This window comes from Mesorhizobium sp. M0816 (genome assembly GCF_040320005.1).
Classification (GTDB): Bacteria; Pseudomonadota; Alphaproteobacteria; order Rhizobiales; family Rhizobiaceae; genus Mesorhizobium.
Genome location: NZ_JAMYOT010000018.1, coordinates 54023 through 109169, shown reverse-complemented (window position 1 = coordinate 109169; position 55147 = coordinate 54023). Strand labels below are relative to the sequence as shown.

62 protein-coding genes (1 of these 62 only partly in view) are annotated in these 55147 nt (G+C 62.2%); 31 read left to right on the top strand and 31 right to left on the bottom strand.

What is annotated here, in order from left to right:
* Positions 1–178: 178 nt before the first annotated feature.
* From queE to queC, 3 genes are read right to left on the bottom strand one after another with little or no spacing between them, the layout of a single operon-like run.
* Positions 179–913 (bottom strand): 7-carboxy-7-deazaguanine synthase QueE, encoded by a 735-nt coding sequence (queE, locus tag NKI17_RS25095; RefSeq protein WP_352625298.1) that lies wholly within the window; start codon positions 911–913, stop codon positions 179–181.
* Positions 910–1266, bottom strand: coding sequence for a 6-carboxytetrahydropterin synthase QueD (gene queD, locus NKI17_RS25090; protein WP_352625296.1), 357 nt, complete (start codon positions 1264–1266; stop codon positions 910–912). Before queD ends, queE begins: the two co-directional genes overlap by 4 nt.
* Positions 1266–1964 (bottom strand): 7-cyano-7-deazaguanine synthase QueC, encoded by a 699-nt coding sequence (queC, locus tag NKI17_RS25085; RefSeq protein ID WP_352625295.1) that lies wholly within the window; start codon positions 1962–1964, stop codon positions 1266–1268. The genes queD and queC overlap by 1 nt, the downstream gene beginning before the upstream one ends.
* A 612-nt stretch (positions 1965–2576) precedes the next feature.
* Between queC and NKI17_RS25080 the strand changes: the two genes are divergently transcribed.
* Positions 2577–2966: a hypothetical protein gene (locus NKI17_RS25080; protein WP_023679620.1), complete on the top strand. Its 390-nt coding sequence runs from the start codon at positions 2577–2579 to the stop codon at positions 2964–2966.
* 1160 nt (positions 2967–4126) lie between these two features.
* On the opposite strand, the gene NKI17_RS25075 is transcribed toward NKI17_RS25080, so the two are convergent.
* The 9 genes from NKI17_RS25075 to panB all read right to left on the bottom strand — a co-directional run bounded on the left by NKI17_RS25075 (position 4127) and on the right by panB (position 11865).
* Positions 4127–4342, bottom strand: coding sequence for a helix-turn-helix domain-containing protein (locus tag NKI17_RS25075; protein ID WP_352453550.1), 216 nt, complete (start codon positions 4340–4342; stop codon positions 4127–4129).
* A gap of 762 nt (positions 4343–5104) precedes the next feature.
* On the bottom strand, positions 5105–6928 hold the full coding sequence (glmS, locus tag NKI17_RS25070) for a glutamine--fructose-6-phosphate transaminase (isomerizing) (RefSeq protein WP_352625293.1): 1824 nt from the start codon (positions 6926–6928) through the stop codon (positions 5105–5107).
* 259 nt (positions 6929–7187) lie between these two features.
* Complete coding sequence (locus NKI17_RS25065) at positions 7188–7370, bottom strand: hypothetical protein (RefSeq protein ID WP_352625292.1); 183 nt, start codon at positions 7368–7370, stop codon at positions 7188–7190.
* A 372-nt stretch (positions 7371–7742) separates the two neighbouring features.
* Positions 7743–7931: a DUF2285 domain-containing protein gene (locus tag NKI17_RS37045; protein ID WP_502894601.1), complete on the bottom strand. Its 189-nt coding sequence runs from the start codon at positions 7929–7931 to the stop codon at positions 7743–7745.
* Between the two features lie 280 nt (positions 7932–8211).
* On the bottom strand, positions 8212–8586 hold the full coding sequence (locus NKI17_RS25055; RefSeq protein WP_352906942.1) for a transcriptional regulator domain-containing protein: 375 nt from the start codon (positions 8584–8586) through the stop codon (positions 8212–8214).
* Positions 8583–9233, bottom strand: coding sequence for an acyl-homoserine-lactone synthase (locus tag NKI17_RS25050; protein ID WP_352625288.1), 651 nt, complete (start codon positions 9231–9233; stop codon positions 8583–8585). The genes NKI17_RS25055 and NKI17_RS25050 overlap by 4 nt, the downstream gene beginning before the upstream one ends.
* A 93-nt stretch (positions 9234–9326) precedes the next feature.
* Positions 9327–10052 (bottom strand): LuxR family transcriptional regulator, encoded by a 726-nt coding sequence (locus NKI17_RS25045; RefSeq protein ID WP_352625286.1) that lies wholly within the window; start codon positions 10050–10052, stop codon positions 9327–9329.
* Between the two features lie 95 nt (positions 10053–10147).
* Positions 10148–11008, bottom strand: a complete 861-nt coding sequence (gene panC / locus NKI17_RS25040) for a pantoate--beta-alanine ligase (RefSeq protein WP_352625284.1) — start codon at positions 11006–11008, stop codon at positions 10148–10150.
* Positions 11005–11865 carry a 3-methyl-2-oxobutanoate hydroxymethyltransferase gene (panB, locus tag NKI17_RS25035; protein WP_352625282.1) on the bottom strand — a complete coding sequence of 287 codons (861 nt, stop codon included), beginning with the start codon at positions 11863–11865 and terminating at the stop codon, positions 11005–11007. The genes panC and panB overlap by 4 nt, the downstream gene beginning before the upstream one ends.
* A 174-nt stretch (positions 11866–12039) precedes the next feature.
* Here panB and NKI17_RS25030 point away from each other — a divergent pair, with 174 nt between their 5' ends.
* The 11 genes from NKI17_RS25030 (at position 12040) to groL (ending at position 23998) form a co-directional block, all read left to right on the top strand.
* The gene (locus NKI17_RS25030; protein WP_352625301.1) at positions 12040–13008 is read left to right on the top strand and encodes an NUDIX hydrolase; all 969 of its coding nucleotides are present in this window, start codon (positions 12040–12042) and stop codon (positions 13006–13008) included.
* 66 nt (positions 13009–13074) lie between these two features.
* On the top strand, positions 13075–14049 hold the full coding sequence (gene nadA, locus NKI17_RS25025) for a quinolinate synthase NadA (protein ID WP_352643787.1): 975 nt from the start codon (positions 13075–13077) through the stop codon (positions 14047–14049).
* On the top strand, positions 14046–15587 hold the full coding sequence (locus NKI17_RS25020) for an L-aspartate oxidase (protein WP_352643786.1): 1542 nt from the start codon (positions 14046–14048) through the stop codon (positions 15585–15587). Before nadA ends, NKI17_RS25020 begins: the two co-directional genes overlap by 4 nt.
* A complete protein-coding gene (nadC, locus tag NKI17_RS25015) occupies positions 15587–16441 on the top strand; it encodes a carboxylating nicotinate-nucleotide diphosphorylase (protein WP_352643785.1) in 855 nt (284 codons plus the stop codon). Before NKI17_RS25020 ends, nadC begins: the two co-directional genes overlap by 1 nt.
* Positions 16442–16535: 94 nt before the next feature.
* The gene (bioB, locus tag NKI17_RS25010) at positions 16536–17534 is read left to right on the top strand and encodes a biotin synthase BioB (RefSeq protein WP_352788701.1); all 999 of its coding nucleotides are present in this window, start codon (positions 16536–16538) and stop codon (positions 17532–17534) included.
* Entirely contained in the window at positions 17531–18670 is a 1140-nt protein-coding gene (locus NKI17_RS25005; RefSeq protein ID WP_352788665.1) for an 8-amino-7-oxononanoate synthase, read from the top strand. Before bioB ends, NKI17_RS25005 begins: the two co-directional genes overlap by 4 nt.
* 11 nt (positions 18671–18681) lie before the next feature.
* Complete coding sequence (gene bioD, locus NKI17_RS25000) at positions 18682–19317, top strand: dethiobiotin synthase (RefSeq protein ID WP_023679599.1); 636 nt, start codon at positions 18682–18684, stop codon at positions 19315–19317.
* A complete protein-coding gene (locus NKI17_RS24995) occupies positions 19317–20582 on the top strand; it encodes an adenosylmethionine--8-amino-7-oxononanoate transaminase (RefSeq protein WP_023679598.1) in 1266 nt (421 codons plus the stop codon). The genes bioD and NKI17_RS24995 overlap by 1 nt, the downstream gene beginning before the upstream one ends.
* Complete coding sequence (gene bioZ / locus NKI17_RS24990) at positions 20579–21562, top strand: 3-oxopimeloyl-[acyl-carrier-protein] synthase BioZ (protein ID WP_352788662.1); 984 nt, start codon at positions 20579–20581, stop codon at positions 21560–21562. Before NKI17_RS24995 ends, bioZ begins: the two co-directional genes overlap by 4 nt.
* 430 nt (positions 21563–21992) lie before the next feature.
* Entirely contained in the window at positions 21993–22289 is a 297-nt protein-coding gene (gene groES / locus NKI17_RS24985) for a co-chaperone GroES (RefSeq protein ID WP_352692538.1), read from the top strand.
* 62 nt (positions 22290–22351) lie between these two features.
* Complete coding sequence (groL, locus tag NKI17_RS24980) at positions 22352–23998, top strand: chaperonin GroEL (RefSeq protein WP_352906941.1); 1647 nt, start codon at positions 22352–22354, stop codon at positions 23996–23998.
* Between the two features lie 318 nt (positions 23999–24316).
* On the opposite strand, the gene NKI17_RS24975 is transcribed toward groL, so the two are convergent.
* Positions 24317–24916, bottom strand: coding sequence for a TetR/AcrR family transcriptional regulator (locus NKI17_RS24975; protein ID WP_352517833.1), 600 nt, complete (start codon positions 24914–24916; stop codon positions 24317–24319).
* A 96-nt stretch (positions 24917–25012) separates the two neighbouring features.
* Between NKI17_RS24975 and NKI17_RS24970 the strand changes: the two genes are divergently transcribed.
* Genes NKI17_RS24970 through NKI17_RS24960 form a run of 3 tightly spaced genes read left to right on the top strand, consistent with a single transcriptional unit; the run spans position 25013 to position 26923 of the window.
* Positions 25013–26023, top strand: coding sequence for a zinc-dependent alcohol dehydrogenase family protein (locus NKI17_RS24970; protein ID WP_023677599.1), 1011 nt, complete (start codon positions 25013–25015; stop codon positions 26021–26023).
* A 50-nt stretch (positions 26024–26073) separates the two neighbouring features.
* Entirely contained in the window at positions 26074–26520 is a 447-nt protein-coding gene (locus NKI17_RS24965; protein WP_352569755.1) for an OsmC family protein, read from the top strand.
* Between the two features lie 16 nt (positions 26521–26536).
* Positions 26537–26923, top strand: a complete 387-nt coding sequence (locus NKI17_RS24960; protein WP_352569753.1) for a nuclear transport factor 2 family protein — start codon at positions 26537–26539, stop codon at positions 26921–26923.
* Between the two features lie 26 nt (positions 26924–26949).
* Here NKI17_RS24960 and NKI17_RS24955 read toward each other — a convergent pair whose 3' ends face one another.
* Entirely contained in the window at positions 26950–27561 is a 612-nt protein-coding gene (locus tag NKI17_RS24955) for a LysE family translocator (protein ID WP_352906940.1), read from the bottom strand.
* 86 nt (positions 27562–27647) lie between these two features.
* Positions 27648–28139, bottom strand: coding sequence for a nuclear transport factor 2 family protein (locus NKI17_RS24950; RefSeq protein ID WP_352906939.1), 492 nt, complete (start codon positions 28137–28139; stop codon positions 27648–27650).
* A gap of 90 nt (positions 28140–28229) precedes the next feature.
* Here NKI17_RS24950 and NKI17_RS24945 point away from each other — a divergent pair, with 90 nt between their 5' ends.
* Complete coding sequence (locus tag NKI17_RS24945) at positions 28230–29159, top strand: AraC family transcriptional regulator (protein ID WP_084641214.1); 930 nt, start codon at positions 28230–28232, stop codon at positions 29157–29159.
* 37 nt (positions 29160–29196) lie between these two features.
* Here the strand turns inward: NKI17_RS24945 and NKI17_RS24940 are convergent, their stop codons facing one another.
* The 5 genes from NKI17_RS24940 to NKI17_RS24920 all read right to left on the bottom strand — a co-directional run bounded on the left by NKI17_RS24940 (position 29197) and on the right by NKI17_RS24920 (position 30940).
* Positions 29197–29535 (bottom strand): YkgJ family cysteine cluster protein, encoded by a 339-nt coding sequence (locus NKI17_RS24940; protein ID WP_352906945.1) that lies wholly within the window; start codon positions 29533–29535, stop codon positions 29197–29199.
* Positions 29536–29585: 50 nt separating this feature from the next.
* Entirely contained in the window at positions 29586–29750 is a 165-nt protein-coding gene (locus NKI17_RS24935; RefSeq protein WP_023722752.1) for a hypothetical protein, read from the bottom strand.
* A gap of 1 nt (position 29751) precedes the next feature.
* Positions 29752–30159, bottom strand: coding sequence for a hypothetical protein (locus NKI17_RS24930; RefSeq protein WP_352649708.1), 408 nt, complete (start codon positions 30157–30159; stop codon positions 29752–29754).
* Positions 30159–30386 carry a hypothetical protein gene (locus NKI17_RS24925; RefSeq protein ID WP_352508855.1) on the bottom strand — a complete coding sequence of 76 codons (228 nt, stop codon included), beginning with the start codon at positions 30384–30386 and terminating at the stop codon, positions 30159–30161. Before NKI17_RS24925 ends, NKI17_RS24930 begins: the two co-directional genes overlap by 1 nt.
* A 344-nt stretch (positions 30387–30730) precedes the next feature.
* Positions 30731–30940, bottom strand: a complete 210-nt coding sequence (locus NKI17_RS24920) for a cold-shock protein (protein WP_010915421.1) — start codon at positions 30938–30940, stop codon at positions 30731–30733.
* A gap of 689 nt (positions 30941–31629) precedes the next feature.
* Between NKI17_RS24920 and imm45 the strand changes: the two genes are divergently transcribed.
* Positions 31630–31971, top strand: coding sequence for an Imm45 family immunity protein (gene imm45, locus NKI17_RS24915; RefSeq protein WP_352906938.1), 342 nt, complete (start codon positions 31630–31632; stop codon positions 31969–31971).
* 309 nt (positions 31972–32280) lie between these two features.
* Here imm45 and NKI17_RS24910 read toward each other — a convergent pair whose 3' ends face one another.
* Positions 32281–33072 (bottom strand): SDR family oxidoreductase, encoded by a 792-nt coding sequence (locus tag NKI17_RS24910; protein WP_352906937.1) that lies wholly within the window; start codon positions 33070–33072, stop codon positions 32281–32283.
* A 66-nt stretch (positions 33073–33138) separates the two neighbouring features.
* On the bottom strand, positions 33139–33600 hold the full coding sequence (locus NKI17_RS24905; RefSeq protein ID WP_023677611.1) for a RidA family protein: 462 nt from the start codon (positions 33598–33600) through the stop codon (positions 33139–33141).
* A 96-nt stretch (positions 33601–33696) separates the two neighbouring features.
* Here NKI17_RS24905 and NKI17_RS24900 point away from each other — a divergent pair, with 96 nt between their 5' ends.
* Positions 33697–34548 carry a LysR family transcriptional regulator gene (locus tag NKI17_RS24900; RefSeq protein ID WP_352906936.1) on the top strand — a complete coding sequence of 284 codons (852 nt, stop codon included), beginning with the start codon at positions 33697–33699 and terminating at the stop codon, positions 34546–34548.
* Positions 34549–34567: 19 nt separating this feature from the next.
* Here NKI17_RS24900 and NKI17_RS24895 read toward each other — a convergent pair whose 3' ends face one another.
* The gene (locus NKI17_RS24895) at positions 34568–35323 is read right to left on the bottom strand and encodes an SDR family NAD(P)-dependent oxidoreductase (RefSeq protein WP_352906935.1); all 756 of its coding nucleotides are present in this window, start codon (positions 35321–35323) and stop codon (positions 34568–34570) included.
* 83 nt (positions 35324–35406) lie between these two features.
* Positions 35407–36075 (bottom strand): glutathione S-transferase family protein, encoded by a 669-nt coding sequence (locus tag NKI17_RS24890; protein WP_352906934.1) that lies wholly within the window; start codon positions 36073–36075, stop codon positions 35407–35409.
* 151 nt (positions 36076–36226) lie between these two features.
* On the opposite strand from NKI17_RS24890, the gene NKI17_RS24885 reads away from it, so the two are divergent.
* Positions 36227–36403: a CsbD family protein gene (locus NKI17_RS24885; protein ID WP_352906933.1), complete on the top strand. Its 177-nt coding sequence runs from the start codon at positions 36227–36229 to the stop codon at positions 36401–36403.
* 65 nt (positions 36404–36468) lie between these two features.
* Here NKI17_RS24885 and NKI17_RS24880 read toward each other — a convergent pair whose 3' ends face one another.
* Positions 36469–37599 (bottom strand): metallophosphoesterase, encoded by a 1131-nt coding sequence (locus NKI17_RS24880; RefSeq protein ID WP_352906932.1) that lies wholly within the window; start codon positions 37597–37599, stop codon positions 36469–36471.
* 119 nt (positions 37600–37718) lie between these two features.
* On the opposite strand from NKI17_RS24880, the gene NKI17_RS24875 reads away from it, so the two are divergent.
* Positions 37719–38312 (top strand): hypothetical protein, encoded by a 594-nt coding sequence (locus NKI17_RS24875; RefSeq protein ID WP_352906931.1) that lies wholly within the window; start codon positions 37719–37721, stop codon positions 38310–38312.
* 49 nt (positions 38313–38361) lie between these two features.
* Here NKI17_RS24875 and NKI17_RS24870 read toward each other — a convergent pair whose 3' ends face one another.
* On the bottom strand, positions 38362–38973 hold the full coding sequence (locus tag NKI17_RS24870) for a TetR/AcrR family transcriptional regulator (protein ID WP_352595764.1): 612 nt from the start codon (positions 38971–38973) through the stop codon (positions 38362–38364).
* Between the two features lie 150 nt (positions 38974–39123).
* Here NKI17_RS24870 and NKI17_RS24865 point away from each other — a divergent pair, with 150 nt between their 5' ends.
* From NKI17_RS24865 to NKI17_RS24845, 5 genes are all read left to right on the top strand, one after another.
* Positions 39124–39906: an NIPSNAP family protein gene (locus NKI17_RS24865; protein WP_352645968.1), complete on the top strand. Its 783-nt coding sequence runs from the start codon at positions 39124–39126 to the stop codon at positions 39904–39906.
* A 113-nt stretch (positions 39907–40019) separates the two neighbouring features.
* Positions 40020–40778, top strand: coding sequence for an SDR family NAD(P)-dependent oxidoreductase (locus NKI17_RS24860; RefSeq protein ID WP_023677620.1), 759 nt, complete (start codon positions 40020–40022; stop codon positions 40776–40778).
* Positions 40779–41042: 264 nt separating this feature from the next.
* Positions 41043–42440: a class II fumarate hydratase gene (gene fumC / locus NKI17_RS24855; protein ID WP_352636536.1), complete on the top strand. Its 1398-nt coding sequence runs from the start codon at positions 41043–41045 to the stop codon at positions 42438–42440.
* A 159-nt stretch (positions 42441–42599) separates the two neighbouring features.
* Entirely contained in the window at positions 42600–43034 is a 435-nt protein-coding gene (locus NKI17_RS24850) for a DoxX family protein (protein WP_352578283.1), read from the top strand.
* A 144-nt stretch (positions 43035–43178) separates the two neighbouring features.
* Positions 43179–43592: a DoxX family protein gene (locus tag NKI17_RS24845; RefSeq protein ID WP_023677623.1), complete on the top strand. Its 414-nt coding sequence runs from the start codon at positions 43179–43181 to the stop codon at positions 43590–43592.
* Between the two features lie 14 nt (positions 43593–43606).
* On the opposite strand, the gene NKI17_RS24840 is transcribed toward NKI17_RS24845, so the two are convergent.
* From NKI17_RS24840 to NKI17_RS24830, 3 genes are read right to left on the bottom strand one after another with little or no spacing between them, the layout of a single operon-like run.
* Positions 43607–44236: a hypothetical protein gene (locus NKI17_RS24840; RefSeq protein ID WP_352636535.1), complete on the bottom strand. Its 630-nt coding sequence runs from the start codon at positions 44234–44236 to the stop codon at positions 43607–43609.
* A 44-nt stretch (positions 44237–44280) separates the two neighbouring features.
* Positions 44281–45813 carry an exopolyphosphatase gene (ppx, locus tag NKI17_RS24835; protein WP_352906930.1) on the bottom strand — a complete coding sequence of 511 codons (1533 nt, stop codon included), beginning with the start codon at positions 45811–45813 and terminating at the stop codon, positions 44281–44283.
* Positions 45813–48014: an RNA degradosome polyphosphate kinase gene (locus tag NKI17_RS24830; RefSeq protein WP_352906929.1), complete on the bottom strand. Its 2202-nt coding sequence runs from the start codon at positions 48012–48014 to the stop codon at positions 45813–45815. The genes ppx and NKI17_RS24830 overlap by 1 nt, the downstream gene beginning before the upstream one ends.
* A gap of 149 nt (positions 48015–48163) precedes the next feature.
* On the opposite strand from NKI17_RS24830, the gene NKI17_RS24825 reads away from it, so the two are divergent.
* Positions 48164–48409 (top strand): zinc-finger domain-containing protein, encoded by a 246-nt coding sequence (locus NKI17_RS24825; protein ID WP_023677627.1) that lies wholly within the window; start codon positions 48164–48166, stop codon positions 48407–48409.
* 19 nt (positions 48410–48428) lie between these two features.
* A complete protein-coding gene (locus NKI17_RS24820; protein WP_352906928.1) occupies positions 48429–49643 on the top strand; it encodes an FAD-dependent monooxygenase in 1215 nt (404 codons plus the stop codon).
* A 27-nt stretch (positions 49644–49670) separates the two neighbouring features.
* Here NKI17_RS24820 and NKI17_RS24815 read toward each other — a convergent pair whose 3' ends face one another.
* Positions 49671–50342, bottom strand: a complete 672-nt coding sequence (locus tag NKI17_RS24815; protein ID WP_352636532.1) for a TIGR02117 family protein — start codon at positions 50340–50342, stop codon at positions 49671–49673.
* Between the two features lie 104 nt (positions 50343–50446).
* On the opposite strand from NKI17_RS24815, the gene NKI17_RS24810 reads away from it, so the two are divergent.
* The 3 genes from NKI17_RS24810 to NKI17_RS24800 are packed head-to-tail and all read left to right on the top strand — an operon-like array spanning position 50447 to position 52473.
* Positions 50447–50710, top strand: a complete 264-nt coding sequence (locus tag NKI17_RS24810; protein WP_023719742.1) for a metal-sensing transcriptional repressor — start codon at positions 50447–50449, stop codon at positions 50708–50710.
* Positions 50707–51729, top strand: coding sequence for a cation diffusion facilitator family transporter (locus NKI17_RS24805; protein WP_502894598.1), 1023 nt, complete (start codon positions 50707–50709; stop codon positions 51727–51729). The genes NKI17_RS24810 and NKI17_RS24805 overlap by 4 nt, the downstream gene beginning before the upstream one ends.
* 30 nt (positions 51730–51759) lie before the next feature.
* Positions 51760–52473 (top strand): HoxN/HupN/NixA family nickel/cobalt transporter, encoded by a 714-nt coding sequence (locus NKI17_RS24800; RefSeq protein WP_352569732.1) that lies wholly within the window; start codon positions 51760–51762, stop codon positions 52471–52473.
* Positions 52474–52547: 74 nt separating this feature from the next.
* Here the strand turns inward: NKI17_RS24800 and NKI17_RS24795 are convergent, their stop codons facing one another.
* The gene (locus NKI17_RS24795; protein WP_352755936.1) at positions 52548–54464 is read right to left on the bottom strand and encodes a multicopper oxidase domain-containing protein; all 1917 of its coding nucleotides are present in this window, start codon (positions 54462–54464) and stop codon (positions 52548–52550) included.
* Positions 54465–55053: 589 nt separating this feature from the next.
* On the opposite strand from NKI17_RS24795, the gene NKI17_RS24790 reads away from it, so the two are divergent.
* On the top strand, positions 55054–55147 hold the 5' portion of the coding sequence (locus NKI17_RS24790) for a multicopper oxidase family protein (RefSeq protein ID WP_352755934.1). It continues 1412 nt past the right edge of the window; only the first 94 of its 1506 coding nucleotides appear in the window; it begins with the start codon at positions 55054–55056; its stop codon lies beyond the right edge, outside the window.

Genomic DNA, 55147 nt, shown 5'->3' with positions numbered 1-55147 from the left:
CATCGAAGGAAGGGCCGACCGTCGGGGATTGGAGGTCGCTCTGGGCGTTACACGCAGGCTGGCAGCCGCTGGAAGGCCGTCGACGCAAGCACTTTGCCTCAGGTGGCTGCGATCGGCATCCAGATGGTCGACATCTTGTTGTGGTTATGCCCAAGGCCGTCGCCCTAGCGGGCGCAGGCTAGACACCTCTCTTGTTACCCCAGAGCATTACGTGCAGCTGCGGCAGCACGCGGGCTTCGAACCACCTGTCGCGGGTCACCTTTTCAATCAGCCACTCCATGCGTTTCATTATTCCGTCAAGGTCGACAGGCGCGTCTTCATTTCGGGCGCGTGGCGGCGTGTGATTGCCGGGTTGCAGATAGATCGGAAGTCGCGGAAATCTCGCGGCGGCGTCTTTCGCGTAAGCGTAGTCACTATCGTCGAAAACAACGAGCTTGAGCACGATTTGCGGCTTCTCCTGCGCCGCTTCGATGCACGCCTCGACAGCGGCCCAATCGGTCCTCATTTCGCTTGACGGCGGCTTCGGGCTGAGGACCAGCACGTCAAGGTCGGCAAACCAGTCCCTGACCACGGAACCTTGGGTTTCCAGCGCAAAACGGTAACCTTCACCATGGCCTCGCTCGATGAGCGCACGAAACGGCTGAATGGCAGGATTGCCGCCTGACAGTGACACCATCACTGGCCGGCCACCGGAAAGCGCAACGACGGTTTGCCACACCGTGTCGATTGACATCATCTCCCATTCATGGCGGAATTGATTATCCACCGCATGGAGGCTGTCACACCAGGAACAGCGATAGTCACACCCGCCGGTTCTGATGAAGACAGTCGGCAAACCAATGAGCACGCCCTCGCCCTGGATCGTCGGCCCGAAAATCTCGCTGACGCGAATTGCCGGATGCGTATGGGTCATGGCCGGTACTCCGCCCAGGTTTTCGGCGTTTCGCTGACCCGCACGGCCGAGATCTCGGGCAGGCGTGCCTTGCACCATTCATAAAAATGTCTGGCCAGATATTCCGCCGTGACTTGCTCATGTCCCAGCACGTCGTTGAGATGTCGATGGTCGAAGCTCTCGTCGATGTAGCGTTTGAATGGCGCCAAATCGTGATAGTCGCGCACGAAGCCGTTGTCGTTCAGTCCACTCGCTGAAAGCTCCACTTCAACGATGTAGTTATGCCCGTGCAGGCGCGCGCATTGGTGATCGGGTGGCAACGAGGTGAGCTGATGCGAGGCTGAGAAGTGGAATTCCTTGGTGATGCGGAACATTACGCGGTCCTCCTTCGCAGCGCATCGAGCCAGAAGTCGGAGTCCTCGTAGTCGGTGGGGTCCGGCTGCCCAGAGAGATGAAACGCCTCGCGCCGCTCGACGCAGGTCCCGCACCTCCCGCAGTGACGCTCGGCGCCCTTGTAGCAGGACCAGGTCTGCGCAAATGGCGTGCCGTATGCTGCTCCATTCCTAACAATGTCCGCCTTCGTGAGATTCACATAGGGTGCATAAATGCGAATTTTCGCGTAGCCGTCGAGCGCGTGGTCCTGCATCATCTGGAAAGCATCGATGAAGGCCGGACGGCAGTCGGGATAAATGAAATGATCCCCACCATGCACGGCCGTCGCCACCGCGTCAGCGTCGTGCGCTGCGGCGAAGCCGAAGGCAATGGCCAACATGATGGCGTTCCGGTTCGGCACCACCGTAACCTTCATCGTGTCTTCGGCGTAGTGGCCGTCCGGCACGTCCACATGATCGGTCAGCGCGGAGCCGGAAAGGCCGCCGCCGATCTCGTGGATGTCGATGATGCGGTGCGGGACGCTCAGTCGCTCCGCACAAAGGGCGGCGAAGCCCAATTCCTTCCTATGCCGTTGGCCGTAATCGAAAGATAAGAGGCCGGCGAGTTCGTGCTCCGCTGCCACCTTGTGAGCAAGGGTGACGGAGTCCAATCCGCCGGAGCAGACGACGAGAGTCTTCATTGTTGGGTCCTTGTTTTAACCGGGTAGGCTGCGACCGGAGATTTCTCTGCGCTCCCAGTACTTCAGGAAATCCATTTTGTGAAGTGAACGGGGGACGAGTTTCATGCGCTGACGTGCCGCTGTGTGCAAGGCGCCCTCGCGGTGAGCCTGCAAGGAACACGGACTAGCGAAACGTCACGCTTCAGCGGAATGCTCAAAGGCGAGCGCACCGGAATATGCTCTGCAGGAGGTCCGGACCTTCGTAAACAAAGTTCTCGACGATCAAGCGCCCGGCGGTCCCGAGCTTCGAGGGACGCCACCGCGAGGCTTTCAGGTACAAGACGGCCCGAGGATGGGCTTGCCGCAAGAGAACGGACTTACCAGTGGGATGTTCAGCGACGCCGATGCAGATGTCTGGAATGATCACGACATCAATTGTCGCGGCAACTTTGGCTGGCCTGCTCCTCGGGTTCCGTAGATCCAGCGCATTCCGCTTCAGGATCCGTTCGAACCGGAGCACGCCCTCGGTCAATGGACTGACCGGCAAACTCTGAATGATCGGTCGTGAGCCGACATCTGTGAACAAGCGGTGTGGTCGATTGCTATCACCCATGTGTTGCGCGCAGGTATCTTATGGCAGTGGATGAACTGGATTTGATGGTTTTACGGCTGGCGGTCGAAAGCGTCCGCTCGCTCTCCTTAAGCTTCGCTGAAAAGGCCGCCGAGGTAGCCACCAGGAGCCGCGGCATCCTGCTTTTCGACGTGCGGGTCGACGGTGACGCGGAGGTCCAGCGGGTCGCAGCCATCCGATATCAGGGCGACCAGATCGGCGTGCTGGCGTTGGACAGACAGGGTCTTGTTACCCACCAGTGCATCGTCAACGGTACGTTCTCACATTTCACTACGCCCCTGGAGAACTGGCACAGCATGCCCCTGTCCATGCAGGCCAAGATCGATGCCAACGGCCATGCCAGTCTCTTCCTAGGGGCCTTGCGAAATGCCGGACATTTGCTGGGCAGCTAGCATTTGGCTACAATGCATCTGTGAATTTTTGCATGCGCATCGCTGCCGCGGCGGTCGCGGCAAAGCGATCGCCGCGATGATGGCGATCAACGCGCGGGCGTTGCATCGATGCGCGATCGTTTAGACAGAGGTCTCCGCCTGGCATCGAGCAACATGCACGGAGGACGCAAAGCGCAAATGCATCAAGTATTTGAAGGGACGAGCCCCTCGCGCAAATGGAGCTTGCGCTGCCGTTGTCATTCCATCGTGCCGCCGAACTCGGGGGCGTGACGATCGACCACGACGGCCTATTTTTTTGCAAAGCCGAATGTCCCGATTCCGAAGCCACGAAAAAACTCCGATCACAGCGAAGAATAGTAACAACACGGGCGACGCAAGCCGCCTTGCCGTAGCAGGGGAGGTGCTTGCGGTGCTCTCACCGACACGAGATCGCAAATGGCACATGGGTGAGCACCAGAACTGGCGACACCCATGGTGATCGGCTTGACTCGCTGGAGGAAGCACAAGGCTCGGCGGGCAGAGGCGCAAGCGACGGTCGGACACTGGCTGGCTGCTCGGGATCTGATCGAGGCGTAGTCGGACAAGGAAGCGTAGTGCCCTACCTCGATGTTCCTAGAAGCGCGCCGGCAGCCTGGCGGGGGGGCTTGGGGTTAGACTGCCGGCGCACGCCACTCATGAAGAGCGGCCCCTTTTTGCTGTTCCGACACCCATAGTCAACCCGGCAGCGTCTGGATGCCCGCTGTGCTCTTTTCAGAGCGGCGCGCGATGCCGGCCATGTCGGCCGATCCTGCCTAGTCTAGGATGGGGGGCCACTCTCGTCGGCCGAGTTGATGCTCCAGCCAGTATCGCCTTGCCGACCAGCATGAGTTCGCTGTTAGCAATCGATCGTCGCGAGCCGATGCTATCGTGCACGTGTCGCAGCACTCCGGGCGGCTATATCGCTAAGACAGCATGAAGAAGCGTTCCAACTTCCTGTTCGGCGAGCCCTCTTCCTGTTCGGCGAGCCCGTGTGCAGTTCCTGACTCGGACAGTGGACGAGAATTCTCTTGGCGGTACTGCGCCAGAAGGCATTCGCGTCCAACGGAATCAAGCGACGACTATCAGCCGCAAACGTCACATCACAAGAGCGGTCTTCCACCCATTGCAGATTATCCGACTGATCAGGCGGCGTCCGATATGTCCGACTCTGCCTCAAGAATTCCCACAGGTATGGACAGCGATCTCGCTATCCGATTCCGATAGCCCTTATTGTACTTTAGACCCCGCTCGATGTTTTGGATTTCCTGAGCGGCAAGCCCGCACGCGACCGCGAGGTCCTCGATTGAATACCCAAGGTGCTCACGATAAGCGCGGATGATGTGGGTCCCCTGCGACATAGCCGTCAAGACTGGCTCGGGAATGCGCGAATCCTTCATAAACATCTCCAAGAAGATGGGAGCGCCTGACAAATCGGGAGATTTCCTCCCCGACCCTGGCGCACACCCAGCAAATCAAAAAAATGGACGTCCATTCGGCCGGACCGGCCTCATCCATGGAATGGGCCACTTGAAATTGGCAGCCGGGTCGGAATATGGCGGCTCACCTGCTTCTGATCAAGTTCTAAGAACCTGCCCGCCATGAGATGGCCTGATCGGCTGTAGCGCATTCGACCTGCGATCCTACACGACTCATTCTCCCCGATGGCTTTCTTGAACAGCAACTCGAACTCTCACTGACGCCTCCAGTGGCTATTCGCGGGACCGTCCACCCAGCCTCGCGGCCGCTGATACCTTTGACCAATTTCCACCGCCGATGCAGCGAAAGACGGCGCTTGTGCTTGAATCACACATCGATCACCGGTGTTAACCAAATTTTTTAAGCCGCCGATGCTTGTTCGGAGACCGAAAGGATAGGGCGCCCGAGGAAACAGCCGAAAGGGCCGCGCGCTTTTGTGCTGACGTCGGCTTGAGCAAGCTCGATCCGGCTGCTCTGTGCAATCGCCCGACCGGCCGAAAAAAGGATGGCGATTGTAATGATGCGGCGACCGCGAGTTTCCCAAATTGCAGCAAACAATGGTCATCTGGTTCATCCGGGCTTCGGATCCAGACAGGGGGTAGCGCTTTCGATGGACGAGCATCGCCACCTATAAAGGTTCGCAATCATTCGACCGTGACCGATTTTGCGAGATTGCGCGGCTGGTCTACATCTGTGCCCATGAAGAGCGCCGTGTGGTAGGCAAGAAGCTGTATCGGCAGCGAGAAGATCATCGGCGCGATAATCTCGTCGACAGCCGGGAGCACAAGCGTGTGCATAGTGTCGAGTTTCGATGCGGCTGCCCCTTTTTCATCGGTGATGAGGATAATCCGCCCTCCACGGGCAGCCACTTCCTGCATGTTGGAGACGGTCTTGTCGAAAAAGCGATCATGGGGCGCGATGACGATCACTGGCATGTTGTCGTCTATCAATGCGATAGGACCGTGCTTCAATTCACCCGCCGCATAGCCCTCGGCATGGATGTAGGAAATCTCCTTGAGCTTCAGCGCACCTTCCATCGCTAGCGGGAAACTGGTGCCACGGCCGAGATACAGGACGTCACGACACTTTGACAGTTCGCGCGACAGGAATTCAATCTCCGGCTGGATGCTGTTGAGTACCTGGCCCATGACGCGCGGCACTTCGGCGAGGCTCCTGACGAGCGCCTGCAGCTCATCTTCGGTTACGGTCCCGCGGGCTCTGGCGGCGCCGATGGCGAGTGCGGCTAGAACGGCAAGCTGGCAGGTAAACGCCTTGGTGGAGGCGACGCCGATCTCCGGTCCGGCAAGGATCGGGAAGACCGCATCGGCCTCCCGAGCGATGGTCGATTCGCAGGCATTGACGATAGCGCCAATTTTCAGCCCACGCTCCTTGCAGTACCTCAACGATGCGAGCGTATCGGCGGTTTCCCCGGACTGCGAAATGAAAAGAGCCGCCGACTGCGGCGACAACGGGATCTCGCGGTAACGGAATTCGGACGCAACGTCGATTTCAACCGTCAGGCGCGCATAGCGCTCGAACCAGTATTTTCCGATCAGTCCGGCGAGATAGGCGGTCCCGCAGGCCGAGATCGCCAAGCTCGGGATCCTGGCGAAATCGATGCCAGAAACCATGTCGGCGCAATTCTCTATGATGTTGCTATAGTGACGGAGAGCATGGGCGATGACTTCGGGCTGCTCGTAGATTTCCTTCTCCATGAAGTGGCGATGGTTGCCCTTGTTGGCCAGATCGGCCGCGGCCGTGGAGGTATGGCGCGGACGCTCGACGGGATGGCCGTCGAAATCGAAGATATGGGCGCCCGAATTGCCGACAATGGCCCAGTCGCCCTCGATGAGATAGGTAATTTCATTGGTGAAGGGAGCAAGCGCGATCGCGTCGGAGCCCAGGAACATCTCGCCGTCGCCGTGACCGATCGCCAGCGGTGGTCCGTTGCGCGCCGCCATGATGGTCGACGGATCATCTTCAAAGAGGACAGCAAGCGCATAGGCGCCCCTGAGGCGTTTCAGCATGGCACGCATCGCGTCTTGCCGCCTCATGCCGTCCCGGCGGTGTCTTGCCAAGAGATGCGCGACGACCTCGGTGTCGGTGTCGGTCTGGAACTCGGCGCCAGCCGCCGCCAATTCGTCCTTCAGCTCGATGAAATTCTCGATGATGCCGTTATGGACGACGGCGACACCGTCGGTAAAGTGCGGGTGTGCATTGTGTTCCGTCGAGGCCCCATGGGTTGCCCAACGCGTGTGGCCGATGCCGATGTTGCCGCTCAGCGGCTCTTCCTTCAGTCTCCTCTCGAGATTGACGAGCTTGCCCTCGGCGCGCCGGCGGTGCAAGGCACCTTCGGTGATCGTCGCAACGCCGGCGGAATCATAGCCGCGATATTCCAAACGCTTCAATGCGTCGACTAACCGATCCGACACCGGCTGTTGCCCAACGATGCCAACAATCCCGCACATGTTCGTCTCCCCATTCTTGCCGGCAGCTTCAGCCCACGCGAGACGGATACCCATCCGGCCGCGTTCATTGGGAACCTTGTAGTAGTATTCGGTAATATTGGTACAATTGATTGTAGGGATAACTATCATCCACCCCATGGATGAGTCGCGTTTGTGGGCCCTGATCTAACTTCTCGTTGCGCCTGACGCCCTCATGCCCGAACGCAAGCCCACACCCCGCGGCACGAAGGAACAATCGGCCATGCGCGAACCATCCCGGCTACGCACCTGACCACGGACCGCCGCCGCTCATGATCACGCGGTGATCGGCATGATCACAAGCACTGTAGTTAGGCAGCGTCAGCGACGCATGATCGGCATCATCATCATCGGCAACGTCGGCGCCGTCGGCATGATTCACGTGTTCGTCACGTTGATCATAATCATCGTCGCCGCCGATCAAGTTTCTGATTGCCTGCCAGTTTGACGCGGCTTTCGCCGGTAGAGCTTAGCCCGCGATGGCCTATCAATACGCTGTTAGTCGGCATGGCCGAAACCGAGAGTCAGGCGGCGCACGCCACAGAGCACGTTCAGCGACCGTTTCAGTCAGCGCCGGCTTTCTGGGGGTTCGTAACGGTCATCAGGATTCTCGGGGCATGAATGCACTATCACAAAAGCCTTGGTTCTCAGTGCTTCGTCCGTATTACTCAAACCCGATTCCCGCAGCGGAAGAACTAGGCGCGTGTTACGTTTTGTACAAGGCACAATAGCAGTGAGAAATGGAGATGATGCCTGCGCGTTTTCTAACAAGACAATCACCAAGCTGGCACCCGAATTACATCAGGAACTGTCTATAGCCGCCGCTCATCAGGTAGCGGCCACGTTGGATGGCGCGACGCACCTGATCGCGAAGATGGCTACCTGGATGAGACCAATCTTCTTCGACACGGCGTCTCCCGAACAGGGCAATGGCGATCTCCTGATGAGATGCTCCCGCAAGCGAGCCATCCAAAGCCTGGAGCACGATCCGCAGACGCGCTCCGCGGGGTTCCGGCGGAAAGCAAGCAGCTGCCAGGCGGCCGCAACCATTGATGTCGCTCAGGAACTGAAGGGCAGCGACATGGAACTTCAGGTGCTGCGGCTGCACGATCGCGTCGACATATAGCCGCAACGGGCGGAGAACGGATGCACCGGAAAGGGCGATCTGCAGACTCCGGCAGTCCTCCCTCAGCAGCACGTGCTGCACGCCGGCAGGCGTCAGCAGGATGTCCTTGCAGCATGAGAGCGAAAAAAGGTCAAGCGGTTCAAAACCGTGGTCGAGCCCAACCGGCTCCGCGGCCGCCCGTAGAATACGGGCGCAGTCGCGCGGATCCCAAAAGACCCTTGCCGACGTAGCGTCCGACTGTGGCGCGTCCGCGAAAAAGGAGGCTCCATTGTCTTAGGAAAGATGATCCTGTCGTCAACTCGATTATCTTCATGTCGGCCTGGGCTCCGACAATGCAGGCGGACGGTGCCATTTTGGCGTGGTCGCGCTGGAATTGTGGATTGCGCCGAAGAAACTCCCAGGCCCGGGCAGTGCGTGGCAATCGTCTGGCGTAATGGTAAGCTTCGTGACGACGCCAGTCCGGCCAGCATTCAAGACCGACCGTCGCTTCCTTGGGCAGACCAGCACGCTTCACGGCTCAGGTGTCCACAATGCCGACGGGCCTAGAACCGGTTGCCACAGCACCGGTCCGCTCAGACGTCCCCTGCTGCGGATGCGCAAAAGGCTCGCGTGGGAAATCTCGAGAAACCCGGCCACCCCCTCCGTTTTGCCGACGGACTTGGGTTGTCCGATGCGCGACAATGGCCACGTCGCGAGGCGAAGGATCCGTTCCATGCGCGTGTCCGTCACCGTTACTATCCGGGTCAGATCCTTGGCCAAGCCGAACTCGATCATGCCCGCGAAGAGCTCGTAGGTTGCCTGGGCCAGCCCGCCCGCTGCCTTGGGCGCCGACGGAGGGAGATCGAGCGCGAAACGACTGCTCTCCCATATGTCGGCAGTCGAGGGCACGACGTCAGCACCCAGCAGCACCGGGAACGTGTCGCGCAACATTGTGGGTCCGGTGCTGGGCAAAAGACGCACGCAACCGCGAATTCGCCAGTCGGATCCCTTGAGGAGCAGATAGACAGGCTTCAGACCATCAAACGGGTCTGTTTCCATCTGGTCTTCGGTATCAACTTCCCAATCGAGCCTTTCCTTGAACACCCGAAACCTGAGCCCGTGCATCTCTTTGAGCTCGCTTGCGAACTCGTCGTAAAGGTCTGGTGTTATCAGCTGCATCATGGTCGCCTCCGTGCGGGATGTGTTCCCGCCATCGAAGGGCAAAGCCGGCAGCGATGCAGCCTGTAGAGGTTTACAGCTATCGTGGCCGACGAATCAGGATCTCGCCTGGCCGGAGGCAGCCAGTCGTGCAACGGCCTGGTTGATCGTTCGAACGCCAAGCTTTGCCTTGGCGTTTTCCAGATGAAAGGTCACGGTGCGCTTTGAGACGCCGAGAAGCTGGCTGATAACCCAAGCCGACTTGCCGCGCGCCGCCCATTTCAGGCACTCGAACTCCCGCGGGGTGAGCGTTACACCGTCCACCACGCGATCGTCGGCGAGCCTGCGCCGGACATGGCTATGAAAGTTGATGGCCACCAGCTGCAATGCTTTTTCGTAACGTGTCAGTGACCGCAACAGAGGCGGGCGGGACTCGTCGGAAGCAAAGGTCAGGGCAGCAAACCGGCCGCGATGATCATGCATGGATATCGTCAGGCCGCCGCGGATGCCAAACTCAGCCGCACTCTCCAGAATTTGTTGCTGCGAATTCGGCAGACAGTGCCGAGCGCGATCCACACCCCAATCGAAGGTATCCCAGCCTTGCAGCCCGCGCAGGATGACCGGATCAAGACTGTGGTACCGCTGTTGCAGATAACGTGATGTCCAGGATGAAGGATAGTTTGAGATCAATTGCGGGGCGTCGCCGGGGGCCGACGGGTAAGTGAAGTAGGCGAATAGCGGAAAATCGAAGCCGGCTGCAGCGGATGCCATTGCCTCACGGAGATCGGCAGCATCAACACTCGCAGACAGTTGCTCGACGAAGTTCTCAAACACGCGATGCATTTGCGCTTTGCGTAACCTCCGTGATCGCTCGATGCCAGGCAGAGACCTTGTTTTAAACGATCCCCGGACGGATACAGCGCGTGCCGAGAACCCCGTTAATCTGTTGAAACCCGTGATATTCTGACGTTGTCTATGAGCCGTGTGCCGCCGAGCCAGGCCGCGACAAGCAAGCGTGCCGGTCGGTCAAGGCTTGTCATCGGTCGCAGATCTGCCTCGTCGCGAAGTTCCAGGTATTCGACCTCGCGATAGCCCGCAGCCAGAATTGCTGCGCGCGCATCGGCAAGCGTTGGCAGGACGGGCGAGCCGCGGGCAAGCCGCTCAGCCGTCTGGAGCAATACCGATGGGAGCTTGGGGGCAACAGCACGCTCTGCTGGCGAGAGCCGGACATTGCGCGATGATAGTGCAAGACCGTCGGCTTCGCGGACTGTCGGACAAGGAACAATGGTGATTGGAATATCCAGGTCCCGGGCCATACGCCTGACTAGCTGAAGCTGCTGAAAGTCCTTTTCGCCAAAGAAGCCGAAGTCAGCGCTGGTCTGCAGGAAGAGCTTGGCGACGACGGTCGCCACGCCATCGAAATGTCCCGGCCGGAAGGCACCGCACAGGCCCTCGCTGACACCGGACACCGAAACGGTCGTGGCGAAGGCCGCCGGATACATCTCCTCTGCATCCGGCGCATAAAGCAGGTGCGCGCCAAGCGGTGCCAGTTTGGCGGCATCCTCGTCCTCGGTGCTCGGATACGCGGCGAGATCGGCCTGGCTGTTGAATTGCTTCGGGTTGACGAAGAGCGTCACGATCACCCGGTCGGCCTTCACGAGTGCCGCGCGCACCAGGCTGAGATGGCCCTCATGCAGGACACCCATCGTTGGCACGACGGCAATCCTCACGCCCTCGCGGCGCCATGCGGCGACAATTTCGCGAAGCTGGGCAACGCTCCTGACAATCGGCACGCTCACGCTGCTTCTCCGCTCTTGGTGCCGTCCGCGTCGGTGGGCTTGGGCGCATCGGCAAACACGTGCTCGGCGGCCGGAAACTGGCGCTCCTTCACTTCCCGCGCATAGGCCGCGATCGCAGCCGCAGCGGCCTCCCCCAGTTCAGCATAGCGCTTGACGAATTTGGGCCGGAAGTCGCCGAAGAGGCCCAGCATGTCGTCGACGACGAGAATCTGGCCGTCACAGGCTGCCGAGGCACCGATGCCAATGGTCGGGGTCGCCACCTCCCCGGTGATCCGGCGGGCGAGCGCCTCGGGAACCTTCTCCAGCACGACCGCAAAGGCGCCCGCTTCGCTCACCGCAAGCGCGTCGCGCCTGATGCGCTCGGCATCCCCGCCTCTGCCCTGCACGCGGTAGCCACCGATGGTGTTGATCGCCTGCGGCGTCAAGCCGACATGGGCCATGACCGGCACGCCGCGCGCGGCGAGGAAGCCGATCGTCTCTGCCATCGTTTCGCCGCCTTCGAGCTTGACGGCCGCGCAGCCGGTCTCGGCCATGACGCGCGCGGCATTGCGGAAAGCCTGCTCGGGGCTTTCCTCGAAGGAACCGAACGGCAGGTCGACCACCATCAGCGCCTGCTCGAGGCCACGGCGCACGGCCTGGCCGTGCGTGATCATCATCTCCAGCGTCACACCGAGCGTCGAGGGCAGGCCGTGCAGAACCATGCCGACGCTGTCGCCGACCAGCACCACATCGCAATGGGGATCGACAAGCCGGGCGACTGGGGTCGTGTAGGCGGTGAGGCAGACGAGCGGCGTCCCACCTTTACGCGAACGAATATCCGGCGGTGTAATCGCCTTGGTGTCACCAAACGCACTCAATGGACCCTCCTTCCCCAACGTTACCAACCGCGGGTGTCGCGTTTGCCACATTTTTGTGCAAGTGCGAAGAGCTAAAAAATGGCCGTGCAGCTGTGCGGTGTTGACGTGCGGACAGGCGCGCTTACACTTAAATCGATTCAGGCGCCCCCGAGCTGGCCAACCACTTTCGCGAACATGGACGATCAGGCAATAGGACCCAGGAAAGACAGAGCCGCCGTCAAGGCCGACGAAGTCAAAGTGGACCTGATCGCCTTTGTCGTCGCCGTAAACGACAGTGAACCCTGTGTCCTCACCATCGGCCAGGCGGACACCCTGCCCTCCGGACCATTTGCGCTTGAGCACCGATCGCTGCAATCCGGTTTGAGGGGGTGGGTCGAGCAGCAGACCGGCCATCCGCTGGGGTATATTGAGCAACTCTACACCTTCGCGGATCGGGATCGCATCGGCGCCGAGCGCCAGCAACGCGTCATCTCCATCAGCTATCTCGCATTGACCCGCAAGGAACAGGCAGCTGGCTCGCCCAAGTGCGGCTGGCAGAGTTGGTATGAATATTTTCCATGGGAGGACCACCGCTCCGGCACGCCTCCGGTCGTGCTGGACGTTCTGCGACCGCGCCTGATTGAATGGGCAGACGGCGTCAGCGACGCGGCCGCGCGACGTGAACGCTGGCAGCGGGCGACGATAGCCTTCGGCTTCGACGACCGCCTTTGGAACGAGGAACTCACGCTTCAACGCTATGAGTTGGTCTACGAAGCAGGCCTGGTCCAAGAGGCCGGAAGCGGACGGGACGCGACGCCGCCTCCGCTGGTGCCCAGCAAGTCTATGGTCGCCGATCATCGCCGCATCGTGGCGACCGGCATTGCGCGGCTGCGCTCCAAGATCAAATACCGGCCGGTCGTCTTTGAGCTGATGCCGCCGGTCTTCACGCTTTTGCAGCTGCAGCGAACCGTGGAGGCGCTCGCCGGCAGGCTCATCCACAAGCCGAACTTTCGCCGCCTGATCGAGCAGCAGGAGCTGGTCGAAGAGACCGGAGAGGCCACCACGGAGACCGGCGGCCGGCCAGCGAAGCTTTACCGGTTCCGCCACGCCGCTCTCGACGAGAGGGTCATCGCCGGGACAAAATTGCCGCTGGCGCGGGGTTGACATCCCTTATACTCACAGCAAGTATATGCTGGTTATTTTCAACTAGAGTATAAGCTGGAGGGGTCGATGAGCGCCATGCTGCCGACGGCCGCGTTTCTCTACGAGCGCGTCCGACGAGTGATCCCGCCGATCGAATGGCCGGCTTTCGTCGAGGATATCGAGGCGATCCTTGCACTGAAGCGCGAGCGCAACGCCATCATCCTGGCGCACAACTATCAGACGCCCGAGATCTTCCATTGCGTGGCCGACATCGTCGGCGACAGCTTGGCACTGGCCCGCAAGGCTGCGACGATCGAGGCGCAAGTCATCGTGCTGGCCGGCGTACATTTCATGGCCGAAACGGCCAAGCTGCTCAATCCGCAAAAGACGGTGCTCATTCCCGATCTGCGGGCAGGCTGTTCGTTGGCGGAATCGATCACGGCAGAAGACGTGCGCTTGATGCGCCAGCGTTATCCCGGCGTGCCGATCATCACTTATGTCAACACGTCGGCCGAAGTGAAAGCCGAGTCGGATATCTGCTGTACATCCGGCAACGCCAAGGCGGTCGTCCAATCCCTTGGCGTTCCCCAGGTGATCATGTTGCCGGACGAATATCTGGCCCAGAATATCGCCGCCCAGACCGATGTGCAGATCATCGCCTGGAAAGGGCATTGCGAGGTGCATGAGCGCTTTACACCGGCCGACATCCGCGAGTTGCGCGAAAGCCATCCCGGCGTGATCGTGCTTGCGCATCCCGAATGCCCGCCCGACGTCGTGGCTGAAGCAGATTTTTCCGGCTCGACCGCTGCCATGTCCGACTATGTCGAAAGACAAAGGCCGCCACGTGTCGTGCTGATGACCGAATGCTCGATGAGCGACAACGTCGCGTTAGCGCACCCAGAGGTCGAGTTTATCCGGCCCTGCAATTTGTGCCCGCACATGAAGCGGATCACACTTGCCAACATCCGCACGGCGCTCGAGCAGAACCACCATGTCGTAACCATCGAACCCGGGATCGCCGGGCGCGCGCGGCTTGCGGTCGAACGGATGCTGGCAATTTGAGCGCCGATATCCGCAGCTTCTTCGGGCGGCCCATCATCGTCGGCGGCGGCATCGCCGGACTGATGACCGCGCTTCAACTGGCGCCGGAGCCGGTGCTTCTTCTGTCCAGGACGCTGCTGGGAGCTGACAATTCGAGCACCTGGGCACAGGGTGGTCTGGCTGCAAGTTTCGGCGAAGACGACGATCCGGCACTGCACCTGGCCGATACGCTTGCCGCCGGGGATGGTCTCTGCGACACAGACGTGGCGAGCCGCATCCTCCAAGCCGCGCCCAAGGCGATAGAGGGGCTTGCGGGCTTTGGGGTTCCCTTCGACCGTACGCCGAAAGGATCGCTGTGCCTCGGATTGGAGGCCGCACACAGCCGACGTCGCATCGTTCATGCGCATGGTGACGGCACCGGCCGTGAGATCATGCGTGCCCTGATCGCGGCTGTGCGTTCCACTTCGTCGATTGTTGTCGTGGAGGGCGTGGAAGCGCGCCGGCTGGCGGTGCGAGAGAATGCGATCCGAGGCGTCTGGGCGAGCGGTTCGATAGGACCTGTCTTCTTCGGCTCACGGCGGGTCGTCCTCGCCACCGGTGGGATCGGGGGACTGTTTCTCGACACCACCAATCCTTGGGGCAGTTGCGGACAGGGCCTGGCGCTTGCGGCCCGCGCTGGAGCTGTCCTTGCCGACCTCGAGTTCATCCAGTTCCACCCGACCGCGCTTGACGGCCCGGAACGCCCTATGGTGCTGGTCAGCGAGGCCGTCCGCGGCGAAGGTGCTGCCCTGATCGACGAAACCGGCCAGGCTTTTCTCCAGAGCGTGCCAGGGGCGGAACTTGCGCCTCGTGATGTCTTGGCGCGCGCCGTCTGGAACCATCTTGCCAACGGCCACCGTGTTTTTCTCGACGCGCGGCAACGGCCTGGCCCGGAATTTGCTCGACACTTCCCGACAATCGCATCAGCCTGTCGTGGAGCCGGCATCAATCCCGCGCGCGATCTCATCCCCATTCGTCCGGCCCAACACTACCACATGGGTGGCGTTGCCGTGGACGGCTCCGGTAGGACGTCCGTCAAGGGGCTGTGGGCCTGCGGCGAAGTCGCTTCGACAGGACTGCATGGCGCCAACAGGCTCGCCAGCAATTCCTTGACCGAGGCCGTCGTATGCGCCCGCTGGGTCGCTGAAAGTGTCGCCGGAACGCCTGCTCGCAGAACAAAGCCTGCGTTTGCGGACGTTTACCCATCGCCCGCTCCGACACCCGTGCGTGTTTTCCTGTCGCGCGCACTCGGCATCGTCCGGGATGGTGAAGGTTTGAAAGCAGCCGCACGTGCCTTATTGCCGCTCGCCGAAAGCAAGGACGCGGCCTCGGATGCGGCGGCTGTCGGGCTAATGATCGCGGTTGCCGCCTTGTTGCGCCAAGAAAGCCGCGGCGCTCATTACCGGACAGATTTTCCTCATCATGCGACTGTCGCCCGACGGTCCGAAATCACCCTCGAAGCCGCCTTGGCCGCTGCGCGGGAACTCGGAAACTCCCCAAGCCTCGAAGGGGCAAAGTGATGACGCTCTCACCGCTTCCCACGGTCATGCTTGAGCCGCTTGTAAGGGCAGCTCTTCTTGAAGACCTTGGCAGAGCCGGCGACTTGACCACGGAGGCCATCGTCCCGAAGGAACACCAAGCGGGAACCGTGTTGGCGGCGCGCCAGTCCGGAGTTGTCGCCGGCCTCGATCTGGCGATGCTCGCTTTCCGCTTGATTGATCCTGATGTCGAAATTTCGGTGGAGCGGGCAGACGGCTGCAATGTCATGGATGGAGAGGTCATTGCATCAGTGGTTGGCCCTGCCCGGGCCATTCTCACAGCCGAACGGACGGCACTCAATTTTTTGTGCCATCTGAGCGGCATCGCTACAGCAACGGCATCGATCGTCGCTGCGGTTCGTGGATATGGCGCGAAGATCGTCTGCACGCGCAAGACGACGCCCGGATTGAGGGCAGTCGAAAAGTATGCGGTGCGCGCGGGTGGCGGATCCAATCACCGTTTCGGCCTCGACGACGCAATTCTGATCAAGGACAACCACATCGCCATCGCAGGCGGCGTTCGCCCGGCGCTCGAGCGAGCACGAAGACGGGCCGGTCATCTCGTCAAGATCGAAGTCGAGGTCGATACGCTGGCCCAGTTGGAGGAGGTACTTGGCTTCGCTCCCGATGCGGTTCTGCTCGACAACATGTCCCTCGCCGATCTTCGCCGCGCGGTCGCAATCGTTGGTGGCCGCACTATCACCGAGGCTTCTGGCGGGATCACGTCCGATACAGCGCGAGCGATTGCCGCGACCGGCGTTGATCTGATTTCAGTCGGCCGACTGACCCACAGCGCGCCGATCCTGGATATCGGCCTCGACTATTGGGACTCATGATTGCCTGAGGAACGAACAGGATCGAATCAACTGTCCTTTCCGATCGTCGTCAATCAGACAGCAAAGCAAGGCAGAACCGGAGAACAGCATGGACATGCAAACAGCCAGTCCAACGCAGACATCGCCACAGGCTCAATCCCCTGACCCTGGAGCGTGGACCCTGGAGAAGGCTCAGGCACTTCACGATGCCCCCTTCAACAATCTCCTCTTCCTCGCGCAAACCGTGCACCGCCAGAATTTCGATCCAAACAAGGTCCAGCTCAGCCGGCTGCTCAGCATCAAGACGGGCGGATGCCCGGAGGATTGCGGCTATTGTAGCCAGTCGGCGCATCACGAGACCGGCCTGAAGGCGTCGAAGCTGATGGAGGTCAGGCGCGTCATCGTCGAGGCGAAGAAAGCGCGTGACGCCGGCGCAACCCGCTATTGCATGGGCGCGGCCTGGCGAAACCCCAAGGCGCGCGACATGGATGCGGTGGTGGCGATGGTCGAAGGCGTCAAGGCGCTGGGCATGGAGACCTGCATGACGCTCGGCATGCTCGATCTTGAGCAAGCCGCTCGACTGAAGCAGGCTGGTCTCGACTTTTACAACCACAACATCGATACGTCGGAACGCTACTATAGCGAGATCATCAGCACGCGGAGCTTTGCGGAGCGGCTCGAGACGCTCGAGCACGTTCGCCAATCCGGCATCAATGTCTGCTGCGGCGGCATTGTCGGCATGGGCGAGGAGCCGGTGGACCGGATCGGCATGCTGGTGACGCTGGCCAACCTGCCGGAACATCCGCAAAGCGTTCCGATCAACATGCTGATCCCGATCCCCGGCACCCCGCTTGCCGACGCCAAGCCCATCGAGCCGATCGAATTCGTGCGCGTGATCGCGCTGGCACGCATCATGATGCCGAAATCGCATATCCGTCTCTCCGCCGGCCGCACGGCCATGACCGACGAGATGCAGGCGCTGTGCTTTTTTGCCGGCGCCAACTCGATCTTCGTCGGCGACACGCTGCTGACGGCGGACAATCCCGGCGAGGACAAGGATACCCTGCTGTTCCGGCGCCTCGGCATCGAGCCGATGGAACTCGAGGCGCAATGAACGGGGCACCGCTTGCCCGCTATGAGGCGACCTTGCAGGGACTGGCGCGCAAGGACCGGCTGCGGACGCTGAAGCCGCGCGCCGGGCTCGACTTCTCGTCGAACGACTATCTCGGGCTTGCCGCCTCCAAAAGACTTGGCGAAGCGGTTGTGGCGGCGATTGCGCGGGGCACGCCGGTTGGCGCCACCGGGTCGCGGCTGTTGCGCGGCAATGCACCGGAACACGAGCAGCTCGAGGCAGACGCGGCAGCATTCTTTGGAGCCGACGGCGCGCTATTCTTCGGCAGCGGCTACATCGCCAACTTCGCTCTGCTGACTGCGCTGCCGCAGAAGGGCGACCTTTTGGTCCTCGATGAGCTCGCCCATGCCAGCATGCATGAGGGTGCGCAGGCCGGGCGCGCCGAGTTCAAGCTGGCCGCGCACAACGACGTCGATGCTGTCGAGGATGCGATCACGTGTTGGCGCGCCGAAGGCGGCATGGGATGCGTCTGGATCGCGGTGGAAAGCCTTTACAGCATGGATGGCGACTGCGCGCCTTTGGAGAGCCTGGTCGCGCTTGCCGATCGGCACGAGGCATTCCTCGTCGTCGACGAGGCGCACGCCACCGGCGTCTGGGGACCGGACGGCCGGGGGCTGGCCGCCGCTTTCGAGGGCCGCGACAACATCGTCGCGCTCCACACCTGCGGCAAGGCGCTCGGCGCATCTGGTGGGCTCGTGACCGGGCCGAGGACACTGTGCGAGTATCTGATCAACCGTTGCCGGCCATTCATCTACGCCACCGCGCCATCGCCGCTGATGGCGGTCGCGGCGCGCGAAGCGCTCGCAATGCTCGCCGACGAGCCTATGCGGCGTGTTCAGCTGCATGAACGCGTTGCCCTCGCAGGCCGCCAATTGGTCGATCGCTGCGGTGTGATGCCAAGTGGCTCTCAGATCCAGCCCTTGGTGATCGGCGATGTCAGGCGCACCATGGCAATGGCGGCGCGCCTGCAGGCCCGCGGCTTCGACATACGCGGCATTCGTCCGCCGACCGTGCCCGAGGGCACGTCGCGGCTGCGCATCTCACTGACGCTCAATATCGGCGAAGCCGACATTTCCGCCATGGTCGAGGCGCTCGTCGAGGTGTTGGCGCAGACATGACCGGAGGCGACATGACCAAGCGCATCGTCATCACCGGAACAGACACCGGAATTGGCAAGACGGTGTTTTCGGCCGGGCTTGCCGGCCTGCTTGACGGCTTCTACTGGAAGCCGGTGCAATCGGGCCTCGACGGCGAGACCGACAGCGAGGCGGTTGCGCGACTTGCCGGGCTGCCGTCGGGGCGCGTGCTGCCGGAAGCCTACCGCTTGAAGAGCCCGCTTTCGCCGCATCGTTCGGCCGAAATCGACGACGTTTCGATCGAGGCTGCCGATCTTTCGTTTCCGGTCCTGCCGACACCGCTCGTCATCGAAGGCGCCGGCGGGCTGATGGTGCCGCTGAACCGCCGGACAAGGTTCATCGACATATTCGAGCAATGGCAGTTGCCGGTCATTCTGTGCGCCCGCACCGCGCTCGGAACAATCAATCACACCCTGCTGTCGATCGAGGCCCTGCGGGCGCGCGCTATCCCGCTGGCTGGCATCGCCTTCATCGGCGATGAGATGACCGATACGCAACGGACGATCGTGGAATTCGGCGACGTGCCGCAACTCGGCAGGCTGCCGCACCTCGATCCGCTAACGGACAAAACGCTGAGACAAGCGATGATTGCCGGCTTCGACCTCGCTTTGATTGCCGGAGGCGAATGATGCCGCATTCCCGTGTGTGGCATCCCTTCACCCAGCACGCGCTCGAGCCGGCAATCCCTGAAATCGTCCTGACTGAAGGCGCCTATCTCCACAAAGCCAATGGCGTGCGCATTCTGGACGCCATTTCCTCCTGGTGGGTCGTCACACATGGCCACCGCCATCCCCGCATTATAAAGGCAATCGAGACGACCGCCTCGAGCCTCGACCAGATCATCTTCGCAGGTTTCACGCACGAGCCTGCCGAATGCTTGGCCAAGGCGCTTGTCGGACTCGCTCCCGCCGGACTCGACTGGGTGTTCTATTCCGACAGCGGCTCGACCAGCGTCGAAGTCGCGCTGAAGATGGCGCTCGGCTATTTCCGCAACATCGGCGCGCCGCGCTCGCGCATCGTCGTCATGGAGCACAGCTATCACGGCGACACGATCGGCACGATGAGCGTCGGTGCCCGTGGCGTGTTCAACGCCGCCTACGAACCCTTGCTGTTCGAGGTCGACACCATTCCCTTCCCGGCCGCCGGCCGCGAGCAGGAAACGCTGGATAGATTCGAGGCCGTCAGCCGCGACCGGCGCGCCGCCGCGCTGATCATCGAACCGCTGGTGCTTGGCGCCGGCGGCATGCGGATGTATCCGGCCTCGGTTCTGACCGGATTGAAGAAGATCGCCGAAGCCTCCGGCACGCTGCTGATCGCCGACGAGGTGATGACCGGCTGGGGCCGCACCGGGAGCATGTTCGCCTGCGAGCAGGCATCGATTTCTCCGGATATCCTGTGCACCTCGAAGGGCCTGACCGGTGGCACCATCCCGCTGGCGGCCACACTCGCCACCGATGCCATCTTCCAGGCTCACTATTCGACGGACAGGAAGAAGACCTTTTTCCACTCGAGTTCCTACACCGCCAATCCGATTGCCTGCGCGGCAGCACTCGCCAATGTCGAGATCTGGCAGGACGAGCCGGTGGCCGAGCGGATCGCGGCCCTGAGCGCGAAGCAGGCCGCCGGGCTTAGACGCTTTCGCGACAATCCCTACTTCACCGACAAGCGGACGACCGGCACGATTGCGGCGCTCGATCTTCGCGCCGGCTCAGCCGGTTATCTGGCCGAAATCGGCCCGAAACTGCGCGCTTTTTTCCTCAAGCGCGGGCTCCTTGTGCGCCCGCTCGGCAATGTCCTCTATCTTCTCCCGCCTTATTGCATCACCGGCGAGGAGCTGGACGGGCTCTATGACGCCATCGAGGAAGCCGGCGAACGCTTCGGTTCGAGGCCATGAGCAGGTCGTCGCGCCTTCTCGGGTTTGGCCATCATGCGCCTGGGCGAAAGGTGGCCAATGCCGAAATCGAGAACAATCTCGGCCTCGAACCGGGCTGGATCGAGCGGCGCACCGGAATTCGTTCGCGCTTCTGGGCAACGGACGAAGACACGCTGTCTGGCTTGGCCACGCAAGCCGGCGACATGGCTTTGGCGAACGCCGGCATTGCGCGCCACGACATCGGTCTGCTGTTACTTGCCACCTCGACGCCCGATCACCTCCTGCCGCCCAGCGCGCCCCTGGTCGCACATCGGTTGGGGCTGGGCCGCGCCGGCGCTGTCGATCTGACCGGCGCCTGCGCCGGCTTCATCTATGCGCTGATGTTCGCGGACGGATTTACCCGCCTGCACGGCAAAGCGAGCCTTGTTATCGCCGCCAACATCCTCAGCCGCCGCATCAATCCAGCCGAGCGCGCAAGCTCGGTCCTGTTTGCCGATGCCGCCGGCGCCCTGGTGATCGGTCAGTGCGATGATGCTGATCGGGGCATTCTCGGTGCCTCGGTGGATTCGGACGGCTCGCGATACGGGCTGATCCAGATTCCCGCAGGAGGAAGCAACAAGCCGTTCCACGGTGACCTCGATCTCGCGCAAACCCGAATGAGGATGACGGACGGCCGCGAAGTGTTCGCAATGGCCGTGGAGATGATGACCGATTGCTCGACAAGCGCTCTAGCCGCTGCCGGAGTGCGGCCACACGATCTCGGCCGGTTCGTGCCGCATCAGGCCAATACTCGGATTTTCGACGCGGTCGGGAGGAACCTCGGCATCGCGGACCAAGCAATTGTCAAGACGATTGCCGAATACGGCAACTCTTCGGCCGCGACGATCCCGCTGTCGCTCTCGCTCGCCAACCAGATGAAGCCATTCCAGCCTGGAGAGAAAATCCTTCTGTCGGCGGCGGGTGCGGGTCTCAGCGGCGGCGCTCTCGTGGTTGGAATCTAGCCGGCCGGCTCACGCGCGCAGGACTGGTCATGAATGGCGATAGGGCAACAGAACCAATGCCAAAATGGCCTTCTGAAGCTCGACATGACCGAGCTGACGCAGCACGACCCCGTGCGAGCCTCTGGATGAGATCAAATGCATCACCCGTTGCATCATTCGTGCCATCTGAATAAAGCTCAAATACAAAGGGTGAGCCGCCCCATATATGTCTGATACCCGACATTGTTCACATAAAAGGCTCGATGCTTACACGCTCTTTACTCTCTTCTCTTTGCTGTCTGCTCTTTTCTCTTTGCTCTTTGCTCTTCCGTCTTGACTAGCAGGAGCATGCGGCTTATCTCATTGCCGCGTTAGCACTCGCTTCGGCTGAGTGCTAAGCACGCTCCGGCAACGGAGAACCGTTCAACATTCGCACCAAGGAAATCCAAAAATGGCAAAGTCGAATTTCCGGCCGCTGCATGACCGCGTGGTCGTTCGCCGCGTCGAGTCCGAAGCGAAGACCGCCGGCGGGATCATCATCCCCGATACGGCGAAGGAAAAGCCGCAGGAAGGCGAGATCATCGCCGTCGGTTCCGGCGCCCGTGACGAGGTCGGCAAGCTCGTCCCGCTGGACGTCAAGTCCGGTGACCGCATCCTGTTCGGCAAGTGGTCGGGCACCGAAGTCAAGCTCAACGGCGAAGACCTTCTGATCATGAAGGAAGCCGATATCATGGGCGTCATCGGCTGACACGCCGCCTTTCATCCGCACCATCCAATCTGAATTTCGGGCGAAATGCCCAGGAGTAAAAAATGGCTGCCAAAGACGTAAAATTCTCCCGCGACGCTCGTGAGCGCATGCTGCGCGGCGTCAACATCCTCGCCGACGCGGTGAAGGTCACGCTCGGCCCCAAGGGCCGCAACGTCGTCATCGACAAGTCGTTCGGCGCACCGCGCATCACCAAGGACGGCGTCACCGTCGCCAAGGAAATCGAGCTTGAGGACAAGTTCGAAAACATGGGCGCGCAGATGGTCCGCGAAGTTGCTTCGAAGACCAACGACATCGCCGGCGACGGCACCACCACCGCGACCGTTCTGGCACAGTCGATCGTCCAGGAAGGCCACAAGTCGGTTGCCGCCGACATGAACCCGATGGACCTCAAGCGCGGCATCGACCTCGCCGTCGCCGACGTCGTCGCGACGCTGATCAAGAACGCCAAGAAGATCAAGACCTCGGAAGAGGTTGCCCAGGTCGGCACAATCGCCGGCAATGGCGACGTGTCGGTCGGCTCGATGATCGCGGAAGCGATGCAGAAGGTCGGCAATGAGGGCGTCATCACCGTCGAGGAAGCAAAGACCGCCGAGACCGAGCTTGAAGTCGTTGAAGGCATGCAATTCGACCGCGGCTATCTCTCGCCCTACTTCGTCACCAACGCCGAGAAGATGGTTGCGGATCTGGAAGACGCCTACATTCTTCTCCATGAGAAGAAGCTCTCCAACCTGCAGGCCATGCTGCCGATCCTCGAGGCCGTCGTGCAGACCTCGAAGCCGCTGGTCATCATCTCGGAAGATGTCGAAGGCGAGGCCCTGGCCACGCTGGTCGTCAACAAGCTGCGTGGCGGCCTGAAGATCGCTGCCGTCAAGGCGCCGGGCTTCGGTGATCGCCGCAAGGCCATGCTGGAAGACATCGCCATCCTCACCGGTGGCCAGGTCATTTCCGAAGACCTCGGCATCAAGCTCGAGAATGTCGGCCTGAACATGCTCGGCCGCGCCAAGAAGGTGTCGATCTCCAAGGAGAACACCACCATCGTCGACGGCGCCGGCAAGAAGGCCGAAATCCAGGGCCGCGTCGCCCAGATCAAGCAGCAGATCGAGGAGACCACCTCGGACTACGACAAGGAGAAGCTGCAGGAACGTCTCGCCAAGCTGGCGGGCGGCGTTGCCGTCATCCGCGTCGGCGGTGCGACCGAAGTGGAAGTCAAGGAAAAGAAGGACCGCGTCGATGACGCCCTCAACGCGACCCGCGCGGCCGTCGAAGAAGGCATCGTTCCCGGCGGCGGCGTCGCACTGCTGCGCGCTTCGCTGAGCATCAAGGCAACCGGCGCCAACTCCGACCAGACCGCGGGCATCAGCATCGTGCGTCGCGCGCTGCAGGCTCCGGCCCGCCAGATCGCGGCCAACGCCGGTGCGGAAGCATCGATCGTTGCCGGCAAGATCCTTGAGAACAAGGGGGCAACCTTCGGCTACAACGCCCAGACCGGCGAATATGGCGACATGATCGCCATGGGTATCGTCGACCCGGTCAAGGTTGTGCGCACGGCTCTGCAGGACGCGGCCTCGGTCGCCGGCCTGCTGGTCACCACCGAAGCCATGATCGCGGAGGCTCCGAAGAAGGAGTCGGCTGGCGGCGGCATGCCTGGCGGCATGGGCGGCGGCGGCATGGGCGGTATGGATTTCTAATCCAGCCAATCTCGCAAGCTTACGGAAAGGGCGGCAGCGATGCCGCCCTTTTTCGTTGATGTGGCGGAGATTGGGAGTGCGTCCCCGTGTAGCGGGTGACGACAGACAGCGAAATCGCAAACCTTCGAGATTGGCTGAACGAACCCTTCGCTTCGTCATCCTAGGGCGGAGCAGGAGCGAAGCGACGTTGCGGAGACCCTAGGATCCATGCCGTTACTTCCAGGCGTCGCGGCGGCGCAGAACATCAATCGTCGAGCTGCAGCCTTGGCCCTTTTGGCGGAACGCCGCGCCGCCTTCGATGCGATGAAGGCATAAACGTCAATGCACCGCGGCAGTGGCACTCTTGGCCGGCAAAGCGCCCTCAATCAGCGCCGCGACCTCATCGGCTACCGCCAGCACCGGGGCACGGTCGTGGGTGGCGCGTGCGATCACCATCAGCCCTTCCAGCGATGATTCGACCAGCAATGCGAGCGCGTGCGCGCGGCGCTCGGGCACCCCTGCCCTGACGAAGGCCGCCCTGAGCAAGCCTATCCATTGCTCGAAGGCGGACCGGCACAACTCGGCCAGTTCCGGCATGTCGATCGGCGAGTCCAACACCACGGGCGCGATCGGGCAACCGAGCGTGAACCGATTGTCTTCCAGCATGCGCGCGACCGACTGGTAGATGTGGTGGACAGCCACCGCCGGGTCCTTTTCGGCAGCGAGCGCGGCGTCCAGCCTCTGCGTCACATCGGCGACGCTGTCGCGCGTCACCTCGATGACCAGCTGATCCTTGCCGCCCGGAAAGTGAAAGTAGAGCGAACCTCTCGGTGCGCCTGAGGCGCTCAAAATATCGTTGAGCGACGTGCCGTGGTAGCCGCGCTGCCTCAGCAGCAGCCCGGTCGTCTCGAGTATGCGGGTGCGGGTGTCGTTCGCCATGTCAACCTCTGTCAGGAGTGAGCATTATAGGCCTTGCCTCGAATATGACAATCGGTCTACATAATATGTAGATCAGTCTACATATGCGAGGGGCAAATGCGCAGTTATCGTCTTGAAGGAACCTGCGGGACCAAGTGCCTGGTGATGCGCGACGAGGCGCAGCCGACGCCGAAGCCGCACGAGATCGTCGTGCGTGTCCGCGCCACCGCGCTCAACCGCCGCGATACGATGATCCTCAACGGCACCTACCCGCTGGCGCCGCGCCAAGGCGTTATCCCGCTGAGCGACGGCGCCGGCGAAGTCGTTGCCGTCGGCGAGGCCGTCACCCGCTTTGCCGTCGGCGACCGCGTCACCGGCAGTTATTTTGCGCGCTGGATCGATGGCCGCATCAATACCGGTCTGATCGACCAGCTTGGCTGCACGCTGGACGGGATGCTGGCCGAATACGCCGTGCTCGACGAGCAATGGGCGGTGCGGCTTCCCGATCATCTCGACTGGCATCAAGCGGCGACACTAACCTGCGCCGGCCTGACCGCCTGGAATGCCGTGACGGCGGCCGAAATGCCGAAGCCCGGCCAATGGGTTCTTGTCATCGGTTCAGGTGGCGTCGCGCTATTTGCGCTGCAATTCGCCAAGCTGCTCGGCTGCCGTGTCGTGGCAGTCAGCTCGCGCAACGAGAAGCTGGACCGGCTGCAGGCGCTGGGCGCCGACCTCGTCGTCTCGACCGCCGACATGCCGGAATGGGGTGCTGCGGTGCGCGAGCAGACCGGCGGCATCGACCTCGTCGTCGAGACCGGCGGCCCGCCGACCTTCGCGCAATCGATGATCGCCTGCGCGCTTTACGGGCGCATCGTGCTTCTCACCATACAGGATGCGAAAGGCGGGACGGTGCAGATCCCCGGCCCGGTCTACCAGCGCAGCCTCGCCACCATCAGCCGCCTGTTCGTCGGCAATCGCACCAATCTCGAAGCCATGCTGCGCGCCATCTCGGTGCATCGGCTTAGGCCTGTCATCGACAAGGTGTTCGCCTTCGACGAGGCCAACGACGCCTACCGCTATTTCCAGCAAGGCGACGTCTTCGGGAAAGTGGTCGTCGACAGCGCCTGACTGGTCCGCCCCAAAATCTGATCGACCCCTCAAATCAAAGGAGAGACACAATGACCATTCGTGAAGCAGAGGCCCAATGGCAGGGATCGTTGAAGGAAGGTTCGGGCCGGCTGAAGCTCGGCAGCGGCGTCTTCGAAGGCGCCTACTCGTTCCCGTCGCGTTTCGAGAACGGTCCCGGCACCAATCCCGAGGAATTGATTGCGGCGGCGCATACCGGCTGCTTCTCGATGGCGCTGAGCGCCGTCCTCGGCCGCGAAGGTTACACTCCCGCGCGCATCCACACGATCGCGAAAGCGCATCTCGGCGCCACCGCGGCCGGACCGACGCTGACCCGTATCGAGCTGGAGACCGAGGCAAGCGTCGCCGGGCTGGCGGCGGGGGAGTTCGAGCGGCTGGCGCAGACGGCCAAGGAGAGCTGCCTCGTGTCGCGGGCGCTGGCCGGCGTCGCAGTGATCACGCTCAAGGCCCGCCTCATCGAAACCGCTACCGATCACTGAAGGGAAGGAATATCCAATGACACAGGAACTCGTCATCGACATCGCCGCAGCCAAACGCTCCGCCGAAACGGCCGAGATCATGCGGCGCTACAACGACGTCTTCCAGCGCCACGACCCGTCGGCGCTCGACGATCTGGTGGCGGAAGATTGCGTGATCGAGAACACCACGCCGGCCCCGGACGGCGCCCGCCGCATCGGCAAGGGCGCCTGCGTCGAACTGTGGTCGGCGATCGCGACCGGACCCGGCACGCGCTTCGACATCGAAGAAACTTTCGTCGCCGGCGACCGGGCGACGATCCGCTGGCGCTACTGGATGGCCGACGGCAATTCGCTGCGCGGCGTCAACCTGATGCGCGTGGCGGACGGGCAGATCGTCGAGGCCATGGGCTACGTGAAGGGTTAGGTTGGCGCTGCCCGCGATCTTCCTGTCTACCGGTCCGCCAGCGCCAGTTTGGCGCCGAGCATGACAAAGGCTCCGGCGAAGGTACGGCGCATCCAGGTCAGCACCTTTGGCCGCGACACGACATGGCTGCGGATCGACGCAGCAAAAATGCCATAGCCGACAAAGACCACGAAGGTGAGCAGCATGAAGATGCTGCTGAGCTCCAGCATTTTCGACAGCGCATGCGGTTCGGTGGTGCTGACGAATTGCGGCAGGAAGGCAAAGAAGAAGATCGACAGCTTCGGATTGAGGATGTTGATGAGGATGCCCGAAGTGATCACTTTGCCGGCCGAGCGCGGCGCGACATTTTCTTCGACGCTCAGGCCGCCCTTCTCCTTCAGCGTGTTCCAGGCCATGTAGAGCAGGTAGGCGACGCCGAGATATTTCAGCGTCTCGAAGGCGACGGCACTGGTATGCAGCAGTGCCGCGAGGCCGGTGATGGCGGCCGCCATGTGCGGAATGATGCCGAGCGTGCAGCCGAAAGCGGCAATGATGCTGGCGCGCGCACCACGCGAAAGCCCGGCGCTCAGCGTATAGAGAACGCCGGTACCGGGCGAAGCCACGACAATCAGCGACCTCAACAAGAATTCGATGCTCACGGATGGTCTCCCGGCGTTGGCCCTGCCGCCGGCAGCGTAATCAGCGAAACGTGCGGGCACAAGCCAGCCTGAGAGCCTATGTGCATTCAGATCATGCTGTTGGCGTGCAGCTTGCTATCGGCGATAGGCTGCCGAACTTCCCAGTGTTCGACCAGCTTGCTGTCCTTCAGCCTGAAAATGTCGACAATGGCTAGGCCCTCCTCCTCCGGTTCGCGTTTTGCGTGCATGTGCACGATGACGAAATCCCCTTCGGCAAAAATCCGCTTCACCTCTCCCTTCACGAGGGGAAATGACTGTTTGAGCTGCTGCAGATAGGCTTTGAAGCCTTCCGCACCATCCGCAATGTTCGGATTGTGTTGGATGTAGCGTTCGCCAAAATGCATCGAAGCAGCTTCGATGTTGCCTTGGTTTACTGCTTTGTGGATGAAGTCCAGGACGATCGCCTTGTTGGTGTCGAGCAAATTATGGGTCTTGGCTGGAACTGGATTTGATGGTTCGTCACGCATGTTTTTGCTCCTTCCCGTGCCTGCTTCTGCCTGTTGTGGACAGGAGCGTCCGCAGGCCGATCTTGCCAACATAATCAGCCACGCTTGTGAGATGGTCGATACGCTATTCGCCTGGATTCTTATCCAATCGTCTAATATCGTCGTCCTATTCATCGTTGGAGGATGGTTCTCATGGACGCCTTGTCCGAAGTTCTTGCTTCGCTGAGATTTGGCAGCGCCATGATCGGCAGCGCGACCCTGCATCGGCCATGGGGTATTTCGGTGGATCCGACAAGGAATGCCGCCATCCACGTCATACAGAACGGCGAATGCTGGCTGCGGTTAGCCGGTGAAAGGGAGCCGATCCGCTTAGGCGAGGGAGATGTCATCCTTGTCGCGAGCGGTATCGGGCATGCCCTTTGCAATCCGGCGGATGCACCGACGGCATCGATATCCGCCGTCCTTTCCGCAAATCGGAGCGGACTGGAACCGAAAAGCGAGAGCGGCGCGACAACTCTTCTTTGTGCGAGATATTCACTCGACGGCGTCGGGCCATATCCGATGGTTTCGCTGCTTCCTCCGCTGATTCATTTGACCCGGAATCAGATCGACACCAGCGAGCCGCTGCGGCTTGCCCTGGAACTTCTGCAGGTCGAAGCGAAAGGCGATCTCGGCGGCCACGACATTGTCGCCCCACGCCTTCTCGACAGCACGTTGATCTTCTTGTTGCGCGCCTGGATCGAACATCAGCCACTCGGAACAGGGGGATGGTTTGGCGCCTTGCGCGACAAAGGCATTGCGCAGGCTTTGCGCCTGATCCACGAGCGGCCGGGCAATCCCTGGACCATCGCTTCCCTTGCCAGCGGCGCAGCACAGTCCCGGGCCACCTTCGCGCGTCGCTTCGCTCAACTGGTAGGACAGCCGCCGCTGTCCTATGTGACCCGGTGGCGGATGAACCTTGCCGCCAAGGCTCTGCGGGAAACGAACCAGAACATTGGCGAGATCGGGCGCGCCGTCGGATATGAATCGGTGCCGTCGTTCTCGCAGGCATTCAAACGATTGACCGGACGATCGCCCGGCCTCTACCGCAGCGACTTTCGCCCATCTGATTGACGAAATTCAAACTGAGACGCCAGCCCGAGGGCCGCCATTACGGCGTCGGCAGTCCGTGAGCCCGGCGCGCCATCAGGCAGTCGTCATCGCCCGGCATGCAGGCGCGGCAGACGTCGGGGCGGATGTCGTAGATGCCGCAGGCGGTTGACTTGCCGACCTCGCCGCACAGTGCCGAACAGCGCGCGCCGTCGCAGCGCATGCCGGCTTCGTCGGCCGCCACGTATTTTTGCGGGATAAGGTCGAGCTGCGCGTCATCCTCGGTGGAGAAGCGCGGCCATCTGGACGAGTAGGCGCAGCAGGCGCCACAGGTCTGGCAATCGAAGGCAACCGGACCGGCGCCCTCTTGTGGCGACGAAAAATCCTCTGCGACCGCCAGAGCAAGCAGCCTTGGCGCAGATTTCCGGCCGGCATTTTGCTGCAAGGGTGCTATTTCTTCTTCGGCTTGCGCGGCGGTGCTTCGGCCGGCGACCTGAACAGATCGGTGCCCGCCTCGGCGGCTTCACCGGTTTTTGGCGCGGCGGCCGGCTTGGCCGGCTTCACGGCGGCAGCAGGCGCTGCCGGCTGGCCCTTGGCGGAAAACTTGATTGCCATATCAATCCTCGTCAGAGAAACGCGATGATGGCGCATTCGGATTGCGAAGGCGGCCGATGAGCGCCGAAACGGCCGTGATGTTCATTTCTTCGGGCGACCAGTTCCTGGCCTCCTCGATGTGCCGGGGCGCTAGCTCGCGATGCGTGCTGCCGCTGTAGGCGGCATCGTGGTAGGTCACGCGCTCGCGGGTCTTGGCGTTTTCCCGGACGTATTCGATCAGATAATTGGGGCATTCGGCGCGGCCGCGCACGCCGAGCCGCACCTGGGCATCGCCGTGGACACGCCTGCAGCGCTCGAGCTTCTCGAGCACGCGCCGGACATATTCGACCGGCTTGTCGAGTTCGCCCACGACATCGGCGATGGTCGAATCGGCGGCGATCGCCTTTTGAGGCACACGTTTGGTGGCCATCAGCGTTTGCCTGCGCGTTTCGGCGAGGCCGCGAGCGCAACCGCCGCCGCCATGTCGTCGGCTTCCTTTTCCAGGCGCAGTTCGCGCAGCCGTGCGGTCTTGGCTTCGCGGGCCTGGCTGACGGCATCCCGTTCGGAATTGATGCGGTCGAGCGACATCGACTGGGTCCGCGTCTTGCTGAAGATGGATTCGGCCTGGTCGCGAGGTTTTTTTGAAGGTTCGGTCAAGGTCTTTCTCCCGGTTCGGAGCGCGCCGCCGAAAAGTGACGAGACTGGTCTTTCGGCCAGGATCCCGCACAAAGCAATACGGCAGCCGGTTTCAAATTGCTGGAACGTCCTTAGCACGTCCGGGCCGTCGAGCAGCGCTCTTTCGGCGGTCGAAGCGCAAAAATGAAAAAGGCCAGGCACCGCCTGACCTTCCATAAGAGCGCCCGCGCCTCCCGACAGACGCGCAAGGAAACGTTCTTCTCATGCGCATGAGCGGGGACTTAACATCCCCGCGATCATGCGCTGGAATTTGCCATTCACCGGTGCCAGTACATCCGTGGTCACCGGTGAGGCTTAATTCCGTTTTAGGCCGCCTTCAACTGGTCGGCGGACATCTTGCCCGACTTGTTGTCGCGGACCATCTCGTAGCCAAGCTTCTGGCCCTCGACGATGTCGCGCATTCCGGCGCGCTCGACGGCTGAGATGTGGACGAAAACGTCGGCAGAACCGTCGTCAGGCTGAATAAAACCAAAACCTTTGGTGGCGTTGAACCATTTAACTGTGCCTGTGCTCATAACGAACCCTTTCCATGGCAAATATTCGTTCGCCGTCATGCGGATGCACAACAACGTTTGTCTCGATTTTGATGGGGGAAGTTCGCCAAAGGCGCGCCTAAGCACGCGGATAACAAAAGTCGGTCAAACAAATATCGACAAAATTCTTATAGACTTCTTTGCGCGTTGTGTCAATTTTTTTGATTTGTCGGTGGTGTCTCAGCTTGAAATTTGACGCCTCTCTTGTCGCGTTGCGATGCTCTGTCCTATACGCTCGCCGTATGAGTGAGCAACCAGACGAAACGAACGACCTTGTGAATTCGCTCCTGCGACAGGCGGCGGAAGCGCGGGTAACTGCGGCAACTGCTATGATCCGCGCTCTGACAATGGGTGACCCGGAAATATGGGAACCAACGCCTGAGAAGATCGCCGAATATAAAGCGGAGCTAGCTGAGGCAGAAGCCGAGTTGGCAGACTTGAACAATGCCGACCGGACCTAAAGGCCAGAAGCGCCCGGCCGACGTGATCGGCAATGCAGTCTGCATCAACTTCATTCACATTTATAACACGCGGAAGACGTCGCCAGCCATGGCGGCAGTCCGAGGCGCTCCGGTCAATGGCCGATCTTTGCGAGAAGATGGACGCCGTTGCGCCGAAGCCGGGTCGCGCGGGCCCATACAAGAAGAACACCGGCGAAGTCTAGGGGCAGGATGCTGACTTGGACCACTCTTAATTCACTGGGGGAAAACGATCTCCTCTACCGTGGCGCGGTGTTCCGCTTCCGCGCTCGAACTCCAGTAGAGGAAATCCGAGAGTACATGCTGTTTGAAACGTCTGAGGCATCAGGTCTGGGTCTTGTACGGTGCAGCGGCTATGACGCAGGTCACGTGCTCGTCTACCTGCCAGAAGAAGCGAAGGCAGAAGGGGCGAGGGCAATATCGCCCAAGTGGCTCGCCTCGCATTGGCTCGAATGGATCGGTCATTCTATTCCAAGCCAAGTTTGGGTATCCAAAGAGGCGCAAGAGTCGCCGGAGCGGCTGCCAGACGAGTGATGCCCTTTGACATGTCGGGCAGCCTTCCGCCCAATCCTGAAAATTCAAACTGAGACACTACCGATTTGTCACACTCGCAGAGGGCGCCGCGACTGCCTGTGCAGGCACATCGGCAGCGAAAGCCGGGCGAGCCGCAAAAAACCACTTAGCCGGGAACCATTTTGGCACCGCGGGCATTCTTTCGGTGTCGAAAGCCGTTCTTGAAAGAGCGATCTTGAGAGAGGCGGACGACAAACAGGACGCCCCCCGCGCAGATAAAAGGCACGAGGGGCGTTCCTGTGTGATGCGAGCATTCGCGCCGCCTGCCCCTCACAGCATGCCGCGGCTGAGCCCACCATCCACCGGCAAAGCCACGCCGGTGATATAGGCGGCGTCGTCGCTGGCCAGGAATGCGGCAACCGCGCCGAATTCGGCGGGGGTCCCGTAGCGCTTTGCCGGGATTTCGGCCTGACTCTCGGCGGCGATCACAGCAGCGTCCACACCCCTGTCGGCGGCGTCCATCGCGTCGAACTGTTTCGTCCGGTCCGTCGCAAAACGGCCAGGCAGCAACAGGTTGACGGTGACGCCGTCCGCCGCCACTTCGCCGGCCAGGGTCTTGGCCCAGCCGGCAAGCGACGCACGCAACGCATTCGAAGCGGTGAGGCCGGGGATCGGCTCGCGGACGGACGTGGAGGAAACGGCGATGATGCGCCCCCAGCGCCGCGACCGCATGCCTGGCAGGAAAGAAATGGCGATGCGCATCTGGCTTAGCACCATGCTGGTGAACTGCTTCTCCCAGACGCTCGCATCGAAGACGCTGGCCGCGAAGGGCGGCGGGCCGCCGCCATTGAGCAGGACGATGTCGATCCGCTGATGCTCGCCCTCGATGGCACGGATCAGCCGGGAGACGCTGTCGTTATCGGAAAGATCGGCGCTGAAGGTCGAGCAGACGGGGCCGGCGGACTCGATCGCGCGCCGCGCCGCATCCAGGGTCTCCTCCCCTCGTCCGACCAGGATGATCTCGGCGCCTTTCGCCGCGAGCACTTCGGCGACGCCGAAACCGAGGCCCTTGCCTCCTCCGAGAACCAGCGCCTTCCGCCCCTCAAGATTTGTATTTATCAAGCCAAGCCCCCTCTGGTTTCACTGCGCACTCCCGGATAAGCCCTGAGTGCATGCTTTGGGCGTGCATCAGCGGACATGCACAATGGCGTCGGCTTCGACCGGAACATTGGCCGGCAAGCCGGCCATGCCGAGCGAGCAGCGGGCATGCTCGCCACGCTCGCCAAAAACATGGAGCAGAAATTCGGATGCTCCGTTGCCGACCTCCGAATAGGCCGCAAAGCCGGCCGCCGCGTTCACATAGACGGTCAGCTTGGCGAATTTCACGACGCGGTCGAGATTGCCGTCCAATTCCTTGTCCAGCCAATAGACGATGTTGGCCGCGCAGAGCCGGGCGGCGTTCCGCGCCGCGGCCAGATCGATCTCTGCGCCGACCTGGCCGATCGCGGCGATCTCCTGCCCGATCTCGGGGATCTGACCGGAGACATAGACGATGTCGGCGACCCGAACCGTCGGCGAGAACGGCAAAGCGGGCCGCTCGAGTGACGGCCAGGCGACACCTAGCTCCTCAAATCTTCTTCTGTAGGACAAGGTGGCTGCTCCTGTTTTCGTTGGACGAGCGGACCTTGAATTCAGATCGGGCTTTCAGGTAGCCTGATAGTGCTGACACAGCTATCAGGAATTCTTATGACTGGAGATATCGACGTCAGGCTGCTGCGCGCCTTCGTCACCGTGGCCGATACGGGAACGGTGAGCCGGGCGGCCGATCGGCTTGCCCGCACCCAGGCGGCGGTGAGCATGCAGCTTCAGCGCCTCGAGGGTGAAGTCGGCGCCGAGCTGCTGCGCCGTTCGCCGCGCGGCGTGACGCTGACCGAGGCCGGCGAGATCCTGCTCGCCTTCGCCCGCAAGGCCATCGCGATCGGCGACGATGCCAGGCGCGAGATTGAAGGCCGCAGGCTGGTCGGCCGTGTCCGACTGGGCATCGTCGAGGATTTGGCGGTGACACGGCTGCCGTTGATCATCGCCGACTTCCGCCGCCGGTATCCTTCCGTGGAGATCGAGCTGACATCAGCCAGCAGCACCGATCTCAGCAAGTCGCTGGGCGAAGGAAAATGCGACATCGTCATGGCTGATCCGGCGCGCTTCACAAAGGCGCCGCGAGGCCATCTGTCACGACAGCTGGTCTGGGCGGCAAGCCGCATGATCGAGATCGATGACGAGGTTGAGCTTCCGCTGATCATCTTCGAAGGCGCCTGCTCCTGGCAGGACAGGATGCTGGCTTCGCTCGCCGAGGCCGGGATCGGCTGGAAGATCGGCTGCCGCGTGTCGACCTTCGCGACACTGAACTCGGCGCTGAGGGCCGGGCTTGGCATCGGCCTTCTGCTGCAGGAAGGACTGCCGCCCGACTGCCAAAGCCTCAACGGACGCTTCAACCTGCCGCCGGCGCCGACAGCGGATTTCGGCGTCTATCTCGCGAGGGACCCGTCCCGGCTGGTCGAGGAGTGTGGCGATTTCCTGCGGGCGGGTTTCGAGACGTAGCGAAAAGATCTGACGTCATTCACCGCTCCTGGTCGGTCGGGCGGATGACAATCTCGTTGACGTTGACGTGTGCCGGCTGGCTCACGGCGTAGAGAATGGCCGCGGCGATGTCCTCGGCGGTCAGCGCCTCCATGGCGGCGAGCCGCTGGTCGAGCCCGGCCTTCGCCGCCGGGTTGGTGACATGGTCGCCGAGTTCGGTGCGCGCAAGGCCAGGCTCGATGACGGTGACGCGAACCTTGTCGGCGTAGACTTCGCGGCGCAGCGATTCGGAAAAGCCGACGACACCGAACTTGGTTGCCGCGTAGCCGCTGGCGCCCGGATTGGCGACACGGCCGGCGACCGACGAGACATTGACGATGTGACCCTTGGCGGCCCTCAGATGCGGCAGCGCCGCTTTGGTGACGCCCATCAGCGCCAGCAGGTTGAGCTCGACCATGCGGCGCCAGTCGTCGAGTTCGGCATCGGCGGCCGGCGACAGAAGCATGACACCTGCATTGTTGACGAGGATGTCGAGGCGGCCCCATTCGGCGACAACCTTGTCGACCATGGCGGTGACATCGTCGTTGCTGGTGACGTCAGCCTCGATGCGGAGCGCAGCGCCGCCGGCCTCTTCGATACGCGCGGCCAGCGCTTCGAGACGATCGGCGCGGCGTGCGGCAATCGCCACCTTGGCCCCGGCGGCTGCGAGTGCCACAGCCGTTGCCTCGCCGATGCCCGAGGAGGCGCCGGTGACGAGTGCGACCTTGCCGGCCAGTGCGGAAGAAACAGATGTCATTGTGAAGTCTCCAAGGCCCCAGCCCGATCTTCAGATAGGCCGCGGGCCGCGAAGTGGAAGACCAGTTTGCCGGTTGCTCGGCTCTATTCGTCTGGGCCGGGCTCCGGCCAAGGCTCTTTCGCCGCCTCGGCATACCAGTGGCGCATCGCCGGCATCGAAAGCACGGCGTCGACATAGGCGCGGGTATCGGTTGCCAGCGTGCCGCCATAGGTGTCGAAGCGGGTGACGACCGGCGCATACATGGCGTCGGCCGCGGTGAAATGGCCAAACAGGAACGGGCCGCCTTTGCCGTATTTTTCGCGGCATTCGCGCCATAGCCCTTCGATGCGCGCCCGTTGTGCCTCACCTTCGGCGTCGAGCGGCTTGTGGCCTTTTGGCCGGCGCAAATTCATCGGCCAGCCATAGCGGACCTCGCGAAAGCCGGAATGCATCTCTGTCGCCGCCGAGCGGGCCAGCGCGCGGGCGCCGATGTCGGCCGGCCAGAGTTTTTTCCCGGGAAACAGCTCGGCGAGATATTCAAGGATGGCAAGGGTTTCCCAGACGATCCGGACCTCGCCATTCGGCAGCCGATGGTTCAGCACCGGCACCTGGCCGGTCGGCGATATCCTGGCCAGATTGGCCGCGGTCTCGGGCGTGCGCAGGCGCACAAAACCCTCCTCGAACGGGATCTTCAGATGCTTCATCGCCAGCCATGGCCTCAGTGACCACGACGAAAAGCACTTGTTGCCGATGAAGAGCGTGAATTCAGCCATTGTCCCTCCGGCCCCTGTCTGTTCGGGCGTCCTGGTGCACCCTATCCTGTCGGCTTCGCGGCCGGAAGCTATCCCAATCGACGGGCAGAACCCGGAACCTAAGCGATCGGCAACCGTTTCCCTGGGCAAACGGTTCAGGAGATGCGCCACGGTGAACAAGGATCAGGTGGCAGGCGTCGCCAAGCAAGCCAAGGGCTCGGTCAAGCAGACCGCCGGCAAGGCCACCGGCAACAGGCGGACCGAGGCCGAAGGCGACGTCAACAAGGCCACCGGCAAGATCCAGAAGGCTTACGGCGACGTGAAGGGCAAGGTGAAGAAGGCGCTTTGACGCCGGCCCTTCGCAAACCAGGAAAAAGGCGGTTCGGCCGCCTTTTTTGCGCCGTCTCTTACCCGTCAGAAAGTCAGGCTTTTGCTGTACGCATTGGTGAAGGTGACCTCGCCATGACCTCCGGCGGCTTCGCCCAGCACCACATCCATGCTGTTTCCCGTCACCCGCGCCAACGCAAAGCCGCCCATGAAGGCGGCCTTCGGCTTGAATAAATCGAGCCCGTCGCGGCGGTAGATTATCGGCGTCGCGTGCTGGTGGCCATGGAAGATGCCGACGATGTTGTAACCCTTCAGCACAGCCAGCAGCGCCTGCCTGTCGGCTTCGCTCCACCAGTGGGGCGGACCCTTGCCGCCGTCGTCGAAGGTTTTCTCGGCGGCGTCCCATCTTTCGATCGAAAAAGTATCCCAGCCATAATGCTGGAACAGGATGACCGGGCGGCCGTCGCCGGCATAAGTCGCCAGGTCCTGCTTCAGCCATGGCAGGCTGCTGACGGCGCCATGGCCGGTATCGCCGGCGAAACGGTGCGTCTGGACAAGATGCAGGCCGCCCCAATCCCATGAATAGCAATCGGTCGCGACATCGTAGTCGGTCGCCGGCGCAGGCGGCTTGAAGAACACGCCGGGGCGGTGGTTGACCTCGACGTAGTCGCGCATTTCGCGGCGGTACCAGTCGACATGCGAGCGCGGGCCGTTCTGGTCGAGGTCGTGGTTGCCGAGGCCGACATAGACCGGCATGTGCACGCGGTCGGGGCCGACGCCTTGCTGGTAGCGCTGGCTGAACTGAAGCAGTTGCGTGCCCTCGCTGGGCTGGGTGATCTGGCCGCCGCCATCATCGGTGATGTCGCCGCCAACGACGAGGCCGAGCGGCGTGCCGATTTTGCCCGTCGAGCGCAGGGCGGTGGCAACGCCATCGATTTCAGCCGGCCATTGCCTGTCGCCGACGCCGTTGAGTGCGGCGACGTTGCGCAGCAAGGCAGCGTCGGTCTTGCCCTCCTGCTCGCAATGCGGGCTCAATCCGTTCGCCGTGCGGCAGGCATGGACATCAGCGATAAACAAGAAGGTGGCGTCGATCGGCGGGATACGCTGGCCGGTCTGGCCAAAGGCCGGGCGCGAAACGGCGCCGGCCGCGGCAACGGCCGCTGCCTTCATCAGGAACCTGCGCCGGGAAACCGGCCGGGCGGAAATACGATGCATCATGTGCTAAAATTCAGCACGACGCGGACCGGCAGTCCAGTTGCTCGCAAAGTGTGTCGACACGTTCTCCCAGGTCTGGCATTGCTTTCGGCATTCAACTTGCGCGGGCAGAGGAGGACGCCATGAAAGCTACATCCATCGGCATGGCAATGGCGATTCTGGCGGTGACGAGCGCAGCGCATGGCGCCGGGTGCATCGACGCCAAATCGGCCAAGGCCGGCTTCATTCTCGAAAGGGCTGGCATCCACAGCGAATTTCGTCCGGCGGCGGGCGGAATGGTTGCCGTGGCCAACAAATACCAGTCGCAATCGCCGCAGTCGCAGTACCTGTTCGGCGGGCTGATCGAGGTGTTTCGCGACAGCAGCACGGGGCAGCTGGCGATGATCCCGTTTTCCGATCTCAGGAAGGTGTTCCCGCTGAAGGCGGGTGCCAAGAGCAAGATCGTATTTGCCCGTCTCGCACCGAACAAGCCGCCGAAGGGCACCGAGACGCTGGAGATCAACATCAAGGGCAAGGAGACGTTCAGCCTGGGTGATTGCAAATACTCCGTGCTCGCGGTCAAGCAGACGATCAGGAGCGAGGCCGGCGAGATGCGGGACGAGTTTACCGCGCTTTACGCACCCGACCTGCAGGCAGTTGTGGCCAGGCGCTATGACGAGGGCACCAGTGCCGAAAGCGTGGTCGGCTACGAGCTGATCAAGCCGCTGCCGAATTAAGAGCTCGGCCTCCCCGCCTCGGTCATAGTGAGCGACTGTCCTGCCGGCGTCAGAGGGCTCTGTGCAGTATCCTGCTACGTCGCCTCGTTCCTGCCTTGGACGACATAACTCCCTGCTCCAACGCCATCAGGCAGTCACGCAGCACGCTCGCGTCCTGTGCTGTCTTGGCCATCGACATGGCGCCCGAATAGCTGGCGACGGCGAGCGCTGCGAAGCGCTGCGGATCGGTGCCCAGCTCCCGGCCCGCCTGCTGGTCGGCGCTGATCTTGTCGGCGATCGCCTGACGCCAGGTCGAAAAAATGCCGGCAAGGGCAATGCGGAAATCCGGATCGGCAAGCGACAGTTCATGCGCCAGGTTGTTGAGCGGGCAGCCGCGCACGAAACCCTGCTGCTCCAGCTCCGCCGCGACGGCCGCGAACACGGAGCGCACGCCCTCGCGCGCTGAGGGAGCCATCCGCATCGGCGCGATCCAAGTCTCTTCTACGGCGGCGGCGACCCGCTCCTCGATCACTGCGAGCGCCAGCGCCTTCTTGGTTGGGAAATGGTGGTGCAGCGCGCCGCCGGTGACGCCCGCCGTCGCCATCAGGTCGCCCATGCTGGATGCATGATAGCCGCGTGCCTGAAACGCCTCCTCGGCGACATCGAGCACCTTTTTGCGCATGCCTTCGGGGTCGTTGGTGCGTTTTTGAGCCCGCGACCTTGGGCGAGCGGATATCTCTGCTGACATCTTCACACGATAGCAGATTGACAAAACAGGACAATCGGTCTGTTTTGTAAAACAGGATGACTGTCCTGTTTTGGAGCTCGCGCGATGAACCTGCCTTTGAACGCCATACCTAATCCCGATCTGCTCGCCTCGCCCGTCGTCGAACTCAGGCAATACACGCTGAAACCCGGCCGGCGCGAGACACTGATCGGCATCTTCGACAATCAGCTGATCGAGGGCCAGGAAACCGCGGGGATGACCATCATCGGCCAGTTCCGCGATCTCGACCGGCCGGATATGTTCGTCTGGCTGCGCGGCTTTGACGGTATGGAAGCGCGGAAAAACGCTCTGACCGCCTTCTATGACGGGCCGGTCTGGGCTGCCTGGCGCGACGCCGCCAACGCCACGATGATCTCATCCGACGACGTGCTGCTGCTGAAGCCGGCCTGGCCAGGCGCCGGCCTAGACCTCTCGGGATTGCAACGATTACCCCAGGCAGACCTCGAAAAACCGAGCGCAGGCAGTGATTTGCAGGCAATTGTTGTCATCAGGATTCATCAATTGCAACCGGGCCTGGAAGCCCGTTTCGCCAATGACTTCCAGACCGCGGCCCTTCCGGTGCTCGCCGCATTTGGCGCGTCGCCGCTCGCCGCCTTCGTTACCGAGCATGCCGAAAACAGCTTTCCGCGGTTGCCGGTGCGGGCCAGCGAAAACGTCTTCATCAGCATCACCGGTTTCGCCAGCGCCGATGCACATGCCCGCCACGAGGCAGCCTTGGCTGCCTCCCCGGAGTGGCAAGTGTTCGAGCAGAGCGTCCAGTCACGTATGGCCAAGCCGACTGAGACTTTGCGGCTGTCGCCAACCTCACAATCGCTGCTTGGGCGGTGAGACGAGGCGAAGTTTCATACGGTGGGATAGGCAGGCGACTTGACCCCGAGTGCCGGCGGCGCTGCTCTGGGGTTCATGCCGCCGGCGGAAGCGGCAGTGCGCGGGAGTGTTGGATGAGACTAGGCGGCAAACGGGCACTGGTCACCGGCGGCTCGGACGGGATCGGGCTGGCAATCGCCGAGGCGTTTTTGCGCGAAGGCGCGGACGTGCTGATCGTCGGCCGCGACGGCAAAAAACTCGACGCCGCCCGCAAGCAGCTCGGGGATAATGTCGAAGCGCTTTCGGCCGACCTGTCGGCCAGCGCCGGCATCGATGCCGTGGTCGAGCATGCCAGGCGCGGCCCACCTGTCGATATCCTCGTCAACAATGCCGGCGTGGCGTTCCTTGTGCCGTTCGAAACCGTCAGCGAGGATCAGTTCCAGCAGTCCTTCGCACTCAACGTCACGGCGGTATTCTTCCTCACCCAGCGGCTGTTGCCGCATCTCGCGCCGGGCGCGGCCTCGGTGATCAACATCTCGTCCTATTTCGCGCATAAGATGATCCCGAAGCGGCCGTCCAGCCTCTATTCGCTGTCGAAGGGCGCGCTCAATTCGCTGACCAAGTCGCTCGCCTTCGAGCTCGGGCCGCGCGGCATAAGAGTCAACGCCATCGCGCCCGGCACGGTCGACACAGCGATGCGGCGCAGGTCGATCGAAAACCTGCCTGAGGCCGCGCAAGCCGAGCTCAAGGCCTATGTCGAGCGCAGCTACCCGCTCGGCCGCATCGGCCGAACCGGCGACCTTGCCGGCATCGCCGTCTATCTCGCCAGCGACGAAGCGGCATGGACCAGCGGCGGAATCTTCGCCGTGGATGGAGGATACACGGCGGGGTGAGGTTGCGATCTCCCCCCTCGAGGGGGAGATGGCCGGCAGGCCAGAGGGGGTCGTCTCGCGTGGAACACCAGCCTGTTCCGTCCGCTATGGGAGTTGCGTCAAAACCTACCGACCCCCTCTGTCGCCTTCGGCGACATCTCCCCCTCAAGTGGGGAGATTGCCAGCACCTTCAACCGATTTGCATTCCCGTTACCGGCAATCTCCGCTTGAAGGCATTTGTGCAACGCGATACGCCGTTTGCAAATTGCAAACCGGAGAGACTTCGTGAGCGCGCCAGAGACCAGAACCGAAACCGACACGTTCGGTCCCATCGAGGTCGCCGCCGACCGTTACTGGGGCGCGCAGGCGCAGCGTTCGCTGGCCAATTTCAAGATCGGCTGGGAAAAGCAGCCGGCCTCGATCGTGCGGGCGCTGGGCATCGTCAAGCGGGCGGCAGCGGAGGCCAATATGGAGCTGAAGCGGCTCGATCCGGCGATCGGCAAGGCCATTATCGAGGCCTCCCAGGAGGTCATCGACGGCAAGCTCAACGAGCATTTCCCGCTGGTCGTCTGGCAGACCGGTTCGGGCACGCAGTCCAACATGAACGCCAATGAGGTGATCTCCAACCGGGCGATCCAGCTTTTGGGCGGCGTCATGGGGTCGAAGAAGCCGGTGCATCCCAACGACCACGTCAATATGAGCCAGTCGTCGAACGACACCTATCCGACTGCAATGCACATCGCCTGCGCCGAGCGCATCATCCACGACCTGCTGCCGGCGCTAAGACATTTGCATGCGGCACTCGAGGCCAAGACCAAGGCTTTCGCCCATATTGTGAAGATCGGCCGCACCCATACACAGGACGCGACGCCGCTGACGCTTGGCCAGGAATTCTCGGGCTATGCGGCTCAGGTCGCCTCGTCGATCAAGCGCATCGAGATGACCCTGCCCGGCCTGCAGGAATTGGCACAGGGCGGCACCGCGGTCGGCACCGGCCTCAACGCGCCGGTCGGCTTTGCCGAAAAGGTGGCGTCGCGCATCGCCGCAATCACCGGCATCGATTTCGTCACCGCGCCGAACAAGTTCGAGGCGCTCGCCGCCCATGATTCCATGGTCTTCTCGCACGGCGCCATCAATGCCTGCGCGGCGGCGCTGTTCAAGATCGCCAACGACATCCGCCTGCTCGGCTCCGGCCCGCGTTCGGGCCTCGGCGAATTGTCGCTGCCGGAAAACGAACCGGGCTCGTCGATCATGCCGGGCAAGGTCAATCCGACACAATGCGAGGCCATGACGCAGGTTTGCGTGCAGGTGTTCGGTAACAATGCGGCGATCAGCTTCGCCGGCAGCCAGGGCCATTTCGAACTCAACGTCTACAATCCGCTGATGGCCTATTGTTTCCTGCAATCGGTACAGCTGCTGGCCGACGCTTCCGTGTCGTTCACTGACAATTGCGTCGTCGGCATCGAGGCCCGCGAAGACAACATCAAGGCAGCGCTCGACCGTTCGCTGATGCTGGTGACGGCGCTGGCGCCGACGATCGGCTATGACAACGCCGCCAAGATCGCCAAGGCGGCGCACAAGAACGGCACAACGCTGCGCGAGGAAGCGCTGGCCACCGGGCTGGTCAGTGAAGCCGATTATGAGCGGCTGGTGCGGCCGGAGGACATGACGCATCCGGGCTAGGGTGCTGAAATGCCTGGATCTCAACACCTATGTTGATCGCGAAAACGTTACTTTGGTGAACAATCCGTAACCAATCTGACGTCTTTGGTGAACAGTCGGCCTGCGCTAACTAGACGGGTATCCCAAGTCGTTTGGCCAAACCCTTCTGGAGAGTTACGCATGTCCACCAACACGTCCACCAACACTTCGTTTGCCGGTTCCGGCACCGCCTCCGGCGCCTCGGGCACGATCCTGCTCGGCCGCATCCTGCTTTCGGTCATCTTCCTGCTTTCCGGCTTCGGCAAGCTGACGGCGATTGCCGGCACGGCCGGCTATTTCGGCAGCCTCGGCCTGCCGCTGCCGATGGTGACCGCCATTGTCGTCGGCCTGATCGAACTGCTTGGCGGCCTCGCCATCCTCGTCGGCTTCCAGACCCGGATCGTCGGCTGGGTGATGGCGATCTTCACCGTTGCCACCGCATTGGTCGCCCACACCGGCTGGGCCGATCAGATGCAGATGATCAATTTCCTGAAGAACGTCGCGATTGCCGGCGGCTTCCTCGTGCTGGCCTCCTCGGGCCCAGGCGCCTATTCGATCGACGCCAAGCGCGGCTGAAGCAGTCCAGCATTGCTTGGACAAAAGGGGTGCGGAATTTTCCGCGCCCCTTTTTCGTTGTCGGTTTGTGCCCTTCGGTCCGCTGACGGAAAACCTGCTAAGATCGGGCGCCAGGCCAAGCGGCCGTCGACAACGGAGGTGAAGATGCCCCGCAATGCGCTGCTTCTGCTTTCCCGATTGCTGCTCGCCGCACTTTTCGTTCCGTCCGGCTTCCACGCGCTTACTGACGTTGCCGGCACATCAGGCTATTTTGCCGGCCTCGGCCTGCCGCTGCCAACGCTCGTAGCCTGGGCGACGGGCCTGTTCGAGCTGATCGCCGGACTGCTCATCCTCGTCGGCCTCAAGACGCCGATCGTGGCGCTCCTGCTTGCCGCGTTCTGCATCGCGGCGGGCTTCATCGGCCACTATGGCCAGGGTGGCGACGATCCGACGCTGACCTTCATGCATTCACAGATGCTGATGAAGGACATCGCCATATCAGGCGGTTTTCTGGCGCTGGCAATGGCCGGCGCCGGCGCCTATTCGTTCGATGGCCGGGCGTTTGGGACCCGCGCCTGAGCAAGTCACCCGGTTTATTTGGTGTCCAGAAAAACAAATTTTGCGAGACGGCTTACATTGACAGGCACCGACGCTAGGGCGCTGTAGTAGCCCATCCGCCCAACGCCGATGTACAGACAAAGCTGCTGTTTTTCTACCGCTGCAGCCACCCACTCCGATCCGAAGTCGTTTGGGTCCCAAACGTAGTTTCGAAGGTTGCTGTCTATGGCGACATATACATAACCATCTGATTGAATCAGTTCTTTTCTCTTGAGATACGGCAACAGATCGACTCGACCAAAAATGGGCTTGATCGATCCGCCAATGGTCTGAGCCCTGTCGGAAAGAGCTTGGTCAATACCTCCTGAACATGGCTCGAGCCTTGAAAACAAATCGCTCTTCGACAGCGATTTCATAAATTTGAGAACGTCCGTGCTTGGCTTGAATACAAAGTAATTTATGCGCTCCCCGTTCTGGGGTGTTGTCAACATCCTATGAAAATTGAACGGCATTCTGACGCCCATCCCTTTGGGATAATGTCGATCCAGATCGAACGTCCCCTTGGCCACGACGGACAGCGTGTAAAGCGTCTGGCCACTGGCGGTGCCCGCGAAGACGACGAAGATCGCTGCAACCAACAGCTGAAGAACCTGCCTGGATCTCATGGTCTTCCCCCTTCCTAAACTGTCACGTGCGACGACGCAGGCGCCTATTTCACAGAAACGCTTGGCCCGCCCTCGACTGCCAGCACCAGCCGGCGATTGGTGACCCTTGCCAGCTGTGCCAGCCGGCCGGCCGGCCGCTCGCCGTAAAGATCGGCCAGCGCTGCCGGCAGCACCAGCGCCAGCACGCCACTGCCGCGGTTTTCCCATTTCAGCCGTGGCATGACGCCCGGCATTGCCGCGGTCAGCAAATAGACGACGCGCAGCAGCGCCGCCAGCACGCGGGCGCGCTCGAGATAGCGCGGTGTCGCCAGTCCGCGGATTTCCGGAGCGGCTTCATTGAACACGCCCTCGTGGCGAAACAGGCTGACAAGCGCCAGGAAGGCGCGGCCGGGATGATCGACGCCGATGAACGAGGCGTGGGCGATGATGTTGAGCGATTGCTTGCCGCGATATTCGGGATGGGCACGCCAGCCGATATCGGCGAGCAGGCAGGCGGCGTGGCGGTAGCGCGCCTCATCCCTGGTCTCGTCGATGCCGAAGGCGGCGAACGCCTTGCCGGTCCACTCGACAAGCTCATGCGCGTGGTCGACCGAGCGCGAGCGCAGGCGGGCAAGCTCTTCGGCCGCCGAGATCAGCGGATCGGCCTTCTGCTCGGCCTTGTCGAGCAGCGAGTAGAGAAAGCCCTCGCGCACGCCCAGCGCCGAGACGATGATCTTCGACGGCTGCATCGCCGCCATGATCTCCTGCAGCACGATGGCGCCATAGGGCAGCAGCGAGCGGCGGTTCTTGGAAATGCCCTCGATGCCCTTGATCTTATCGATCTCTGCTTTCGCGACCTGCCGGAGGAAGTTCGCGGCGCTTTCGATGCCGATCTCGTAATGATGCATGACGCCGAGCGGGTAGTTGGTCATTTCCATGTGCAGTCGGGCGAGGTTTCGCCAGGTGCCGCCAACCGTGTAGAAGGCCCTGCCCTGCCCGGCTTTCAGCAATTTCGCCCGCGCCAGTTGCTCGCGCGTGATCTTTGCCGCCTGGGTCAGCGAGTTCTTCGCCATGTCCTGCAGGCGCAGGCCGCCCAACGGCAGCGTGATGCCGTCACCGATCGTCTCACCGTCGATGTCGATCAGTTCGAGGCTGCCGCCGCCAAGATCGCCGGCGATGCCGTTGGCCGGATGGAAACCGGAGATGACGCCGAGCGCCGAATAATGGGCTTCCTCGCGGCCGCTCAGCACCTGGATCTCGGTCTTGAGCACATCCTCGGCGCGGTGGATGAAGTCGGGGCCGTTGACGGCCTCGCGAGCGGCGGCGGTCGCCAGCACATATATGCGCTCGGCGCCGGCCTGGTCGGAGAGCGCGCGGAAGCGGCGGAACTCTTCCATCGAGCGCGTCACCGCCTCGGGATCGAGTTTTCCGGTCGAAACGATGCCGCGGCCGAGGCCGGCCAGCATCTTTTCGTTGAACAGCAAGGTCGGCGAACGCGCCAGCCCCTCATAGATGACAAGACGGATCGAGTTCGATCCGATATCGATGATGGACAGCGGTCGGCGGTCCTGAAGCCGGCCCTGGGACGCTGAAATCATCAGCCCGTCGCTGCGTTCTGTTTCTTGCGGCGCTTGAACTGCGCGATGCGCTTGGGCGCATGCGACTTCAACGCATCGCCCCGTCCGGACAGGCTCGGATTGGTCATGAAATATTCCTGCGCGTTGAACGGTTCCTCGCCCTCCTCCAGCACAACGCGCCGGGAGGTTCCGTCAGCCAATACGTCGAAACTTTGCTGGTTGTCCATGATGTTGCCGAGCATGATCTGGCCGAGCACCTGTTCGTGCACAGTTGGATTGGTGATCGGCACCATGGTCTCGACACGGCGGTCGAGATTGCGCGGCATCAGATCGGCCGAGGAGATGTAGACGATCGCCCCGTCCGATGGCAGGCCGTGGCCGTTGCCGAAGCAATAGATGCGGCTGTGCTCGAGGAAACGGCCGACGATCGACTTCACCCTAATGTTCTCCGATAGGCCGGGCACCTGCGGCCTCAGGCAGCAGATGCCGCGCACGACGAGATCGATCTCGACGCCGGCGCGGCTGGCATCGTAGAGCGCGTCAATGACGATCGGGTCGACCAAGGCGTTCATCTTCATCCAGATGCGGGCCGGCCTGCCCTCCAGCGCGTGGCTGATCTCATCGGAAATGTGCTTGAGGATGCGGTCGCGCAACGTGAACGGCGATATGGCCAGCCGCATCTGCTCGGCCGGCTCGGCATAGCCGGTGATGAAGTTGAACAGCTGGGCGACATCGCGCGCGATCGTCGGGGCGGTGGTGAAGAAGGACAGGTCGGTGTAGATGCGCGCGGTGACCGGGTGGTAGTTGCCGGTGCCGAGATGCACGTAATTGCGCAGCCTGCCATCCTCGCGGCGCACGACCAGCGACATTTTCGAATGGGTCTTCAGTTCGAGGAAGCCGAAGACGACCTGGACGCCGGCTCGCTCGAGGTCGCGGGCCCAGCGGATGTTGGCTTCTTCGTCGAAACGCGCCTTGAGCTCGACCAGCGCGGTCACCGACTTGCCGGCCTCGGCGGCGTCGACCAAAGCGCGTACGATCGGGCTGTCGTTGGAGGTGCGATAGAGCGTCTGCTTGATCGCTACCACTTCCGGATCGGCCATCGCCTGACGCAGGAACTGCACCACCACGTCGAAGGATTCGTAGGGGTGGTGGACGATGATGTCCTTCTCGCGGATCGCCGCAAAACAATCGCCGCCATGCTCGCGGATGCGCTCGGGAAAACGCGGGTTATAGGGCGTGAACTTCAGATCGTCGCGGGCGACGGCGACGATCTCCGAAATCTGGCTGAGCGCCAGCGGACCGGTGAGCACGCTGATCCGGCTTGCCGAGACACCAAGCTCGCCGGCGACGAAGTCGCGCAACTCGGGCGGCATCAGCCTGTCGAACTCGATCCGGATGACCGAACCGCGGCGGCGGCGCTTCAGCGCCGTCTCGAACAGGCGCACCAGATCCTCTGATTCTTCCTCGACCTCGATATCGCTATCGCGGATGATGCGGAACGTGCCGGAGCCCTTGACCTCATAGCCTGGGAACAGCTTGCCGATATAAAGACCGACCGCCTCCTCGAGCGGGATGAAGCGGACATGGCGCTTGCGATCCGGCAAACGGATGAAGCGCCTCAGCGCCACCGGCAGGCGCAGAAGCGCGCTCATTTCCTCGCCGTTCTTGCGATGGCGCAATTGCAGCGCCATCGAGAAACCGAGATTGGGAATGAACGGGAACGGATGCGCCGGATCGATCGACAACGGTGTCAGCACCGGAAATACCTGCTCCTGGAAATGGTCCTCCAGCCAGGCCTTCTCGTCCTTGCTCAGCGCCTCGCGAGTGATGCTTTCAATGCCTTCCTTGTCGAGGAGCAGCATCAGCGCCGAAAGGCTGTTCTGCTGGTCCTCCTGCAGGCGCTCGACCTCGCGTAGCAATTGTTCAAGCTGCTGCTCGGGCGTGCGTCCGTCCGGGCTCTTCAGCACGATGCCCTCGCGCACCTGGCCGGCAAGACCCGCAACGCGGACCATGAAGAACTCGTCGAGGTTGGCGGCCGATATCGACAGGAAGCGAACACGCTCGAGCAGCGGATGATTGGCGTTCAGCGACTCTTCGAGCACGCGCCGGTTGAATTGCAGCCAGGAAAACTCGCGGTTGACGAAGCGGTCGGGATTGCCGCCTTCGCGGCTCGCCGCCTCGACGGTGATGAATTCGTTCTGCACCGGCTTCAGTTCGTTCATGGTTTCCGCTCTTCCCACACCGTTCGACGACCATAGCCTTAACCGGCTTAACTTATCCTCTGACAGGCTTTTGCGACAGTTTCATTTCATCGATCTTGCAAAGAGACGGGTTATGATCCAGATGCAATCGACAAGATCAGGAGACGACGATGGCAGGCGGTTCCATTCCCCATTTCCAGAACGATGCGGGCTATCCGGCAATCGACATCGGCGTCAAGGAATTCATGTGCACCGGCGCCAATCCGCCTTTCGACCACCCCCATGTATTTCTCGATATGGGCGACGACAATGAAAAGGTCTGCCCCTATTGCTCGACGCTCTATCGCTATTCGCCGAAGCTGAAGGCGTTGGAAACGCAGCCGCCGGGCTGCCTCTATCTCGACCAGGCCGCCTGATTCTTCCGCGACAAGCCTGATGCAGGAAACGCAGTCCCGGCAGGTGGTCATCGCCGGGGCGGGCGTCGCCGGGCTGACCGCGGCACTGGCCTTCGCCGAGCGCGGCTATCGGATAAAACTGTTCGAACAGGCGCAGCACCTCGAGGCTGCCGGCGCCGGTATCCAGCTTTCGCCCAACGCGACGCGCATCCTACGGCAGCTCGGCGTACTCGATCGGCTGTTGCCGACGGCGGTGCGGCCGGAGGCGGTCGTGCTCAAGGATGCCGCCACGCTGCGCAAGCTGGCGCGCGTACCGCTTGGCCAGGCGGCCGAAACGCGCTGGGGAGCGCCCTATCTCGTTGCCCACCGCGCGGATCTGCAGTCAGCGCTGATGCAGCGAGTTTCGGAGCAGCCCGGTATCGATCTGATCGCCGGCGCGCGGGTGACCGACATCGCAGCCGGATCGAAAGGTGTTACCGTCACTGCATCGGCTGATGGCGCCACGGTCGAGGCTGGCTGTCTGCTGATCGGCGCCGATGGCGTCTGGTCGTCGGTGCGAGAAACGCTTGCCCGCAACGCAGCCGATTTCCGGAGAAGCCGGTTTTCGGGCGAGCTTGCCTGGCGCGCCACGGTGGCCGCCGACAGCCCCGCCGGACAAACCTTTGCAGCGATCGGTGCGCCCGATTGCGTTACTGCATTCCTCTATCCCGGCTTCCATATGGTCGCCTATCCGGTCAGTCGTGGCACTGCCTTCAACCTCGCCGCCTTCACTGGGGGCGAGCGCATCGCCGAGGGCTGGTCGGGGCATGCCAACCCCGCCAGCCTCGCCAGCGCCATGCGCGGTACCGCGCCGGCGCTGGTCCGTCTGGCGAGCGAGGCGGCGCCGTGGATGGCATGGCCGATCCACACCGTCGAGCAGCGGCGATGGACGACGCCGGAAGGCATCGCGCTGATCGGCGATGCGGCGCACGCGATGACGCCGTTTGCCGCACAGGGCGCGGCGATGGCGATCGAGGACGCGGCGACGCTTGCCGGCTTCGTTGCGGCCTCCACAGCCGATCTTGAGGGGGCGCTTGCCGCCTGGGAACAGGCGCGGCGGCCGCGCGTCGCCCAGGTCGCCCGCCGCGGCGCCATCAACCGCCTCGCCTGGCATGCGGCCGGGCCGGTGGCGATGGCCCGCAACCTGTTCCTGGCGATGCGCTCGCCCGAAAAGCTCGCCGCCGATCTCGACTGGCTCTATGGTTGGTGGGCGTAGGACGCTCGGCGGTCCTAAGTCGCCTTGTCAATTGTAAAGCCGCATCGACAGGCCGAGCGAGGCCGGCAGCGGATTCCACCAGCCGGTGCGCAGCCCGGCCGTGCGCAATGCCGCCGCCGTCCAGGTGTTGCAGCCGATCAGCGCGTTGAAATGACCATTGGCTTCGAAGAACCGATCGAAGCGGGAATAGGCCGCACTCTCGATCGGGATGGCCCCGTTCGGCCCCTGCCGGAAGCTTGCCGCAATGTAATCGAGCAGCGCCGTAAACCGCTCCTCGCCGATGTCGAAGCCGGCGACGTCGCGATGCGGCTCGGCGATGTCGACGGAAATGTCGACATGCATTGCCGAGGCATCGACCGTCAGCGCCTTCATCACCGGCACCGCCTTCAGCTCCGACCAGGTCGGCGTCTCCAGATAGAAGGCGCGGCCGCCCCAGCCGAAGACGATGTAGCGGACCTCCGCCACGTCTGCTGGAATGCCGGCATCGACCAGGAAATGGAAGCGCCGGCGCACATCGTCGTCGACCGGGATGGCGATGTCGGTGTGGATCGGATTTTGCAGCACCAGGATACGGTGGCTTGTGCCGATCGGATCGGCAACGGCCGCCGGCCAGAGCGGGCGCGGCAGCAGCGTGCCCAGCGCCACCGCAAGGACTGCTGCAACGACCAGCAGGCCAAGAAAACGGGCAAGCTTCTTCATGGGAAAGGCATAGAACAAGCCATGCTCAAGGTGAAGCCCCTCCGAAAGGTGCACAGCTGACTTAGAGCTTGACGCGTATCCTCCCCGGGAGGATACGCTCAAGCATGTCAGATCACCTCCACGCCTCGCATCCTTCCATCATAAAGCGCCTGAAGCGCGCGCAAGGCCACCTTGCGGCGGTGCTGGCGATGATCGAGGCGCATCGCCCTTGCGTTGACCTGGCGCAGCAGCTTCATGCCGTCGAAAGGGCCATCAGCAGCGCCAAGCGCGAGCTGATCAACGATCACATCGAGCATTGCCTGACGGACAGCGTCGAAACCGGCGGCAACTCGCTGGCGGAACTCAAGCAGCTGGCGAAATATCTATGAATTCCATCGTAGCCCCCATTCTGGAATGGCTCGGGCTCGGCTCGCACGCCGCACATCATCACGGCGGTCACGGTCCGCACGGTCACAGCCATGGCGTCATCGACGCGACAATTGCCACCACCGACCGGGGCATCTGGGCAATCAAATGGTCGTTCGTGATCCTGGCCATCACCGCGGCATTGCAGATGGTCGTGGTTGCGTTGTCGGGGAGCGTGGCATTGCTGGCCGATACGATCCATAACATCGGCGATGCGACCACGGCGATCCCGCTATGGATTGCGTTCGTGCTGGCGCGGCGCAAGCCGTCGCGGATCTTCACCTATGGCTTGGGCCGGGTCGAGGATCTGGCCGGCATCATCATCGTGCTCATCATCCTGTTCAGCGCTGTAGTCGCTGCCTACCAAGCCATCGACAGGCTGATCAATCCACAAGTGGTGACACACCTGGGCTGGCTGACTGCGGCGGGTATTGTCGGCTTCCTCGGCAACGAGGCGGTTGCCGTGTTCCGTATCCGCGTCGGTCGCGAAATCAACAGCGCGGCACTGATTGCCGACGGCTACCACGCCCGCACAGATGGACTTACCAGCCTTGCCGTGGTCATCGGAGCCATCGGCGTTTGGTTCGGCTTTTCCTTGGCCGATCCGATCGTCGGTCTGCTGATCACGATTGCGATCTTCGGTATCGTCTGGCAATCGGCCCGCTCGGTGCTGACCCGCATGCTGGATGGAATCGAACCCGGTGTGATGGACGAAATCCGACATGCCGCCGAGCATGTTCCGGGCGCGCGCATTGTCGATGCCAAGGCGCGCTGGATCGGTCATAGATTGCACGCCGACATCGCAATTGCCGCGGACGGAACCCTGCCGCTGTCGGCGGCGAACAAGATCGCCGCAGCGCTGAAGGACGAACTATCCCAGCATATGCCGGCCCTGGCTGAGGCGAATGTGCGGTTTTCAACGGAACGTGGAGAGAACGACCATCCTCACGAGCACACGCATGACCACGGCCACATGCACTGACGCTCGCCGATTTTCTGCTAGTCTCGTCCGATGTTCCAGACGCTCGTCGAATTTCAGCGCACGATCTATCTGACGCTCGGCGAACAGATCAAGCTGCTTGCGGCCGGAGGCAATTGGCTGGCGTTCGTGGCCTTCCTGCCGATGGGCGTCGTGTTCGGGGCTGCCCATGCGCTGACGCCGGGGCACAGCAAGGCAGTCCTGGCGACTTATCTTGCCGGTTCGGATGCGAAGGTCTCGCGTGGTCTGCTCGTATCTATCACGCTATCGTTCACGCATGTGACGATTGCCGTTCTGATTGCGGCTCTCTCGCTGCCACTGGTCTCAATAGCATTGGGCAGCGTCGGCCGCGCTCCGCTTCTGGAGCACATCAGTCGCGGGCTGCTCGGCCTCATTGGCGTCTGGATGCTCTGGCGCGCTTTGAGCCACAGCCATCACCACAGGCACGAGGGCGAGGCTGTCGGCGTCATGGCAGGCCTGATCCCATGTCCGCTTACGCTTTTCGCGATGACTTTCGCGATGTCCAGGGGTGTTCCGGCAGCGGGCGTCCTGTTTGCCATCACCATGATGGTCGGCGTGGCGCTGACGCTGTCCTGCGTCGCCGTGTTGTCGATCGTGTTTCGGGAACGGCTTGTACAGTTTTTCGCGCGCCAGCCACGGCTGTTCGAAACCATCTCCCGGGCCATCGAGGGCGCCGCCGGTCTCGCCCTTGCCGGCGTCGCTGTCTGGCAGATCACCTCAGCTTGAGAGAAAATTTGGCCCCAGCCATTGCATGGCGTCCTGGCCGGTGCACCGGCTGGAACGAGCCTAGGCGACGCCGGTCATGTCACATCGATCACGACCATCAGCCCGCCGCCGCCCTTCTCCTCGACATTGTTGTTCGTGGTGTGATGCGGGATGTGGCAATGGATCAGCCATTTGCCCGGACGCTGCGCCTTCCAGATCACGTCGTAGCGCTGACCCGGCCCGACGTTGATCGTATCGGCAAGGAAACGACCCGAAGCGGGGACCGTCTCGCCGTCGCGGGCAACGACCTCGAACGGTCCGCCATGGATATGCATCGGATGGATGAAGCCGTTGTTGGTGCCGATGAACCGCACCTTGAGCGTCTCGCCGACCTTCATCGGGATCGTCTCGGTCGAGGGATAGGCCTTGCCGTTGATGGTGAAGAAATTCGGCATGCCGCCGTCCATCGGCATCGACGGGTAGGTCAGCCCTTCCCGCACCAGCCATTCCTGAAGCTGGATGACGTAATCATGGTCGGCCGCGACCTCGTCGGCAGGATTGGCGGGATCGATGATCAGCGCACCGTAGAGGCCGAGCGCCTGGGTCCGGTCCGGCTTGGCATGGGGATGATAGAAATAGGTTCCGTGCTGGGTTGCGGTGAATTCGTATGAATAGGATTGCCCGGGCTCGATCGGCGCCTGGGTGATCTCGGCCGGCCCATCCATCTGGTTAGGCAGGATCAAGCCATGCCAATGCACCGTCGTTTCCTCAGGCAGGCCGTTGGTGACGTTGATCCTGACCCGATCGCCTTGGCGAATGTGAATTCGCGGACCGGGAATCTGGCCGTTATAGGCATAGGCGTCGACCGCGACGTCCGGCAGGATCTGCCAGCGGACCACTGAAGGCCTGAGCTCGAACACCTTGATGCCGTTCTCCATCCGAAACGGCAGTTCCTGGTCGCCCCTTGCCGTCAGGCCATAAGAGGCGGCCACGAGGCGTGGATCGGTAGCGGCCATGTCACGCATTGTATCGGCCGGCGTGTCGCGATCCATGATCATGCCTTGCGGCATGATCACCCCGCCGACGTCGCGTGCCGACAGCGTCAGGTTCAGCCAGTTTGCCGGCGCGACCATGCCGATGGCGAGCGCCAGCAGGGAGACGGCACCCAGGGCAGCGACCTGCGGCGTCGTGGCATCCGTCTCCATGTGATGGCCGCCGCCTTTGCCTTTGTGGGAAACCATATCGTGGTGCTGCCCGTGATGGCCGCTGGCGTCGGCCTGCTGCATTTGCATCTGCGCATGTTGCCTCGTGGCAGGCTGCTCTCGACCATCGATGCCGGCTGCCTGCGCACGCTGTGTCATCAGCCCATGCTTCAGCCCCCGGGCGACCAGCCAGACATTGGCCGGATAGGCAAGCGCAAAACCGGCGATGACGCCGATCGACATCACGCCCCAGAACAGCAGCTCCGTCGGTTCCATCGCGCGCATGTCGCGGCCCATCATCAGGAAGCTCATGACCGGCGCCATGCCGGCCATCATGAAGTTCATGGAGATGAACTCGGGCAGGAAGCTCTTGCGTACGTTTTCCCAATAGGTGCCGCCCATCATCGATTTCATGAACAGCGACTGGAAGATGAACAGACCGAAGGCAAAGCCGGCGAGATATTCGACGATCAGGTCGATCCACATCGGCAGGCCGAGCGCCGCCGTGACGGCGGCGGCAAGAATGATGCCGGTGGCATCGCCGGCGACGCAGTGGATGGTGGAGCCGACGCCCTGCTTCCAGAGCGGCCGGGTGAACACCTCATGCTCGCCCGGCCGTGGCTCCTTGTCCGCGAGTACATAAAGCAGCAAGCCGAGCGGACCCATATAGAGGGTGACCAGGATGAAGCCCCATTTCATCACCACCGGCTCGGGATTGTTGCGATATTGGTCGAAGCCGACATAAAGCGTCGAAGCCAGCGCCAGCGCGAACCAGACGACGAGGAAATAATCGATCGGTTGGATGAGCATCAGGATGAACCCTTGACCTATCGCCGCACTCGCCCACTCGGCTTGTTATACAACTCCTAATGGCAACAAACGCGGCTGGCGCGCTTATGATCCGCGCCGACCGTACGCTGTTCAGGCAGGCCAATTTTCGTTGTAACCGACTGATCTGATGACGCCTGCCCGCAGCTCATTTCCGGAACTGTCAGTCTTATCATTGCGGCGCTCCTCTAGTGGGGTTGTTATGGGGCTTCCCATCACAGGAAGGTCAAGGGCTTTTGAGCCAGCTCAAATCATCGCTGTCGTGCCGAAGTAGCGCTCGAAATTTGCCCCTTGACCTTCCCGTGATGGGAACCTTTATCGTGTCGCAGCTACCCAGTTGGAGCTGCAAACCCATGAACGCTGTCGCTCATAACCCCAGCCTCGCCTGTTTCCGCTCCCGCGACTCAGATTGGGATCGAGGGCATGACCTCCGCCTCCTGTGTCGCCCGCTTGAAAGGCGCTGAAGACGGCGGCATGACGTGACCGAGGCTAGTGTCAACCTGGCTACGGAGCGTGCCACGTGAGTTACACCGCGTGCCGACGCGCGTGACCTTAATCTCGGAGACCACACATGGATCGACGCTCTTTTCTTGCGGCAGGCGTTGCCACGGTTCTCGCCAGCCCGCGCGCCATCGCCCAGATGAAGATGGACGAGATGCCCGGCA

Excerpts from the sequence above, each read along its gene's own strand:
- NKI17_RS24880 (WP_352906932.1), bottom strand. The coding sequence starts at position 37,599 with ATGATGCATCGTATTTCCGCCCGGCCGGTTTCCCGGCGCAGGTTCCTG.
- NKI17_RS24895 (WP_352906935.1), bottom strand. The coding sequence starts at position 35,323 with ATGACATCTGTTTCTTCCGCACTGGCCGGCAAGGTCGCACTCGTCACC.
- NKI17_RS24865 (WP_352645968.1), top strand. The coding sequence starts at position 39,124 with ATGAACCTGCCTTTGAACGCCATACCTAATCCCGATCTGCTCGCCTCG.
- NKI17_RS24870 (WP_352595764.1), bottom strand. The coding sequence starts at position 38,973 with ATGCGCAAAAAGGTGCTCGATGTCGCCGAGGAGGCGTTTCAGGCACGC.
- bioZ (WP_352788662.1), top strand. The coding sequence starts at position 20,579 with ATGAGCAGGTCGTCGCGCCTTCTCGGGTTTGGCCATCATGCGCCTGGG.
- ppx (WP_352906930.1), bottom strand. The coding sequence starts at position 45,813 with ATGATTTCAGCGTCCCAGGGCCGGCTTCAGGACCGCCGACCGCTGTCC.
- NKI17_RS24930 (WP_352649708.1), bottom strand. The coding sequence starts at position 30,159 with ATGGCCACCAAACGTGTGCCTCAAAAGGCGATCGCCGCCGATTCGACC.
- NKI17_RS25045 (WP_352625286.1), bottom strand. The coding sequence starts at position 10,052 with ATGCATCGCGTGTTTGAGAACTTCGTCGAGCAACTGTCTGCGAGTGTT.
- NKI17_RS24860 (WP_023677620.1), top strand. The coding sequence starts at position 40,020 with ATGAGACTAGGCGGCAAACGGGCACTGGTCACCGGCGGCTCGGACGGG.
- queD (WP_352625296.1), bottom strand. The coding sequence starts at position 1,266 with ATGTTCCGCATCACCAAGGAATTCCACTTCTCAGCCTCGCATCAGCTC.
- NKI17_RS24970 (WP_023677599.1), top strand. The coding sequence starts at position 25,013 with ATGCGCAGTTATCGTCTTGAAGGAACCTGCGGGACCAAGTGCCTGGTG.
- groES (WP_352692538.1), top strand. The coding sequence starts at position 21,993 with ATGGCAAAGTCGAATTTCCGGCCGCTGCATGACCGCGTGGTCGTTCGC.
- bioD (WP_023679599.1), top strand. The coding sequence starts at position 18,682 with ATGACCAAGCGCATCGTCATCACCGGAACAGACACCGGAATTGGCAAG.
- NKI17_RS24850 (WP_352578283.1), top strand. The coding sequence starts at position 42,600 with ATGTCCACCAACACGTCCACCAACACTTCGTTTGCCGGTTCCGGCACC.
- NKI17_RS24830 (WP_352906929.1), bottom strand. The coding sequence starts at position 48,014 with ATGAACGAACTGAAGCCGGTGCAGAACGAATTCATCACCGTCGAGGCG.
- NKI17_RS24935 (WP_023722752.1), bottom strand. The coding sequence starts at position 29,750 with ATGGCAATCAAGTTTTCCGCCAAGGGCCAGCCGGCAGCGCCTGCTGCC.
- NKI17_RS25050 (WP_352625288.1), bottom strand. The coding sequence starts at position 9,233 with ATGATGCAGCTGATAACACCAGACCTTTACGACGAGTTCGCAAGCGAG.
- NKI17_RS24805 (WP_502894598.1), top strand. The coding sequence starts at position 50,707 with ATGAATTCCATCGTAGCCCCCATTCTGGAATGGCTCGGGCTCGGCTCG.
- NKI17_RS24900 (WP_352906936.1), top strand. The coding sequence starts at position 33,697 with ATGACTGGAGATATCGACGTCAGGCTGCTGCGCGCCTTCGTCACCGTG.
- nadA (WP_352643787.1), top strand. The coding sequence starts at position 13,075 with ATGAGCGCCATGCTGCCGACGGCCGCGTTTCTCTACGAGCGCGTCCGA.
- NKI17_RS24920 (WP_010915421.1), bottom strand. The coding sequence starts at position 30,940 with ATGAGCACAGGCACAGTTAAATGGTTCAACGCCACCAAAGGTTTTGGT.
- glmS (WP_352625293.1), bottom strand. The coding sequence starts at position 6,928 with ATGTGCGGGATTGTTGGCATCGTTGGGCAACAGCCGGTGTCGGATCGG.
- NKI17_RS24800 (WP_352569732.1), top strand. The coding sequence starts at position 51,760 with ATGTTCCAGACGCTCGTCGAATTTCAGCGCACGATCTATCTGACGCTC.
- NKI17_RS24810 (WP_023719742.1), top strand. The coding sequence starts at position 50,447 with ATGTCAGATCACCTCCACGCCTCGCATCCTTCCATCATAAAGCGCCTG.
- NKI17_RS25030 (WP_352625301.1), top strand. The coding sequence starts at position 12,040 with ATGGACGATCAGGCAATAGGACCCAGGAAAGACAGAGCCGCCGTCAAG.
- imm45 (WP_352906938.1), top strand. The coding sequence starts at position 31,630 with ATGCTGACTTGGACCACTCTTAATTCACTGGGGGAAAACGATCTCCTC.
- groL (WP_352906941.1), top strand. The coding sequence starts at position 22,352 with ATGGCTGCCAAAGACGTAAAATTCTCCCGCGACGCTCGTGAGCGCATG.
- NKI17_RS24960 (WP_352569753.1), top strand. The coding sequence starts at position 26,537 with ATGACACAGGAACTCGTCATCGACATCGCCGCAGCCAAACGCTCCGCC.
- nadC (WP_352643785.1), top strand. The coding sequence starts at position 15,587 with ATGACGCTCTCACCGCTTCCCACGGTCATGCTTGAGCCGCTTGTAAGG.
- NKI17_RS24975 (WP_352517833.1), bottom strand. The coding sequence starts at position 24,916 with ATGGCGAACGACACCCGCACCCGCATACTCGAGACGACCGGGCTGCTG.
- NKI17_RS24815 (WP_352636532.1), bottom strand. The coding sequence starts at position 50,342 with ATGAAGAAGCTTGCCCGTTTTCTTGGCCTGCTGGTCGTTGCAGCAGTC.
- NKI17_RS24820 (WP_352906928.1), top strand. The coding sequence starts at position 48,429 with ATGCAGGAAACGCAGTCCCGGCAGGTGGTCATCGCCGGGGCGGGCGTC.
- NKI17_RS24875 (WP_352906931.1), top strand. The coding sequence starts at position 37,719 with ATGAAAGCTACATCCATCGGCATGGCAATGGCGATTCTGGCGGTGACG.
- NKI17_RS24890 (WP_352906934.1), bottom strand. The coding sequence starts at position 36,075 with ATGGCTGAATTCACGCTCTTCATCGGCAACAAGTGCTTTTCGTCGTGG.
- queC (WP_352625295.1), bottom strand. The coding sequence starts at position 1,964 with ATGAAGACTCTCGTCGTCTGCTCCGGCGGATTGGACTCCGTCACCCTT.
- NKI17_RS24795 (WP_352755936.1), bottom strand. The coding sequence starts at position 54,464 with ATGCTCATCCAACCGATCGATTATTTCCTCGTCGTCTGGTTCGCGCTG.
- NKI17_RS24950 (WP_352906939.1), bottom strand. The coding sequence starts at position 28,139 with ATGTTGGCAAGATCGGCCTGCGGACGCTCCTGTCCACAACAGGCAGAA.
- NKI17_RS25075 (WP_352453550.1), bottom strand. The coding sequence starts at position 4,342 with ATGTCGCAGGGGACCCACATCATCCGCGCTTATCGTGAGCACCTTGGG.
- bioB (WP_352788701.1), top strand. The coding sequence starts at position 16,536 with ATGCAAACAGCCAGTCCAACGCAGACATCGCCACAGGCTCAATCCCCT.
- NKI17_RS24995 (WP_023679598.1), top strand. The coding sequence starts at position 19,317 with ATGCCGCATTCCCGTGTGTGGCATCCCTTCACCCAGCACGCGCTCGAG.
- queE (WP_352625298.1), bottom strand. The coding sequence starts at position 913 with ATGACCCATACGCATCCGGCAATTCGCGTCAGCGAGATTTTCGGGCCG.
- NKI17_RS25080 (WP_023679620.1), top strand. The coding sequence starts at position 2,577 with ATGGCAGTGGATGAACTGGATTTGATGGTTTTACGGCTGGCGGTCGAA.
- NKI17_RS24845 (WP_023677623.1), top strand. The coding sequence starts at position 43,179 with ATGCCCCGCAATGCGCTGCTTCTGCTTTCCCGATTGCTGCTCGCCGCA.
- NKI17_RS24840 (WP_352636535.1), bottom strand. The coding sequence starts at position 44,236 with ATGAGATCCAGGCAGGTTCTTCAGCTGTTGGTTGCAGCGATCTTCGTC.
- NKI17_RS24945 (WP_084641214.1), top strand. The coding sequence starts at position 28,230 with ATGGTTCTCATGGACGCCTTGTCCGAAGTTCTTGCTTCGCTGAGATTT.
- NKI17_RS25005 (WP_352788665.1), top strand. The coding sequence starts at position 17,531 with ATGAACGGGGCACCGCTTGCCCGCTATGAGGCGACCTTGCAGGGACTG.
- NKI17_RS24965 (WP_352569755.1), top strand. The coding sequence starts at position 26,074 with ATGACCATTCGTGAAGCAGAGGCCCAATGGCAGGGATCGTTGAAGGAA.
- NKI17_RS24825 (WP_023677627.1), top strand. The coding sequence starts at position 48,164 with ATGGCAGGCGGTTCCATTCCCCATTTCCAGAACGATGCGGGCTATCCG.